The organism is Vibrio sp. OPT24 (assembly GCF_015163545.1).
Classification (GTDB): Bacteria; Pseudomonadota; Gammaproteobacteria; order Enterobacterales; family Vibrionaceae; genus Vibrio; species Vibrio cyclitrophicus.
The window spans coordinates 87130-144800 of sequence record NZ_JADDYI010000049.1 but is presented as its reverse complement, the minus strand read 5'-3'; the positions used below and the strand labels follow the sequence as shown (position 1 = coordinate 144800).

Below are 57671 nucleotides of genomic sequence, written 5' to 3'. Positions count from 1 at the left end.
AAAGCATATTTAACTGTAGATAGCGCCTATTTTGAGCTAGATGCAGAGGTATTAGTTGAGCAGTCACGTGTACGTATACGGTCGCTTTTCTATAGTAGTAATCGAGAAACAGTGACGGTAGTACGCCGTCGTTTTGGAGGAATCAGTGAGCGAGTTTCTGACCGTTCGACTGAGTAGCGAACCACAAAGCCCTGTGCAGTGGTTAGTTTGGTCGACAAGCCAACAAGAAGTGATAGCAAGTGGTGAATTGTCGAGCTGGGAACAGCTTGGTGAATTAACACCTTACGCTGAAAAGCGCAGTTGTATTGCTTTATTGCCGGGAAATGAGTGCTTAATTAAGCGTGTTGAGATCCCGAAAGGTGCTGCTCGCCAGTTCGACTCTATGCTGCCATTTTTGTTAGAAGACGAAGTGGCACAAGATATCGAAGACTTGCACTTAACCATTTTAGATAAAGATACCACTCATGCCACGGTATGTGGTGTTGAGCATGAATGGTTAAGACAAGCGCTAGGTAAGTTTCGTGAAGCCAATATTATCTTTCGCAAGGTCTTGCCAGATACACTCGCTGTGCCTTTGGAAGAGCACGGCATTAGTGCATTGCAGATAGACCAACATTGGCTGTTACGCCAAGGTAACTCTCAACGCCAAGGTCACTATCAAGCGGTATCGATCAGCGAAGCATGGTTGCCGATGTTTTTGCAAAGTGACTGGGTTGCTGACGATGCAGAACAACCTACGACTATCTTCAGCTATACAGCGATGCCGAGTGACGATGTTCAACAGCAAAGTGGTGTGAATTGGCAAGCTAAGCCTGCTGAGTTGGTGATGTCTCTATTGAGCCAACAAGCGATCGCAAGCAGTGTGAATTTACTGACTGGCACCTTTAAAACTAAATCTTCATTCAGTAAATATTGGCGCGTATGGCAGAAAGTAGCGATTGCTGCTTGCTTGCTGGTGGCCGTGATTGTGACTCAACAAGTGTTAAAGGTTCAGCAATACGAAGCGCAAGCACAAGCTTACCGCATGGAGAGTGAACGTATCTTTAGAGCCGTACTACCAGGCAAGCAACGCATTCCGACCGTGAGTTACCTCAAGCGTCAAATGAACGATGAAGCTAAGAAATACGGTGGCTCGGGTGAGGGCGATTCCTTACTCGGCTGGTTAGCGCTGTTGCCAGAGACCTTAGGTAAAGTGACATCGATCGAAGTTGAAAGTATTCGTTACGACGGTAACCGCTCTGAGGTTCGACTGCAGGCGAAAAGTTCGAATTTTCAGCACTTTGAGACTGCCAGAGAGAAACTCGAACAGAAGTTTGCCGTGGAACAAGGCCCACTAAATCGCAATGATGATGCTGTCTTTGGCAGTTTTACTCTTAAACCCCGTCAATAACCAACGCAAGGAGAGCAGTGATGAGAAATATGATTGAACCACTCCAAGCGTGGTGGACTTCAATAAGTCAGAGGGAACAACGATTAGTCATTGGTTGTTCTATTTTATTGATACTGGGTATTGTTTATTGGGGATTAATACAACCACTTAGCCAACGAGCTGAGCTAGCGCAGAGCCGTATTCAAAGTGAGAAGCAATTGCTGGCTTGGGTTACGAATAAAGCCAATGAAGTGGTTGAATTAAGAGGCAGCGGCGGCATCAGTGCGAGCCAGCCTTTAAACCAGTCGGTACCCGCTTCTATGCGTCGTTTTAACATCGAGCTGATCCGTGTACAACCACGTGGCGAGATGCTGCAAGTGTGGGTAAAGCCGGTGCCATTTAATAAGTTCGTAGACTGGCTGACATACCTGAAAGAAAAGCAGGGTGTTGAGGTTGAATTTATGGATATTGATCGCTCTGATAGCCCTGGGGTTATTGATGTCAACCGACTACAGTTTAAACGAGGTTAATGTGAAACGCGGTATATCGTTAAAATACAGCCTGCTATTCAGCGGCATCTTTATCGTTTTTTTCTCAGTAAGTTTGTTGCTGCACTTACCGGCTTCTTTTGCTCTCAAACATGCACCTGTGGTACGCGGTTTAAGTATCGAAGGTGTTGAAGGTACCGTTTGGCAAGGCAGTGCTAACAATATCGTATGGCAGCGTGTTAATTACGGCTCAGTACAGTGGGACTTCCAGTTTTCTAAACTCCTACAGGCTAAAGCTGAGCTCGCGGTTCGTTTTGGTCGTAATAGCGATATGAACTTATCAGGCAAAGGACGTGTCGGGTACAGCATGAGCGGCGCGTATGCCGAAAACTTAGTGGCTTCAATGCCTGCTATGAACGTGATGAAATACGCACCAGTGATCCCAGTCCCGGTTGCTATTGGCGGACAAGTTGAACTGACGATTAAGCATGCGGTTCATGCTCAACCTTGGTGCCAATCGGGCGAAGGCACGCTTGCTTGGTCTGGCGCTGCCGTTGATTCCCCTGTGGGTGCGCTAGATCTCGGCCCTGTGATTGCTGACATCAGCTGTGAAGACAGTACAATTGCAGCCAAAGGCGTTCAGAAGAGCACTCAAGTAGACAGTGAGTTCTCAGCGAGTCTAACACCTAACCAGCGCTACACATCTGCAGCGTGGTTTAAACCGGGTGTTGAATTCCCGCCAACGATGCAAAATCAGCTTAAATGGTTGGGTAATCCAGATAACCAAGGTAAGTATCAATTTACCTACCAAGGTCGTTTTTAGCTCGGTATCTACTTCTGAGATAGGCGCTGTTGGTGAGTGAATTTGGTTATTAAATCGCGAGATATAAAAAATGGGCACCTCAGTGAGGTGCCCATTTTGTTTGAATATCGGTAAGTTACAGACGCTAATCTTTACCCTGAAGTATCTCAGCCCAAGGTAAGTCTGCATCACCAAGAACAATGAAGTTCGGGTTCTCAAGCGTCTCTCTTTCGTTATAAGAAAGTGGCTCTAATTGAGTGCTTAGGATTCGGCCTCCCGCTTCTTCAACAATACATTGCGTTGCTGCGGTATCCCACTCGCCGGTTGGGCCTATTCTTAGGTAACAGTCCACAGCGCCTTCCGCCACTAAACATGCCTTAAGTGCAGCGGAACCTAGTGGAACCAAGTCATAGTTCCAAGCTGAGCTCATACGGCTAGTGATGCGGTTGATGTCTTGACGACGACTGATCGCCATCGCGATCGATTGGTTTGGTAGCTCGTGATGATGCGTTTTTATTTTCACGCTGTCGTTGAGGTCTGGAATTTTCCAAGCGCCTTTACCGCTATAAGCGTAATAGCTCACCCCTGAAACTGGCGCATACACCACGCCCATTACTGGCTTGTTGTGCTCAATTAAGGCGATGATTGTTGCAAAGTCGCCACTTCGAGCGATGAATTCTTGCGTGCCATCGAGTGGGTCAACCAACCAGTAGCGATCCCATTGAGAACGCTGCTCTAGGCTGATGTCGGCGGCTTCTTCAGATAAAACGGGAATATCAGGTGTGAGTTCAGTGAGTTTTTTCGAGATCAGCTTATGTGCGGCGAGATCGGCACTGGTGACAGGTGTGTCATCGCTTTTGGTGAACTCTTCGTAATCTTTTTTCTCATAGATCTCTAAGATGAGTTGCCCTGCAGAGCGAGCAATCTCAATGACAGAGGGAAGGAGATGAGATAAATCTTTTGTTATTGGCATAAATATTCTCTTACTCTTCGAGCGAGCCTGTTTGTTCTAATTGTTGTTTAAGACTCGAAGGGTTAATAGTAGGGCGGTAATACTGCGAGCCTCACAGAAGTCGAGATGTGTTAATAGCTCTTCAGCTTGAGCAAGTGGCCAGCGAACAATATCCAGCGGCTCAGGCTCATCACCTTCTAATTTCTCTGGATAGAGCTCTTCTGCGATGAATAGCGTCATTTTGCTAGAGAAGTAAGAGGGCGCGAGAATCACTTCTTTTAGCGGGGTAAGCTTGTTGGCACCAAAGCCTATCTCTTCTTTTAATTCGCGAACGGCGGCTTCATTAGGCTGCTCCCCTGGGTCAATGAGACCTTTTGGAAAGCCTAATTCATAACGCTCAGTACCCGCGGCGTATTCACGCACTAATAGAATATCGCCTTGCTCAGTAATCGGAACCATCATTACTGCATTGCGACCACTAGGCTTCATGCGTTCGTAAGTGCGCTCTTCACCGTTTGAAAAGCGTAAATCGAGAGACTCGATAGAGAATAGTTTTGATTGAGCGACAGTTTGCTGAGCCAAAATCTCTGGCTTGGTCCTTTTTGTCATTGCGCTCGCTCCTTAACTCATTGAGGTTCTTTCTTGTAAAGTCATTCTAATATAGGGGAAATGACGTTGAGTTCCTAGATCCGAGTTTTCATATCCTAGATTTATTAGATCAGGAACCGATTGCGATCACTTGAATACCTTACTGCAAATGGTAACGCCGCCGTCATTATTGTGATTGCACGGGATATATACGGATAGAGGGTGTTTTTGCCGTTTTTAAAACAAAAAAGGTTGATGCTTGCGCATCAACCTTTTAATCATTGAATCATACTAATTGAGTGATTAGTAGTAAGAGTGCTCACCGCGATCGTGCTCAGTGGCATCGCGAACTGCAGTCAGTTCACCTTCGAATTGTTGAAGAAGTTCTTTCTCGATGCCTTCTTTTAGCGTTACATCAACCATAGAACAACCGTTACAGCCACCGCCGAATGCAACGATAGCAGCGCCATCTTCAGTGATTTCTACCAAGCTTACGTGACCACCGTGGCCTGCAAGTTGCGGGTTAACTTGTGTTTGAATTGCGTATTCAACGCGTTCTACAAGTGGTGCATCATCAGAAACTTTACGCATCTTAGCGTTTGGTGCTTTCAGTGTGAGCTGAGATCCCATTTTATCGGTCACGAAGTCGATTTCAGCTTCGTCTAGAAATGGCAGGCTTAGCTCATCAACGTATGCAGAGAATGCGTCGAAAGAAAGCTTTGTATCCGATGCTTCGATAGCATCTGTTGGGCAGTAAGAAACACCACACTCAGCGTTTTGTGTGCCTGGATTTACCACGAACACACGAATGTTTGTACCTTCAGGCTGCTGTGACAGCAGATTGGCAAAGTGAGTTTGAGCTGTTTCTGTAATAGTAATATTTGACACGACGAATACCTGAGTAGATTTGTAGGTTATTAGCGCCATTCTACTCCTGTCAGATTTGTAATTCAGCCCTTTTTTTGTTGGATTGCTGTACAAGTAGCGATCCACAGCTTTTATCCAGAGGGCTCAGGAGTGCGGCAGATGCAGTAAATATCAATCCTTTTCACGCCCACTTCAAGTAGTAATTGGCATAATTGATACACTGTACTGCCTGTGGTTACAACATCATCAATTATCGCGACGTGAGAGTCATCGTTCGTTGAAAAATTCGTATTGCGCAGCGTGAAAGCGTCTTCCAGGTTGTTCTGCCTTGCTGATTTGGTTAATCCTTGCTGCGAAGCTGTTGATCGAGATCGGCGAAATAAAACCGCACTTTTAACATTCAGCTCCTGAGCTGTGTAATGTGCCAATAACTGGCTTTGGTTAAAACCTCGATGAAGGTATCGAGTCCAATGTAAGGGAACACCGGTAATCAAAGGCGCTGGGTGCTGAATATGTGGCGCTAACAATTTTGATAGATCGCGAGCGAACCAGAACTTATCGGCGTATTTCATTTGTTGGATATAACGCGCCGTTGGAAAGGTGTAGTCACCTACACAATAGAGATGATGCCAAGGTGGAGGCTGAGACAAGCATTGACCACACTGCTCGACTGTGAGTAGTGTTTTTAACCCACATCGTTGGCAGCGTGGCTGTTGGCAAAAGAGATCGAGGCAAGACTGACACCATCGAGGATGAGTATCATTGGGGAGTTTGTCTAGCTTGCATAGGTGGCACTGAGGTGTGACCAGGCGTGGTGTGTTTTTTTGTAGCCAATCAGATAACATAGCTCGTGATGCTTTTGGGTTAGGGTGTTCCTTTTGCTCACCATACTGAAAAGCGCGGATTATCGCTGATGGAAAAAGTAGGGAATATTGAGAATGAGTGACGCGTTGTATTGGCATGTTTCAGGGCAAGGTCCTGATTTGGTTCTGGTTCACGGTTGGGGAATGAACGGTGCGGTATGGCAACAAACGGTCACTGCGTTAGAGTCTGATTTCCGAGTTCATGTTGTCGATCTGCCGGGTTATGGACACAGCTCTCACTGCCACGCTCAAGATCTTGAAGAGATAGCTCAGCAACTGTTGGCCGATGCCCCTAAGCAAGCTATTTGGGTCGGTTGGTCACTCGGTGGCTTGGTCGCGACGCATATGGCTCTGTATCATTCAGATTATGTAAGCAAATTGGTGACGGTCGCCAGTTCTCCCAAATTCGCCGCTGCAAAAGAACCTGTTTTGTGGCGAGGTATTCAACCCAATGTATTAACGGCTTTCACTGAACAGTTAGTGGAAGACTTTCAGACCACCATCGAACGCTTTATGGCATTGCAAGCCATGGGCAGCCCTTCAGCAAGGCAAGATGTAAAACAGCTCAAGCAAGCAGTGCTTTCACGTCCGTTGCCGAATCCAGATTCTTTATTGGCGGGCCTAAAGATGCTGTCGGACGTCGACCTGCGTGAACAGCTCCCTGAGATTTCAGTGCCTATGCTGCGTTTATACGGTCGATTAGATGGATTGGTGCCAGTGAAAGTGGCCAAAGATCTGGGAAATGCGCTACCCGATACCGAGCAATACATCTTCACACAGTCGTCCCATGCGCCGTTTATGACAGAAGCCGATGCCTTTTGCAGTGAACTGGTCAGCTTCGCGCAAAAATAATCGCTAAATTTATCGCTGGCTTGGTCGATATATAACCTAATACCAATCACAGTAAGTAAGTGTTCAAACATAGCGTAGGAAAAAGGCTTGAGAACAAGGCTGCTTTTTTTTGACAAGTAGTTTTGATAAGTAGTTATTCTACAATCAAAAGTTCTAATGCCGTTATCGAGCATTTTAACAAGCTAGGATGAGCAGTTATTTACTACGATTGGTATAACACCAAGGCATTGCATGATACTCAGACCTCACTCTCTCCAGAGTGGATTGCGATAAGTTGGGCTATGCCTGTTGTGCTGACTCACAGTACAACAGCGTTGTAGCAATAACGATGGGCGATTCTTGAGGAGAGTTCGCGATGATTGTGTCACCTGCAACTGCAGTGAGTGTGCCACTGATCGCTCCATCCGTTAATGTGCAAACAGAGCAAGTTGCGCGTGATAATAGAGTTCGAGAACCCGTAGCTCCTGCCGTAGCATTGGCGAAAACCAATGCAGAGCGAAAGGTAAAATCGGACGATAAGCGAAGGCAGCAGTCGGCTTGGGATCCTTCAGACCATCCTGGTTATGAAATGGAGAACGAGTCAGAGGCCAATTCGATTAGCCAAGAAGAGCCACAAGATCCTTTTGAGAGGTTATTCAGCTTATTGGCACTGAGAACATACAGTGCTGATCAAGGAAAGGGCTATACCATGCGTTTTCGCCTGCCAAAGCATGTTTTAGATGCGGCGATTCAAGAGGGACAGATGGAGAAACGACGTAAGGTCATAAAATATCATTATGGTCATGCTGTTGCGCCTCATGCTCCATCAGAGATGCTGGTCGTGTTGTAAGTCGAAAACTTATGACCCTGCCAAACTTCGATGTCTTTTTTGAACACATAATAAAAACCTGCATACCCTAAGGGATGCAGGTTTTTTGTTTTAGGCGAATCAGCTTTTCAGATGAGCTAACGGATTACTTTTTTGCTTTTGCAAAAGCAGCAGCGAACGCACCACCCATCGCAGCGTTTTGTTGCGGCTCTTCGCGACGGCGTTGTCCGCCTTGTGAATTTTGGTTCGGGCGGTTTTGCGTGCGAGGCGCGCTTGAGCGCTGTGCACGGTTGTCTTGTCCAGGCTCATCTTTCATGCGCATGCTTAGCGCAATACGTTTACGTTGAACATCAACTTCCATTACCTTCACTTTCACGATGTCACCGGCTTTTACCACTTCACGCGGATCAGAAACAAAACGATCGGTCAGTGCTGAAATGTGCACCAAGCCGTCTTGGTGTACGCCAATATCCACGAACGCACCAAAGTTTGCCACGTTTGAAACCACACCTTCTAAGATCATGCCAGGTTCTAAGTCAGACATGCTATTCACGCCATCAGCGAAGGTCGCAGTCTTGAACTCAGGACGAGGATCTCGACCCGGTTTATCCAGCTCTTTAATAATGTCGGTTACTGTGGGTACACCAAAGCTTTCGTTGGTGTAATCAATCGCATGTAAACCTCGTAAGAAATCTGTATTGCCGACCAGAGATTTGATGTCTTTGTGGTTTTTCTCGGCGATGGCTTTCACCAATGGGTAAGCTTCTGGGTGAACCGAAGATGCGTCTAGTGGATTCTTACCATCCATAATACGTAGGAAGCCAGCACACTGTTCAAAGGCTTTTGGCCCTAAACGAGCAACTTTTTTCAGCGTAGTACGCGCTTCAAAGCGACCATTTTCATCGCGGTAATCTACGATGTTCTGAGCGATGGTGTTAGAAAGACCAGCAACACGAGTTAGAAGCGCAGCAGAAGCGGTATTCACATCAACACCAACCGCGTTTACACAGTCTTCGACAATCGCATCTAGGCGCTTAGCGAGCATAGTTTGGCTAACATCATGTTGGTATTGGCCCACACCGATCGATTTAGGGTCAATCTTCACCAGCTCTGCCAGTGGATCTTGCAGACGACGCGCAATAGATACCGCACCACGAATCGATACATCCATGTTCGGGAATTCTTTTGCCGCTAGCTCAGAAGCAGAGTAAACCGATGCGCCGGCTTCGCTGACAATGATTTTTTGTGCTGTTAGGTTGCCACGCTTAATTACATCAGCAACAAAGCTGTCGGTTTCGCGTGAAGCCGTACCGTTACCAATCGCAATTAAATCAACATTGTATTTACGAACCATTTGCTCAACAACGTGCGCAGATTTGTCGTATTGTTTTTGAGGCGGGTGAGGGTAAATGGTTTCTGTCGCCAGAACTTTACCGGTTGAATCTACCACCGCGATTTTCGAACCGGTACGTAAACCCGGATCCAAGCCCAAGGTTGCACGAGGTCCAGCCGGCGCTGCCATCAGCAGGTCTTTAAGGTTAGTTGCGAATACTTCAATCGCTTCGATCTCTGCACGCTCTTTCATCGCACCCATCAATTCGGTTTCCATGTGCATAGAAACCTTGATGCGCCATGCCCAGCTAATCACTTGCTTACGCCATGCATCTGCAGGTGCGCTGCTTAGAGTAATGCCATAGTGATCAGAGATGATGTTCTCGCAGTAAGAACCACGTACACCTTCTTCTTGCTCTGGGTCTGCATTCATTGTCAGCGTTAGGAAGCCTTCATTTCGACCTCGCAACATAGCAAGCGCACGGTGAGAAGGCACTTTGTTGAGTGTTTCGTTGTGTTCGAAATAGTCTTTGAATTTCTCGCCTTCATGTTCTTTCCCCGTAACGACACGAGCCACTAGCTCAGCATTGCGGTTTAGGTGTTGGCGAATCTTCTCAAGCAGGTTTGCATCTTCAGCAATGCGTTCCATGATGATCGCACGTGCACCATCGAGTGCGGCTTTAGTATCGGCGATGCCTTTATCGCTGCTGATGAAGTTAGCGGCTTCAGTTTCAGGATCGTGCTGTGGTTCATTCCATAGCGTATCGGCTAGGGGTTCTAGGCCCGCTTCAATCGCGATCTGACCTTTGGTACGACGCTTTGGTTTGTATGGCAGGTATAGATCTTCTAGGCGCGTCTTACTGTCGGCTTGAGTGATATCCCGCTCTAACTCTGGCGTGAGCTTACCTTGATCTTGAATCGACTTAAGAATCGTTTGGCGACGATCGTCGAGCTCGCGAAGGTATGAAAGGCGACTATCAAGGTTACGTAGTTGGGTATCGTCTAAGCCACCCGTGACTTCTTTACGGTAGCGGGCAATAAAGGGAACGGTGTTACCGTCGTCAATTAGGTTTACTGCGGCGGTGACTTGCTCTGAACGAACATTCAGTTCTTCAGCAATCAGTCGACAGATAGCTTGGCTCATCCGATGAATCTCTTATTTAATATCATGATAAATACATGGGGGTGAGCGTACGCTTTTTCTAGCTTTGGCTGTGTAATTATCCTGTTAGAAGTCGAATTTCCGTTTGTGATACCCACTTTGTGCGAGATCTCTTACACGTGGTGTGCGACTAAGTCACTTTAAACCGATGAAATCGTCTTAGAATCAATCTAAGTTACTGATTTTATTTGGTTGTTTGTTTGTGGGCATATTTCTCACTCGAAATGTTTTTTGGGACTATCTAGGAAACTTGCCCAAATACCGTAATATTTAACTTGTCGACAGGGAGTTGGCAGGAACAGGAAAAAGCCTAATGGACTAGGTATCTTCAGGATGAAGATTTGATTACTTAGGATGAGTGGTCAGCAAGGATGTAATAATCTCTGGATGAGATTCGCCAGTCAGGATGACAGGCTAGAATGGACACCGCTAGGATGGCGATGAACAAAAAGGAAATTGGTTAAAGGATTTAGCCACTATCAAGGAAAGATGCAGGGAGCACCTTATCTCGAAGAGATAAACAGTAGCCGGATTGCTGCGATAGAGACTTAACCCCGCTAGGCGAAAGCCTTGCGGGGTTTTCTTTTATCTGGAATTTGGTTTTTGCCAGTTTCGGGCTGTTATGGCCAGTTAACTGCGCTTGTCTAGTCAGTTCTAAGCGTTATCTGTGTAGTGAATTGAATTGATAAACCATTCTTTTATGCCTTCCGGGGTCTTCACCTCGAACTCATCGTCGACTTCCTTTTTAAGCAGAGCTCTAGCCATAGGTGAGTCGATAGAGATATAGCCTTTAGCATCGCCGTAGATCTCTTCAGGGCCGACAATACGAAACTTCTTAATTTCCCCATCATCATTCTCAATTTCCACCCAAGCACCGAAAAATACCTTACCTTCTTGTTGCGGCGAGTAATCAACGATAGTTACATCAGGTAAGAACTTGCGTAGGAAACGCACTCGGCGATCAATTTGACGAAGCAAACGCTTATTGAAGGTGTAATCTGCGTTTTCTGAACGATCTCCAAGGCTTGCAGCCCAAGTGACTATCTTAGTAATTTCAGGACGTTTCTCGTGCCATAAGTGGTCATGTTCTGCTTTGAGCTTGTTATAACCTTCTCGGGTGATAAGTTTGGTTTTCATAAATCTGACTTAATGAAATGATGATCTAAGATAGAATATATAGAAAGGCAACATACGTTAACAATTATTTAGGCGACTTTTTCCTCAATAATGTTACATTTTTAATGTCTTATACAATTTACCAAGAATGCTTAACCTCAGGTTTAAGCTTTAATAGGTGGAACCATTACATGCAAGAAAACTACAAAATTTTAGTGGTCGATGACGATGCTCGTTTACGTGCACTGTTAGAACGCTATCTGTCAGAGCAAGGCTTTCAAGTGCGTAGCGTGGCAAACAGTGAGCAGATGGACCGCCTGTTAACCCGTGAAAATTTTCACTTGATGGTATTGGATTTAATGTTGCCGGGCGAAGATGGTCTTTCGATCTGTCGTCGTCTAAGAAACGCAAACAACTCGCTACCTATCCTTATGCTGACAGCAAAGGGGGATGAAGTGGATCGCATTGTGGGCTTGGAAGTGGGTGCGGATGATTACCTGCCAAAACCATTTAACCCACGTGAACTGCTTGCTCGTATCAAAGCGGTAATGCGTCGCCAAGTGATTGAAGCGCCGGGCGCACCAAGCACAGAAGAATCTGTGGTTGAGTTTGGTGAATTCCGCTTAAATCTAGGTACGCGTGAGATGTTCCGCGGTGAAGATCCGATGCCTCTTACCTCAGGTGAATTTGCGGTTCTTAAGTCACTAGTGACTAACGCGCGTGAGCCAATGTCTCGCGATAAGTTGATGAACATGGCGCGCGGCCGTGAGTATTCAGCGATGGAACGTTCTATCGATGTTCAGATTTCTCGTCTGCGTCGTCTAGTGGAAGAAGATCCAAGTAAACCTCGTTATATCCAAACGGTGTGGGGCTTGGGTTACGTATTCGTTCCAGATGGCAAAGCAGTCTAAGCCGGTTTTGTAAGCTCTATATCAGCTTCATCGGTTCTGTGAATCAGAATTCTATATTTACGGGTCATCTCATTAATATGTGATGGCCCGTTTTGTATTCAGCACAAGGGTTTAGGGTTATAGTCATAGCCATATAAAACATTTTATCACCCCTCACTTTAGGTCTCCTATGCGCATACGTAGCTCCTTTACTCAGTCGATAGTGCTCTTCTTAACCTTGTTGGTTGCTAGCCAAATATTTTCTTATTACGCAGTGTTCAACTACGCATTAATGCCGAGTTTGCAGCAGTTTAATAAGATTTTGGCTCATGAGTTAAACCTTGTGTTGGACCAAGGCACTGACATGGATATCGAAATTGATGCGCCACTACGTCAGCGTGTACTTGAGCAGTTAGGGGTAACTGTTCACGCGAAAAACAGTGAAGCGGCGGGTGAGTATTACCACGCCGTTGCGATTGACTTGATGAGCGAGGAGATGACCAAAGAGCTGGGTTCTGAAACCGAAGTGCGGCTGATCTTGGGGAAAGAGAGTTATGTACTGTGGATGGACATTGCGCAGTTACCCAACTCTTTAATTCGTATTCCGTTATCAGAGCTGCAAGAAGAGGATTTTGCACCACTGTTTCGTAACAGTCTGATCATGGCGCTGTTGATTGTCGCAGGTGGTTGGCTGTTTATCCGATTGCAAAACCGTCCGTTGATTGCGCTGGAGAAAGCCGCGCAAGGTGTCGGGCGAGGTGATATTCCACCACCCCTGCCAGTACAAGGTGCGCAAGAGATTCGTTCAGTAACCCGAGCCTTTAATCAGATGTCGAAAGGTATCCAAGAACTCGAAGAAGACCGCGCTTTGTTGATGGCAGGTATCAGTCATGATTTACGTACTCCGTTAACGCGTATTCGTTTAGCGACTGAGATGATGTCACCAGAAGACAGTTACTTAGCGGAAGGCATCATCAGTGATACCGAAGAGTGTAACGAGATCATCAGTCAGTTTATGGATTATTTAAAACCCGTTGATCGAGATTCATTTCAAGCGGTGTTTGTTGACGATATTGCTCGTGAGGTTTCTAGCTCTGAAGGTGGATACGAAGTACAGATTGAAACGGATATTCCTGAATCAATGAAGCCCGCGCTTGGTAACCCAATTGCGATGAAGCGTGCGGTGAGTAACTTGGTAGTCAATGCGCTGCGTTATGGTAATGGTTGGGTCAAGGTATCGACCGGCATGACAGCGGATAACAAACTTGCTTGGGTAACGGTGGAAGATAATGGACCAGGTATCCCACAGGACCAGATCGGGAAGTTGTTTGAACCGTTCACGCGTGGCGATACTGCCCGAGGCAGTGAAGGGACCGGTTTAGGCTTGGCGATTGTGAAACGTATTGTCAGCCAACACCAAGGTGCGGTAGTCGTGAATAATCGTAGTGAAGGTGGCTTAAAAGCGCAGATCAGTTTCCCTGTTAAGCCGTAAGTTCAGTTTAATGGTTTGGCGAGTCGGTTGGGTTTCGGCTTAGAGATCCCTGACTCGGTCACTTTTCCCTCTCGGGGATGACGAATTGCTAACCATGGACTTTGATGGTGAAAGTTTACTTTGATCGTCATTCTCTATCGTGAGGAACGAGCGAATAGGGAATCTCGCTCTTGCTTGATGAGAGTAAGGCACAGTAAAAAGGCTTCCTAGAAGGGAAGCCTTTTTGTCTTTTTATGCAGTCTCAGCGTTAGCTAAGCCTTGGAGTAAACATCGCGCTCGCCTAGCCAGCGGTTGATGATCGCCTTGGCGTTATCTGGGTAGCTATCGTGAATATGACGCGCAATACGCTGCACTTCAGGGATCAAACGTTGGTCTCGTACCAAGTCAGCAATCTTAAAGTCTGCCAAGCCCGTCTGCTTAGTGCCAAGCAGCTCACCGGGCCCTCGAATTTCTAAATCTCGCTGTGCAATGACAAAGCCATCGTTACTTTCACGTAGCACACCTAAGCGTTTCTGAGCGGTTTTAGACAGTGGTGAGTGATACAGCAATACACAATGGCTTGCGACCGAACCACGGCCGACACGGCCTCTTAGTTGGTGCAGTTGTGCTAGGCCAAGACGCTCTGGGTTCTCGATGATCATTAAGCTTGAATTAGGCACATCCACACCGACTTCAATCACGGTAGTCGCGACCAACAAATGCAGTTTGTTCTCTTTGAATTCCTGCATTACTGCTTGCTTCTCGGCTGGCTTCATTCGGCCGTGCACGAGACCAATTTTGACGTCAGGCAGTTTGCGTTGCAGCTCTTCAGCAGTATCAGCCGCAGCTTGAGCTTCTAATACTTCGGACTCATCAATCAGCGTACATACCCAATAGGCTTGTTTGCCTTCATTAAGACACGCATTTTTCACACGTTCGACAATGTCATCCCGCTTGGTATCAGGAATCGCCACGGTTTGAATTGGTGTTCGACCCGGTGGCAACTCATCAATAATTGAGGTTTCGAGGTCGGCATAGGCCGTCATCGCTAACGTTCGTGGAATCGGTGTTGCCGTCATGACTAATTGGTGTGGGTAATAACCTTGCTTTGCACCTTTCTCACGCAGCTCTAATCGCTGGTGGACGCCAAATCGGTGCTGCTCATCGATGATCACTAAACCAAGGTTTTTGAACTCGACATGTTCTTGGAACAAAGCATGAGTACCGACCACCATTTGTGCTTCACCACTGGCAATACGAACGAGCTCGGTTTCGCGAGCCTTGCCTTTGAGTTTACCTGCTAGCCACCCAACTTGAATGCCCATCGCCTCAAACCAGTTGGCAAAGTTAATCGCGTGCTGTTCTGCGAGTAGTTCAGTTGGTGCCATCAGTGCCACTTGCTGACCGTGTTCGAGTGCGCGAACAGCCGCGAGTGCAGCCACTAAGGTTTTACCAGAGCCCACATCACCTTGCACTAAACGCATCATAGGGTGCGGCTTTTCAAGGTCAGCTTCGATCTCTTTGGTTACTCGTGCTTGTGCGTTGGTTGGCGAGAATGGCAGCTGAGCTAACAGTTTATCTTTGAGGGTGTTCACCGGAGGAAAAGGCATTGCCTTGTCTTGCTGCCCTTTGCTACGAACAGACAACATCGACAGGTTTTGAGCCAGTAACTCTTCCATAATCAGGCGTAGCTGCGCAGGGTGTTTACCTTCATCAAACAACTCTAGGTCAATGCCTGGAGGTGGCCTGTGAATGGTATGCAGTGCTTGCGCGAGGGTAATTTGGTGATCGTATAAACCTGATGGTAGCAGCTCATTCACCGCGGCTTTGTCGATCAGTTCTAATGCTTGGTCGGTGAGGTTACGCAGTGTGACTTGTCTTAGCCCCTCCGTGGTTGGATACACTGGAGTCAGATTGGCTTCAACATCTGGCTGTTGCCTAGGCGCAAAGAATTTGTAGTCGGGATGGACAATCTCCAGCCCCATGTTACCGCGCTTGATCTCACCGTAGGCATGCACTTGTTTGCCTTCAGCAAAGTTGTTCTTCATACCTGCGGTGAAGTTGAAAAAGCGTAGGGTAATAGTGCCGTTACCATCGCTGATCTTTACCGCCAACATCTTACGTTTACCGAAAATGGTATCGACATGCATGACCTTGCCTTGCACTGCAGCCCATAAGCCCGCGTGCAGTTTTACGATAGGGTAGATACGTGTTCTATCTTCATAGCGCAAAGGGAGGTGAAAAAGCAGATCTTGTACGTTGTTAAGCCCAACCTTTTCCAGTTTCTCTGCGACTTTAGCGCCGACTCCAGATAAAGAGTTGAGAGGGATAGCAGATAAAAGCTGTGACATAACAAGGCTCATAAACGTAAGAGAGATGATCTATTCAAGCATTTTACTGGATTTTTGTACAGGCAGGAATGGGAGGGAGCGCGGTAAATACTAGGATTACGGTTATAAAAATCCCCTTAAGCGATAAAGCATTAAGGGGATTTAAATTCTTGGCAAAACTATTATCAAGTTTAAACGTTAGTTCTTACGACGTCTTACTTTCAGCGCGTGTGGCATCACACGTAGCTTTTTCATAATACTTGCAAGATGAACACGATCTTTGGTGGTCAGCAAGATAGTCACTGTGTACAGGCGTCCATCACGTTCTTCAGTTGAAATACCGTGAATGTTCGAGCCTGTTTTCGAGATAACGTTAGTTAACTCAGCCAGTGCACCTTGGTGATTCTGCAGATCAACCTGAAGTTCAGCAGTGAACTCTTGGTCGTAATCGTCAGACCATTCAACCGCCATGTATTTGTCTGGTTCTTTCTGGTAACCACGAACGTTTGGACACGTTTCACGGTGAACCACAAGGCCACGACCTGGCGATACATGGGCAATGATGTGATCATCTGGAATTGGGTGACAACAGTTAGCGAACGTCAGTAGTAGACCTTCAGCACCACGGATAGCCAATTTCTTCCTTGGTGTGTCGCTGTTGTTTTCCACTTCAGTCAGTTCGTCAGCATCACCCAGTAGACGACGAGCAATAACGATACTCATCAGCTCACCAAGACCAATCGATGCCAGTAAGTCTTCAACATTGTCTAGGCGAAGATCAGACAATACGTGGTCGATATTCTCTTGGCCGATATCGCCAATAGAGTGTTCGCCAAGTGCATGATTCAGTAGACGACGGCCTAGCGTGATCGACTCTTCACGACGCATCGTTTTCAGAACCTGACGGATCTTAGTACGTGCACGCGATGTCACCACGTAGTTGAGCCATGCTGCGTTCGGGCGTGCGCCCGGAGCACTGATGATCTCAATGGTTTGGCCATTCTTCAGCGATTTGCTCAGTGGGTAAGGGTTCATGTCTACACGAGCACCTACACACATGTTGCCGACATCGGTATGTACCGCGTAAGCAAAATCGACCGCTGTTGCGCCCGCAGGAAGTTCGACAATGCGACCTTTCGGCGTGAACACAAAGATCTCATCAGGGAACAGATCAGACTTAACGTTTTCAATGAATTCGAATGAGTTACCTGCGCTTTGTTGCAGCTCAAGTAAGCTCTGCATCCAACGTTGTGCTTTAACCTGTGCGGTCGTGCCGTTGCTACTACGTGCCCCATTGCCTTTGTAAGACCAGTGCGCTGCGACACCTTTGTCTGCCATTTGATCCATATCTTCAGTACGAATCTGAACCTCAACGGGCACCCCGTGAGGGCCGATCATTGAGGTGTGCAGAGATTGGTAGCCGTTGGCTTTTGGTACCGCAATGTAATCTTTCATGCGGCCAGGACGAGGCTTGTACAGGCTGTGAGCCTGGCCAAGTACGCGATAACAAGTATCTGGGGTATCAACCACCACGCGGAAAGCGTAGATGTCCATAATGGTGTGGAAGCGTTGTTCTTTGGTTTTCATCTTGTTATAGATGGAGAACAGGTTCTTTTCACGACCAAGTACGCGAGCAGGCAAACCGACTTCTTCAAGACGGCCTTCGATTTCGCTATGGATACGTTGGATCATTTCCTTACGGTTACCACGCGCAGCTTTCACTACGTTTTTAAGTACGCGATAACGGTTAGGGTAGAGGGCTTCAAAGCCCAACTCTTCTAGTTCGGTCTTGATGTTATGAATACCAAGACGGTGAGCCAGTGGAGAGTAGATCTCTAGGGTTTCACGAGCAATACGACGCTTTTTGTCAGGACGAAGTGCCCCAAGCGTACGCATGTTGTGAGTACGGTCAGCTAATTTGATCAAGATAACGCGGATGTCTTGCACCATGGCGAGAACCATCTTGCGGAAGTTCTCTGCTTGCGCTTCTTTGCGATCACGAAATTTAAGCTTATCCAGCTTAGATACACCATCTACCAATTCAGCAACAGTATTGCCAAATTTAGCCTCAAGGTCTTCTTTAGTGACATCACAGTCTTCGATGACGTCATGAAGTAAGGCTGCTTGCAGGGTTTCGATATCCAGACGCATTTCTGCCAGGATTCTTGAAACCGCTACAGGGTGGATTATGTATGGTTCACCGCTTGAGCGGGTTTGCCCTTCATGGGCGTCTCTCGCTACCACATAAGATTGACGCAGAGCCTCAATTTGAGGCTCTGTTAGGTATTCTTGGGCAACGTCTTTGAGGCTATCGAATAGATACAAATTAAAGGCCCGGAAGGTTAATTAGTTCGAATGGCGCTATTAGCGACTGTGAGCTAACGAGTGTGAGCGATGCTGCTTACTGCTGCAAGTTCAGCCGCTTCTTGCTCTTGTTGCTCTTGACGCTCACGAGCATCTAGTACGTCTTTAGTGATAAGACCTTCTTCGATTTCACGAAGAGCGATAACCGTTGGCTTATCGTTTTCTTCAGGCACTAGTGAATCTTTACCGCCAGTTTGCATTTGACGTGCGCGGCGAGCCGCAATAAGAACTAGGTCGAAACGGTTGCCAACTTTTTCAACAGCGTCTTGAACAGTTACGCGTGCCATGAGGACTCCAAATAGTAATTAACTAATAAATTTTTTATGACGAGAAAGTATACAAGTTTAACTAGATAGTTTCTAGTTCACCGTATACTTATCTCAATGGAAAATCCAGTTATACCAATCACAGTAAATAAGTGCTCAGAGATAGCGTCGGAAAAAAGTTTGAGAACAAGGAAGAATTTTTCGATAAGTAGTGACCCTACAATCAAAAATTCTAACGACGTTATCAGGCTTTTTCACAAGCTAGAATGACCAGTTGTTTACTACGATTGGTATCAGAGATTATTCCGCCAGTAGTGCTGTAAGCATGCCGCTGTATTTTGCTGCTTGCTTATCTTCTTTTAAGCGCTCCGCACGAATGATTGCTCTGAAGTCCATTAGGGCTGCATCAAAGTCATCATTCACGATCACATAATCGTATTCTGCATAGTGAGAAATCTCTGATTTTGCTTCGCTCATGCGTTTCGCAATAACTTCGTCGCTATCTTGACCGCGAACATTTAAACGACGCTCTAGCTCACCATTTGATGGTGGAAGAATGAAGACACTCTTCGCTTGAGGCATTTGTTCTCGGATCTGACGAGCACCTTGCCAGTCGATATCTAGGAATACATCGATACCGCGGTCTAGGTTTTCTTCAATCCAAACGCGTGACGTACCGTAGTAGTTGCCGAATACTTCAGCATACTCTAGGAACTCACCTTTACTAATAAGGTCTTCAAAATGATGTTTTTCTACAAAGTGGTAGTGAACACCATTTTCTTCACCAGGGCGCATACCGCGAGTGGTGTGTGAAACAGATACCTTCATTGCGTAGGTTGGATTGGTTTCTAGCATTGCTGAGATCAAGCTCGACTTACCTGCGCCACTAGGTGCAGATACGATGTAAAGAGTACCTTTGCCCATCTGTATATTTCCACTGTTGGTTGGATAGAGTGAAGGCGATAAACCGACACTATAAAAGATAGCACTGACCTTAATTGTTATACCGATGGCTGCATCTATAAAGGGATAACGAGTGAAACTAATAGAGACAACTGGTGAAAATTAGGTCAGAAAAATGGAGGCGAAGAGTAGCATATTTAGATGATTGAGAACAACTGACTTGATCGTTATTTATTAGCGAATGATCTTATCAAGGATCTTTGTATAAATGTAATGACTCATCATGTTCACTTTTTTATGTGATCTGGGCAAAATTTGTTGAAGTTTTAATCCCAACCCTTACAATCCGCGCAAACGATTAAATGCTGTATATGTCTAGGGTTAACAGACCCTACTGGACTAGATGTTTCTACTACCAAGCCTACCTTGGTGACTACAGTTTTTAGTGTAGAGACCTCTCTATTCTCACAGCATTTGAATCTCAAATTCTTAATTTATTGCAAAGGTTTTGTTGTGAGTACCGATTCCACCCTGAAAGCCCAGAACACCTCTGGCTCGCTTGATTCGATGTTTAAAATCACTGAAAGAAAAACCACGATTGGCACAGAGCTGTACGCGGGTTTTATTACTTTCTTAGCGATGAGCTACATTCTGGCGGTTAACCCAGCGATTTTGGGGGATATCCCAGGTATGGACAAAGGGGCAGTATTTACAGCAACCGCTCTGTCTGCCGCTATCGCAACGCTTATTATGGGCATTTGGGGCAACTACCCAGTCATGCTTGCACCAGGCATGAGCATGAACGGCTTCTTCAAAGGCTTATTATTAAGTGGCTCTGTTGCGGTGCTTTGGAATGAAGCGCTGTTTGGCATCTTCCTATCGGGTATCCTTTACCTCGCGTTCTCATTGACCAATATCCGTAAATCGATGATTGAGTCGATTCCTGAAGATTTGAAGTTGGCGATTACCGTGTCTCTCGGACTGTTCATTGCTTTCTTAGGCCTCAAGAATGCGGGCATCATTGTTTCTAACCCGTTCGTCTTGGTTGGCTTAGGTGACATTTCCGATCCGAAAGTGATCATCGCTTATGTGAGCATCTTCATTGCATTAGGCTGTATGGTTCGTGATATTAAGTTAGCAACCTTTATCTCGTTCGTTTCTGCTATTGCACTGACCATTCTTGCTGATGTCTTCATGGGCACTTCAAATGCACCAATCCCAGAACAGTTCATTGCTATGCCACCAAGCATGGCAGGTAGCTTCGGTGCTATTTTTGATTTCTCTGCTTTTACGCCAGAGAAAATGTTTGACCTCTTGTTCATCGTCCTTATTTTCCTGATTGTCGATTTCTTTGATGGCTTGAGCACAATTGTTGGTGTGGGCCGCGATGCAGGTATCATTGACAAAGACGGCAAGGTACCAAACGCAAAATCAGCGTTAGTCGCCGATGCGGGCGGTACAGTGATTGGTTCAATTCTAGGTACCACATCGATTACTGCTTTCTCTGAATCGGGTATTGCTTCTTCTCAAGGTGCAAAAACGGGCTTGGCAGCAGTCATGGTGGCGGGTCTGTTCTTAATCTCGCTTTTCCTATACCCACTTTTCTCTATCTTCTCGGCGGCAATGGTTGCGCCTGCGATGGTTGTAGTGGGCATCTACATGGTGGGTCGTCTTGGTCAGATTAACTGGGAAAAGAAAGAGTCACGTATTGCAGCTTTCTTCACCATCATGTTCACCGTACTAAGCTTCTCTCCTGCCAATGGTATGGCGATGGGTTTCATCAGCTACGCATTCACCATGGTTGTGGCAGGTAAGCGTAAAGAAGTACACCCGCTTATCTACGGACTGTGTGTGGTGTTCTTAACTTACCTAATCCTGCTATAAGCTTAATAGCCAAGTAACGTTTGTTAAGCAACAGTCGTTAAGTAACAAACCAATAGATGGCTCTGCAGTGAAAGTGGGGCCATTTTTGTATCTGTTATCTCTTAGAATGCGCGACTTATATTGATGCATGCTATTGTAGAGGTTGGATTAATTATTTTTGAAGAGTGACTATGTCTTCTCACTTACCTAAGTCTTTTAGTAAGCCTTTCCTTAAGGTTTTCCACATTCTTGAAGCCGTTCTATTAGTGGCGATCACACTGGCGACACTGTTTGCCATGATGGAAGAGTTCATGCACGTCTTTGCTGAACGTCGAGTACAACTGACCGACATTCTGCTGATGTTTATCTACTTAGAAGTGCTAGCCATGGTTCAGCAGTTCGTGATGAACGGTAAGATCCCAGTGCGATACCCTATCTATATCGCGATGATGGCGATAGCACGTTACATCACCTTGGGTATGAAAGAGTTGGATGCGGTACTGATTGTTTGGTTATCTTTAGCGGCATTTATCTTAGCTGCAGCAACTCTGTTGATTCGAGTTGGTCACCATTACTGGCCATATGTCGATCTCAGAACTAAGCAGCCAGACGAGTAAATTTTTTGAGATCAAAATCTTACAAATCAAGCCCGGCGACCTAGCTGAGCTTGAATTAAAGCCAACCGAACAAAAAAACATCAATTATTTTCAAATAAAGCTTTACAACCGGGCCTAGATCACCAAGAATGGCCTCGCTCTGTTTTCAGAGTTATTAAATGAAACATCCAGTTGTAAAGTAAAACCCTTAGTATTGCTTCATTGTTATTCTCAGTGTTTCCCTTGGCTTCATAGATACATTAAATAATTCAAGCTTTCAGCGCATCGCACTTTTGGCGATTAATTTTTTATTTTTATATAAGGGACACATCATGTCTAACAAAACAAACGGCGTAGTAAAATGGTTTAACGAAGAGAAAGGTTTCGGTTTCCTAACTCAAGACAACGGCGGCGCTGACGTATTCGTTCACTTCCGTGCTATCGCATCTGAAGGTTTCAAGACTCTTAAAGAAGGCCAACAAGTGTCTTTCGAAGTAGAGCAAGGCCAAAAAGGTCTTCAAGCTGCAAACGTTGTAGCTCTATAAGATTTTAAGTCGGCGCAGGTTGCATTAGCAACTTGCGTCACTTTCTCCCTTAAATCTTTCCCCTCTAGTTCCATCTGTAATACCCCCCTCAAAATATTCTAAAATCCTTTGTTACATCCGCTTCTCTGTTTTATCTATAGCTGTATCTATCTCTATCTCTTGCTCCAAACAAATCTCCTGCGTAATAATCTGCTCACTTAGTCATCCTGATTGGCATTATTTTATCCATAAAAAAAGCCCCTAAAATTAGGAGCTTATCTTGATTTAATTAACACTGTTAGTTAATCAACACTGATTCAGCTAATGGCTATTCACAGCGTATTACTGACAAACTGTTATTCAATATTCTGGATCTGCTCACGCATCTGTTCGATAAGAACCTTAAGCTCTACGCCCGATGCTGTGATGTCTGTGCTGATCGACTTAGACGCTAGCGTGTTTGATTCACGGTTGAACTCTTGCATCATGAAGTCAAGCTTACGGCCACAAGCGCCACCTTTCTTCAATACTGCATTGGCTTCTTTAACGTGAGAGTCTAGGCGGTCTAGCTCTTCTGCGACGTCTGACTTCTGTGCTAGCAGGATAAGCTCTTGTTCAACGCGAGAACCTTCAAGCTCAACTTTAGCTTCTTCAAATTTGTTAAGTAGACGCTCACGTTGCCATTCTAGGATCTCAGGCATGCGTGCACGAACTTTCACTACTTCTTCAGTGATCGCATCCAAGCGCTGAACGATGAGCGCCTTCATGTTTTCACCTTCACGAGCACGAGCATCAATGAACTCTGCAATCGCATCGTTGAATGCTTCTAGCAGGTCTTTGTTGATGGCATCCATATCTTGCTCTGGCGTTTCCATCACGCCAGGCCAGTTCATGACTTGGAATGGGTTCAAACGGCTGTTTTCACCTGTCATGGTCATAACTTGGTTAGCTGCATTAATGACTTGCTGAGCCAAACCTTCGTTGATACTTAGCTCACCTTTTGCCGCTGGGTTTGCTTCAAAACGTAGGTTACATTCAACCTTACCGCGCGCTAGACGCTTACGGAAACGCTCACGTAAGATTGGTTCTAAACCACGGAACTGTTCAGGCATACGGAAGTAAGTTTCTAGGTAGCGTTGGTTTACACTACGGATTTCCCATACTGCTGTACCCCAATCGCCTTTTACTTCTTTACGCGCGTACGCGGTCATACTATAAATCATCGAATTTTCCTGTCTTTTATCATTCTGAAAATAACGCGCACGAATAGTATCACGATATGGTGTACTCCCGAAGCCTGTCGCTTTTCACTATCGATAGCCTTTGCGATAACTCCCCCTTTCATGGAGATTAGCTTTTAATGGCCAATCGCTTTTAATGAGCAATAGCGTTTAATGACTAATAGCTCCTAATAACCAATAGCTTCGAACAGTAAATAGATTTGAAAGGTAAACTGCTATATAATCTTGCCCCAATCAAAACTGTCTCACCCCTTTCTTAGGTGATGCACTCTTTCGATAGTCAATCACTTCAGACTGTTAATAAGGTAGATACCAATGCGTCCAAATGACCGCGCTGTAGATCAAATTCGTCCAATTAAAATTACTCGTAACTACACAGCTTATGCTGAAGGTTCTGTATTAGTTGAGTTCGGCAACACCAAAGTTCTATGTAATGCGACGGTAGAAGAAAACGTACCGCGTTGGTTAAAAGGCCAAGGAAAGGGTTGGGTAACCGCTGAATACGGTATGCTTCCACGTGCAACGCACACTCGTAACCGTCGTGAAGCGGCGAGCGGCAAGCAAGGTGGTCGTACGATGGAAATCCAACGTCTGATCGCTCGTAGCCTACGTGCTGTTGTTGACCTGAAAGTACTGGGTGAAATTATGATCACTGTCGATTGTGATGTTATCCAAGCAGACGGCGGTACTCGTACTGCTTCTATCTCAGGTGCAAGCGTTGCGATGGCTGATGCTATCAACAGCTTATTAGCAAGCGGTAAACTGAAAAAGAACCCAATGAAAGGCCACGTAGCGGCAGTTTCAGTGGGCATCGTTGGTGCACAAGCACTGTGTGACCTTGAGTACGTTGAAGACTCAGCAGCTGATACCGACATGAACGTTGTAATGACGGAAGACGGTAAGATGATTGAGATTCAAGGCACCGCAGAAGGCGAACCGTTCAGTCACGAAGAGCTGATGCAGCTTTTAGCCCTGGCGAACAAGGGCATTGCCGATATCGTCGAAGCGCAGAAGTCGGCGTTAGCAGAATAGTTTTTAGATAGCTCCCACATCGGGGGCTATTTTTTTATTTTCGTCATAGATAACTCCACACCTATGTTAGCTACAATTTTTCACCCTAATCACATAGGTTCCCTATGCTCATAGGGCTGAAAAACTTTGCTGCCTTGTTGTAGAGCTATCTATTTAGAAAATACATCATCGTTAGCTTTCGAAGTGATCGGAAGTTAGGAATTGGAAAGTAAATTAATTTAGAGGATGAGCATGAAAGCATATCAACGTGAATTTATTGAATTTGCACTAGAGAAAGAAGTACTTAAGTTTGGTGAGTTTACTTTAAAGTCTGGCCGTAAGAGCCCTTACTTCTTCAATGCTGGATTGTTTAATACAGGTCGTGACTTAGCGCGTTTAGGTCGCTTCTACGCAGCAGCATTGGCAGATTCAGGCATTGAGTTCGATGTACTATTTGGCCCTGCATACAAGGGTATCCCAATTGCAACGACAACAGCAGTTGCTTTGGCTGATCACCATGATGTAGACACGCCTTACTGCTTCAACCGTAAAGAAGCGAAGAATCACGGTGAAGGTGGCAACCTAGTGGGTAGCGAACTTGAAGGTCGCATCATGCTAGTGGATGACGTGATCACTGCAGGTACAGCGATTCGTGAGTCGATGGAAATCATCCAAGCAAACGGCGCTGACTTAGCGGGTGTTCTGGTTGCTATTGACCGTCAAGAGAAAGGCAAAGGCGAGCTGTCTGCGATTCAAGAAGTAGAGCGTGACTTCGGTTGTGCGATTATCTCAATCGTTAGCCTGACTGATCTGGTGACTTTCCTTGAAGAGAAAGGCACCGACGCAGCGCACCTAGAATCTGTAAAAGCGTACCGCGCTCAATACGGAATCTAATACTACTCGTAATTAGACTATAGAATGCACAAGGGGCTGATGATTCATCAGCCCCTTTTCTTTTGGTTCAGTATATTATTTATAACGAATGCCGCGCTCCACTTCGGGATCTTCCATCGTTTTGAAGCGCTTGTGCAGCCACATCCATTGCTCTGGTGCTCGCAAAATAATCTTCTCAAGATAGCGATTTAGATAAGCGGCCGCCGCTTTCTCATCTTTCTGAGGATAGTTATCTTCGATTGATTCATCGGCCATGATTTCATACTTGCCGTCGGCATTTCTAAAACCAGACCCTGGAACAAGGGCGCATCGGCTGGTGTAAGCCAAAATACTGGTGCCTGTTGTGGTACATGCATCTTCTACAGCAAAGAAAGGGACAAACACAGACTTGTTACGGCCGTAATCATGATCTGGCAGGTAGAAAAGGATCTCCCCCTGACGCAGGATTCGAATCATGCGTTTCACATCTTTACGGTGAATCAGGCGATTGCCATTCTGAGTACGACCACGGTATTGAATGAACTCATAAGCCGGATTGTTGTGTGGGCGGTAAACACCTAAACCTGAAATACCTAGAACAGCCATTGCTCGCGCAGTGATCTCTAAGTTCAAGGCATGCACACAGCACAACAAAACACCTTTGCCGTTGGCTTTGTGAGTACGCAGCATTTGGGTGTCTTTATCCACTAGGATTCTTTTGAAACGCCACGTTGGCCAAAACCACGTAATGCCGGTTTCGATCAGTGCCATACCCGTATTTTTGAAGTTTTCACTGACCATTGCAGCGACTTCATCCGCTGGCTTATCGGGAAATGCTAATTCTAAATTGCGTGTCGCCACAGCCACTCGTTTCTTGCCATAACGAGCCCCGAGAGTTCCCAACGATCGACCTAATATTAATAGTAGTCGGTAAGGAAGGACATTGACGATAAGCGCTAATAACCCGAAGCCAAACCATACACCCCAATATTTAGGGTGAAGTAGAGCTAGAGTAAAAGGCGGCTTAGTAATCACGTGTTGTGCCGTGCCGTTTGCTGAAGAAGTTTTCGTCGTCATAACCATCACTTAAGATTTGATTGCTACTTAATTTGATTGCTACTTAATCTGAGCGCTTAGCAGTGCCCAATAAGCATCAAAGTTTTCTGTCGGTTGATATTTGAAGTCAGAACGTACAAATCGATTCAGGCTGCCTTCAACTTGACCTAGCAACTGAGCCGCTAAGATTTTCTCATCAACTGGGAACGATTTTCCTTCACGAAGCTTTCTTTCGCGAAGAATTTGGCGAAGTTGAGTCTCAATACGTTCGAAAAGCTGATTAATTCGTTCACGAAGACGCTCATTCTCAAACATTAGGGCATGACCCGATAAAATACGAGTTAAGCCTGGGTTGCGCTCAGAGAAGACTAAGATCAGTTGCATCACTAAGCGGATACGCTCAAGAGTGTCTTTCTCTTCATCGAGAATGCGGTTGATTCGAGACATCAACGCTTCTTCTATAAACTCGATCAAGCCTTCAAACATGCGGGCTTTGCTTGGGAAGTGGCGGTATAACGCAGCTTCAGATACGCCGACTTGCTTAGCCAACTTTACCGTTGTGATACGAGAAGCACCTTCGGTCGATTCCAACATTTGTGCGAGAGCTTGTAGGATTTCTTCACGACGGTTTGATTTTCGAGTACCAGCCATCTATTTACTTCCTTTCCTAAAGATGAGGATTGAGTGAAGAAAGATTATAAACACCATTCAATTCTGTTTCCTAGTTTTGTGAGCCCTAGGTCAACAGAATCGAGAGGTGTCAGCAGATTGTCAGAGCAAATCTGTGCGTTTATGCATCAATAAGCTGTTGGATCTGATCGAGGATCTGGAAACCTAGCGTGTCTTTGCTCTCCAGTGGCAAGGATTTATCGCCGCCTTTCCAGTAAAGGTGCAATTCATTGCTGCTGCTATTGAAGCCTTGGCCTTCGACAGAAACGTCATTGGCACAAATCATATCAAGGTTCTTTCTTTCGAGCTTTCCGCGAGCGTATTTCTCTACATCTTGAGTTTCAGCAGCAAAGCCTACGGTAAAGGGACGACCTTCGGTCATTGAGGCAACAGAAGCGACAATGTCTGGGTTCTTAACCATTTGAATGGTCATGTCGTCTTTACCATCGACCTTTTTAAGCTTTTGGTCTGCAATGGACTGTGGACGATAGTCGGCCACTGCAGCACAGCTAATGAATATATCGTGTTGAGAAGCGTTTGTTGTAACCGCATCAAACATCTGCTGAGCGCTGTCGACATCGATACGATTAACTTTGTTTGGCGTTGCTAGTGATACCGGGCCGCTGACTAGAGTGACTGTTGCGCCTTGTTTAGCGGCTGCTTCAGCCAGTGCATAGCCCATCTTGCCAGAGCTGTGATTGGTAATGTAACGCACAGGATCGATGGCTTCACGAGTTGGCCCCGCCGTTATCAATACAGAGCGACCAGCAAGCGGCTTAGGTTGGAAGAAGTCTTCACAACGGTGTACGAGTTGCATTGGTTCTAACATGCGACCCATGCCGACATCACCACACGCTTGCTCGCCTGCAGCAGGGCCCCAGATTTCACAACCACGACGTTTTAGCGTGGCAATGTTCTCTTGAGTCGCCGGGTGGCTGTACATTTGCTGGTTCATTGCTGGGGATACCGCAACTGGCGCATCGGTCGCCAAAACCAGAGTGGTCAGCAAGTCGTTGCCCATGCCCGCCGTCATGCGAGCAATAAGGTCAGCCGTTGCTGGCGCTAATAGTACTAAATCGGCCCATTTCGCGAGTTCGATGTGCCCCATCGAAGCTTCAGCAGCAGGATCAAGCAAACTATCAGACACAGGTCTTCCAGATACAGCTTGCATGGTGAGAGGAGTGATGAACTCCTTAGCCGCATTTGTCATAACGACTTGTACCTGCGCTCCTCGTTCAATTAAGCGGCGAGTCAGTTCGGCACATTTATAAGCTGCGATACCACCACTAATACCAAGTAGGATTTTTTTGCCAACTAAGCCTTGTTGGTCAGCGCTGCTCTGTTGATTAACCAGTGTTTGCATGATTCTGTTCCTTAATTTTTCTGGGACTTACGATATCAGAACAAAGGATTAGTGCCTAGAAGCAGAATTGGAACAGATTTGACGCTCATCAAGTTGGTGTTATCAAACTTATCAATTACATGGTTTTGCTAGCGACTCGTTTCCTTTGGTCTTTATTAAACGATCTCTCTTAATAAGCTCATTAAGCTGATGCGTTGTGTTCATGACTAACTAGTTAGCTTTATATGCCTATAAGTAAAATGCCTGCTGAATCTATGCCAAGAGAAAAGCTACTCAATAGAGGGCCGGACTCTTTGACTGATGCAGAGCTGCTCGCGATATTTCTTCGAACGGGTACGCAAGGAATGAACGTTCTAGAGCTTTCTGACAAGTTGATCAAAGATTTTGGTTCGCTGCGTCATCTTTTTTCAGCAACGGAGGCCGAGTTTTGTGCTCATAAGGGAATGGGGCAGGCAAAGTTCGTCCAATTGCAGGCCGTATTGGAGATGACGCAACGCTACTTAGCAGAGACATTATCTCGAGGGGACGCGTTGACCAGTCCGAATCATACCAAGTTGTATCTTTCGAGTATGTTGCGCGATCGCCAGCGAGAAGCCTTCTATATATTGTTCTTAGATAATCAAAACCGGGTAATAAAGGATGAAGTCATGTTTGAAGGAACCATCGATGCAGCATCGGTTTACCCAAGAGAAGTCGTCAAAAGGGCACTTCATCATAATGCCGCCGCCTTAATCTTGGCTCACAACCATCCTTCTGGTGTTGCGGAGCCAAGCCAAGCAGACAGGCGAATTACACGCCGATTAACCGATGCATTGGCGCTGGTGGACATCCGAATTCTCGACCATTTTGTGGTTGGAGATGGTGAAGTTATCTCTTTTGCAGAGAGAGGATGGATTTGAATCACATTTTAGGTTGTTAGTTGCGTTAAATCTGCTATTATTCCGCCCACATTTTAGAACCTTAAATCAGCTCTGATTACTCAAATAGCTGCGGTGCTCAAAAAAAGATCACGAAATCCTTAAAAAGGATCTGTTCGGGTCTTGAGCAATGCATGTCAAGTTAGTATAATACGCGACCTTTGATAGCCTTGAATGGATTTTCCATTGTGGTTTTTACCTCTATTTTCAGAATTGATAGAGAGGTTCGGCCACCAAGGTTGATATCGAGCTGAAACGATTTGGAGAGACATTCATGTCCCGAGTATGTCAAGTAACTGGTAAGCGTCCAGTAACGGGTAACAACCGTTCACACGCACGCAATGCTACCAAGCGTCGTTTTCTGCCGAACCTACAAACTCACCGTTTCTGGGTAGAGAGCGAAAAACGTTTTGTTAAACTACGTCTAACTGCTAAAGGCATGCGTATTATTGATAAGAAAGGCATCGATGCTGTTCTTGTTGATATCCGTGCACGTGGCGAAAACGTTTAAGAGGAATTAAGCAATGGCTAAAGGCATTCGTGAGAAAATCCGTCTAGTATCTTCTGCTGGAACTGGTCACTTCTACACAACTGACAAGAACAAGCGTAACATGCCAGGCAAATTTGAGATCAAAAAGTTTGATCCAGTAGTTCGCCAGCACGTTATGTACAAAGAAGCTAAAATCAAGTAATTGATAGCCCCTTTGTCTCTTCTTTTATAGAAGAATAAATTAAAAACCCAGCTTATAGCTGGGTTTTTTTATGCCCAAAATTTGATTCGCCCCAGTATTTTGAGAGGCTTAAGCTTTTTCGAGAAGACTCAGTGTTTTTGATAGGCGTAAGTTTCATTGGCTCAATTTGGCACCTACCGTAAAGACGTTACACTTGCCGATGGGCTTATGTGATAGAAAATAGCGCAACATAGAAAGTATCGCCTTTTTCACGATATACTGAACACTCAATAGGTTAGATGAGCAGAATCAGATGAGATATCGTGGACGCCGGTGGAACAACATACTCATGTTAAGCGTGATCGCTTTTATTGGGGTATTAAACCTGCCCACTTTGATCAAAGCGTATCTTATCGAGCCCGAGCCTGAAGTTAATGTCAGCAGTCCTTATCCCTCTCTTTTAAATCCAGCAGCTGAGCTTCAAGCTTTACACTTTGCTCATTGGTCAGTTTTGAAAGAGGATGGTCATTGGATTTATCAATTTAAAGACACAACACTTCCTCAAACTACCAGTGCACAAGAGCTGTCTCAGCGATGGCAAGAGCTTGTGGGCACTGAAGTCGATTCAAAAACTTATACCGATCTTGCCCCTCAGCTAAAGACACCCCACACCATTGAAGTGTGGTATCAAGACCAAGAAGAGCCACAGCGCATTACTTATTATCAATTGCCTGAATTTTGGTTGTTAAAAAACTGGAATGATCAGTGGCTAGCAGTGTCTATTGAAGAGAACTATTTGTTTCCAAGCTTTGGCTCAGACCAGTCCTTAAAATCAGACAAACTATCTACATCAAACAAGCAGTCTATATCAGACAAACCAATGAAATCGGACGACTAACTATGCCTGAATTACCCGAAGTTGAAGTAAGCCGCATGGGGATCTCGCCTCATTTAGTTGGCGAGACGATTAAAACCCTTACCTTTCGTACCCCCAAGCTGCGTTGGGATATCCCTCAAGAACTTAAGACATTAGAAGGGCAGGTGATTCGCTCTATCTCGCGTCGCGCAAAGTACCTACTGATTGAAACCGATATGGGCACAGCCATTGTTCACCTTGGTATGTCTGGCTCACTGCGCGTGTTAGACGCAGATTTCCCGCCAGCAAAACACGATCACGTGGATCTTAAGCTCACCAATGGCAAGATATTGCGTTACAACGATCCGCGTCGTTTTGGTGCTTGGCTATGGTCGGCGCCTGATGAGATACATACTGTACTACTTGGCTCTGGTCCTGAGCCGTTAACCGATGACTTCAACGCAGATTACATTGCCGAGAAAGCAGAAAAGCGTAAAGTTGCCGTCAAACAGTTCATCATGGACAACAAAGTAGTGGTAGGAGTGGGTAACATCTACGCTAATGAGGCGCTGTTTTCTTCACGAATTCATCCACTTCGCCCTGCTAACAAGATAACTCAAGCAGAGTGGATGCTACTGACCAAAGAGATAAAGCAAGTACTCGCGACCGCCATCAAACAAGGTGGCACTACTTTAAAAGATTTTGCGCAAGCAGATGGCAAGCCGGGGTATTTCGCCCAAGAGCTGCAAGTCTATGGAAAAGCAGGCGAAAAGTGCCCAAGCTGTGAAGCTCTAATCCAAGAGTTAAAAATAGGGCAGAGGAATACGTTTTTTTGCGAAGAGTGCCAAGTATAAAAAAACTGAACGCGCGTTCACTTTTTACTGCTAGTAGATATAAGTGCTAGTCGCTACAATTACATTAATGATATGAATTGAGAATAGTAGAATGAAATATTTAGTAACTGGCGTTGCCGGTTTTATCGGCTCTGCAGTGTCAGAGCGACTATGCGCAGCAGGCCATGAGGTTGTCGGTATTGATAACTTGAATGACTACTACGAAGTCTCTTTAAAGCATGACCGCCTTAAACGCATCGAACATGAAAATCTGACCTTTATTGAGCTGGATCTTGCTGATAGAGAGGGCATGGCGAAGCTGTTTGCTGAGCAAAAATTTGACCGTGTGATTCATTTAGCAGCGCAAGCTGGCGTTCGTTACTCAATTGATAACCCAATGGCGTATGCCGATAGCAACCTTGTCGGTCACTTAGCTATTCTTGAAGGCTGTCGCCATAATAAGGTTGAACACCTCGTTTATGCTTCATCGAGTTCCGTTTATGGCTTGAATCAAAAAATGCCATTCCATACAGCAGACAGTGTTGATCACCCGATTTCACTGTACGCCGCGACTAAGAAGTCGAATGAGTTGATGGCGCATACCTATTCTCATTTATACGACGTACCAACGACAGGTCTTCGCTTCTTTACGGTTTACGGCCCTTGGAGTCGCCCTGATATGGCGATGTTCAAGTTTGCGAATCTAATCGTAGCGGGCAAAGAAATCGACATTTATAACAACGGCGACATGATGCGTGACTTCACTTATATCGATGATATTGTTGAAGGTATTATTCGTGTTCAAGATCGTATTCCAGCCAAGCAACCAGATTGGACCGTTGAGCAAGGGTCACCAGCAACCAGTTCTGCTCCGTATCGCGTGTTTAACATCGGTCATGGCAGCCCGGTTAAATTAATGGACTACATCGAAGCATTAGAAGGTGCTCTAGGTGTTGAAGCGAAAAAGAACTTCATGCCAATGCAGCCTGGTGATGTGTACGCGACTTACGCTGATACGGAAGATTTGTTTGAAGCGGTTGGCTATAAACCTCAAGTGAAGATCCAAGAAGGCGCGAAAGCTTTCGCGGATTGGTATAAAGCCTATTACTCGCTGTAGTAATTGATAAACTTTGAATAAAAAATAGCGCTCACTGAGCGCTATTTTTATAGGTAATCGCATGATTGCTTTTTAGGTATAAACATAAGCATAAAGAGAGGGGGCAATTTAATGTGAGTGTACTTTTCCTAGACCTAGAATTTTGGTCTGAACTCTTTATCTAGTACTGCAAGGTGATAAAGGTTTGTTGATAGATTAAGTGCCATACTCTTTATTTTGTTCACAATCTTCATAAAGGCGACAGAATAGTCTTTTCTACCTTTATGTTTACGACTACCGATAATTGACGGCCGTTTACTACGCTGTAATCCAGCAGAAGAAACACCAAACATGGGGTGCTTATGAATCCAAGTATTCCTTAAGAATACATCAACTGGATAATTAAAAGTTGAACTTTGTTCGATGAAAGCTTGTGCCGCTTTGGGAGATATAGCATAGCAGGCGGTTCCTTGAGGAACTTTCAAATACTTTACAAGATGCTGTGTATCGTACTTATCAACTGAATAATGTAGTCTATTCTTACTGTCTTGTAAGCGAATAAAACCACACTGCTCAATATGCTGCTCGGCGATAGTCAAAGTATTGCGAAATATATCGATATCAATATCGGCATGATCTTCGAAGACTAAAATGGGTTCATTTAACTCTATGCATTTTTGCCAAATAAGATAATGGCTTGCATAACACCCCACTTCCCCAATTGCATGCGGTCTACCCATATTGTGTAAAAAAGCTCTATCGTGAATTCTTGTTAGTAGAGGATGTTCATCGGTTCGTGCATCCACTCCGATAAAAAACTCAAAATCAACCTGAGCATCCTTAAGGGCGTTAGCTGTTGATTTTTGCCTACAATGGTTTGCTTTTAAGGTAATACAGTATGATTTCATAAAGCTATATTGATGTATTTATTCACAAGAAATTATGTTATCACTCGTTTGGCTTTTTGTAATGATTGTTCGCTTTGTTAGAGGTTATGGTTGTGACGAACCTCAAGAGTGTTCGGGGTTCGCATGATCTGATTCATCGGTTCTGCAGTGTCAGAGCTAATATGTAGGGGTCTAAATGAATTTATCTGTCTCAAAAAATAGCGCTCAATGAGCGCTATTTTTTTCGGTTTAGGTAAAGAGAATTACTTGGCAGTCTTCAGCTTTATCTCGGCTGCCACCTTTTGTGGCACAAACTGGCTAATGTCTCCACCATGAATGGCCACCTCTCGAACTATTGTCGAAGAGAGGAATGCATACTCCTCTGAAGGTGTTAAAAATACACTTTCAAGGCCTGGAAGTAGCTTTCTGTACATGCTGGTGAGTCCAAACTCGTACTCAAAATCCATGGTTGTTCTTAGGCCTCGCACCAACACATTCGCTTGCTGCTGTTTAGCAAAATCGACCAGTAACCCCGAAAATCCTTCAACAGACACGTTAGGTAAGTGAGACACCGCATCACGTAACAACTCTACACGTTCATCTAATTCAAACATGGTTTTTTTACTTGGGCTCGCTGCTACTCCAACAGTGATATGGTCAAACATGCTAGCGGCACGAACAATGATATCAAGGTGGCCATTGGTCACCGGATCAAAAGTTCCTGGATAAATAACGTGTGTGCTCATTTTAGCTGTCCTTGCTTAATGTAGTGTTCGAATTCGGTGCTTTACTAGAGTTTAAGGCCTTATCGAGTTGCTGCTTTACCATATCGAGTGTGATGTCTTTCATCAGGTCATCGCCTTTAGCACGGGTTCCCCATGGAAGGTCTGCGACTGGTTTACCTTGTTGTGCTTCTACGTGCTGTTGATAAACACTCACTACGATATCGAGATCGTTGTAAGGTCCTGTTCTACGAGGATCGCTGTGCGCGTACAAGCCGATTACAGGCGTTGACTGCGTAGTTGCCAAGTGGGCTGGGCCAGTATCAGGTGCCAATACCACCGTTGCATGTTTCAGTACGGCAGTCAGTTGCTTCAAGTTCGTTTTGCCAATCAAGTTGGTTACTGGCGACTGGCATAATTTTTCGATGTCGCTACCAAGGTTAACTTCTCTTGGTGCCGGAGAACCACATAACACCACTTGCATGCCTTGTTCGACAGCATAATCAGCAATAGCTGCATATCGCTCAGTTAACCAATTGCGTGAATCTTTGCTTGCAGCTGGGGAGATAACCAAGGTCGGCTTGTCTGCCATGGTGCTAATTGCGAGTTGTTCATCTTCAGGTGTTAAAGGGATATCCCATTGAGGCTTATCGAAGGGGACACCAATGTAGCGAGCAAATTCGGCAAAGTTATCCAACACATGAAACTTATCTGAAATAGGTAGATGGTGGTTGGTAAAGAGTGACTGCATTTCACGAGTACGGTTTTTGCCAAATCCCACTTTGCACTTCGCCTTTATCCCCCAAGATAGCACGCTGGCTCTGAGTGCGGCTTGCATATGCAGAAGTGCATCAAATTTACGATCAGATAGCTGACGCCATAATTCACGCATTCCTTTGAAGCCTTGTTTCTTATCGAAAACAATCACCTCAATACCGGGTAGATCGCCGATCAGCATGGCTTCTATTTTGCCCGTTATCCAAGTGATTTTCGTTTCAGGCCACTGCTTCTGGATGGCTTGAACCACAGAAATAGCATGACAAACATCACCAATCGCGGAGAGGCGAAGTATGCAAAGAGATTGAGGTGCAGTTGAGAACAGTGACATAAAGTGCCCGAAAAAAGTGAATAACATCAGAATTATGCAGATACTCGCATTAGTTGTAAAATAGCAATGACGAAAAGCGACCCAAAGGCCTCATAGATGGAAACGATTAGCACCAAGAACCAAACAATTTGGTACGACCCTGAACTTTTGGCTCAGGTACCAGAGGGCGATATCGCTCAGATCTTTGAGGCTGAATATTGGCAGCAACAAGACGCCATTTCAGGCAGTGCTCAAGGACGCGGTACCACATGGTTCATTCGGCTTGATGGAATACAGGCCGCATTGCGCCATTATCGCCGTGGCGGATTGTTTGGGAAGCTCGTCGAAGACCAATATCGCTTCTCTGATTGGGAAAGCACGCGCTGTGCGATGGAGCTTAATGTTCTCAAGGCATTGGCAAACGCAGGTGTGAATGTACCGAAGCCCATTGCTGCTAGAGCCATTAAAAGCGGACTACTTTATCGAGCGGACTTAATGTCTGAACGAATTCCCAATGCCAAAGATCTGGTTGATGTCTTGGTCAATGGCCCGATAGATGCGGATGTTTATCGTCGAATTGGGCAAGAGGTACGCAAGATGCACGATGCTGGGGTTAATCATACCGATCTCAACATTCATAATATCTTGCTTGATGACTCGCAAAGGGTGTGGATCATTGATTTTGATAAGTGTGGTCATCAAGCGGGTGATGACTGGAAAGAAGACAACTTGAATCGCTTAAAGCGCTCGTTCTTAAAAGAAGTGAACAAGCGCCAGATTCAATGGCAAGAGCCGGATTGGGAACCGTTATTGCAAGGCTACCAAGGTTAGTTGCTGTTAGTTAAGAGTGGTGACTAGCTAAGAAGGCCATTAGCTAAGAAGGCCATTAATTAAGAATGTATGCCAAGGTTTTATTCAACGCCCCTCGATTCTGTTCAACCACTTGATAAGCCGCTAAGCCTCTGTTTTTACGTAAGTCAGGCTGAGAGAATAGCTCTCTTAGCTGGCCTGCAATTTCATTACTGTTTTGACTAATAGTGACAGCTTGAGCTTCAAGCAGTTTGTCTGTGATCTCGCTGAAGTTAAAATAGCTAGGGCCATTGAGTAAAGGTAACTGCAGTGCCGCAGGCTCTAGAAGATTGTGGCCACCTACCTTATCGCCCACAAGGCTCCCTCCCATAAAGCACACATCAGATCCGCCGAGTAATACCAACATTTCTCCCATCGTATCCGCAATATAAACTTCAACATTAGAGGTGATTGGTTGCTGACTCGTTCGAGTGATAGTCTTGAAGCCGTGCTCTTGAGCTAGCTCAGACACTTGGTTAAATCTCTCTGGGTGACGAGGCACAATCATCAGCAAGGTATTCGGATTGTCTTTAAGGAGCTGTTTATGAGCGTCTAAGACAATTTCATCTTCGCCTTGATGAGTGCTGGCTGCTATCCACACACAGCGTTCAAAGCCAATTTGTTCACGTAACGCTTTGCCTTTTGATACTTGTTCAGCTGAAACTTCAATATCAAACTTGATCGATCCAGTCACATGCACAGATGCTTTATCTAACCCTAATCGTATAAAACGCTCAGCATCACTTGGGTATTGGCAAAGTACTTGAGAGAGATTTTTGGCTAAGAGATCAAAAACGGCTTGGAATTTAGCATAACGCTGGCACGAGCGTTCAGATAGGCGAGCGTTGAGTACCGAAATGGGGATTCCAGCTTTCGCGACGCAGTGCAGTGTGTTTGGCCATAACTCGGTTTCCATGATTAACATCTGTTTAGGCTGAACAGTCTTCAAAAAACCTCGAATACACCAAGAAAAATCAATCGGCATGTAGCGATGCTCGACTAAATCACCGAGTTTTTCTATCTGCTCTGCACCCGTGCTGGTTGTCGTGGTAACGATAATGGCTTGGTTTGGATTGCGTCGCTTCAGTTGCTTGATGATCGGTACGGCGGCAATCGATTCACCAACCGATACTGCGTGAATCCAGATAGGATTCTTACCTTGAGTTTGCGGTGTGATCCCGAAATGTTCTTTCCAACGCTGACCAAAACTTGGCTTTCCAGGTTTGCTCTTATAAAGCCCATACAGCAGTAGCGGAGAAGCTAATGACAATATGAGAGTATAGATAAGTCGTATAAGCATAAGAACAGTGACACCAGAAGGTAAAATCAATATTCAGAAGAGTATTTTCTTCAATCTCGAAAGTAAAGAGCGTTATAATTAAATGCTTAGTTGCGCTTTCAAACGGACATGGTGAATTTTATCTCATCGCTTATGCAAACCGATCAAACCTATCGTTTCTTGCTCTACGTCGAGCAAAATTATTCATTTGCTATTCTTCGCCCATTCTATGATTACGCGAAGCAACTCGGCCATGAGGTTAAGTGGTTGCTTGTTGGTGAAGACGCTTCTGAACATCTTTTACTGGATCAAGAGCAGAGCGTCTCTTTGACAGAAGCTATTGCCTTTAATCCTTCTGCCGTTCTAGTGCCCGGTGATCGTGTTCCAGCGTTTATTCCAGGGTTGAAGGTACAAGTATTTCATGGTTTGAACGAGAGCAAACGTGGGAACTTATACCCTGAACGTGGTCTATTTGATTTGTATTGCACCGAAGGCCATGAAAGAACAAGCTCGCTTGAGCCGCTAGCTAAGCAGCGCGGCTATTTTCAAGTTAAAGAGACCGGGTGGCTGAAGCTCGATAGCTTGTTTAATTATCAAGCTAGTGAGAACCGTCATGAGAGACCTCAAATTCTGTTCGCTTCCACTTTTTCGCCAAGCTTATCGTGTGCAGAGTTGGTTTATGAAGAGCTTAAGCGCCTCAGTCAACTGAGTCAGTGGCAATGGTTAGTGACTCTTCATCCGAAAATGAATCAAGAGACGAGAGCGAAATATCAAGCATTGGAAGGGGATAACCTTCTCTTTTTCGATAATGACCGAGTGATTGAAATGCAACATCGTGCTGATGTTATGGTGTGTGACAACTCATCGATATTTCAGGAATTCTTGTTGCTCAATAAGCCTGTTGTCACGGTAAATAATCGAGACCCTCAAGCAAGCTTTATTAACATTACTCAAGCCGAGCAATTAGAGTCAGCAATTAAGCAAGCAATGCTACCTGATGAAGAAAGAGATAACGCTATCGCTCATTACGGCCCGTCAATAACACCATATTTAGATGGGCAATCCTCAGCGAGAGTTCTGAGTGCTATTACTGATGTGCTAGAAAGCGGCTGGCAAGATAACAAGCCAAAAAATTGGATTCGTAACTTTAAAATCCGTAAATCATTAAACTATTGGAAATTCTAGGGCTGAATAATGAGAAAACATACCCTGTCTGTCATTGTTATTACCAAGAATGAAGAAGACCGAATTGAAACTTGCCTTAAATCTGTTGTTGATATTGCCGATGAACTGATTGTTTTAGACAGTGGCTCAACAGATGCAACCGTTGAAATATGCCAAAAATATACAGATAACGTGACAATCACAGATTGGCCTGGCTTTGGTAAGCAAAAACAGCGAGCGCTAGATAAAGCGACATGTGATTGGGTGCTATCAATTGATGCTGACGAAGCTCTCGATAAAGAGATGAGCGACGCTCTTGTTGAACTATTAAAACAAGATCAAATCAAACACACTGCGTACAAACTGCCTTGGGGAGTGACTCTTTATGGCACGACTCTAAAACATGGCCGCAGTGCTCGTGCAGTATTAAGACTGTTTAAGAGAGAAGGCTCTCGATATACGTTAGACGAGGTTCACGAGACCGTCGTTCCTGAGCAAGGCTCTACAGGAGTACTGAAGGGGTTTCTTCTTCATTACACCCATCGCGATTATGGTCATGGTTTAGACAAAGCAGCGCAGTACGCTTGGCTTGGATCGCAAAAGTATCATCGCAAAGGTAAGAAATCACACGGCTTATTTTTAGCTTTATTACGTGCAATATGGACGTTCTTCCTTGTGTATATCATTCGCCGTGGCTTTATGGATGGCAGTGTCGGCTTCATTATGGCGATGACTTACGCTCAAGTGAATTTCAATAAATACGTCGGTTTGTGGATTCTTGAAAACCGCTCAGATGACCGCTCAAACGACCAAGCCAAATAGGAACCGAGAGATGAAGATTTTAGTTTGTGCATCTTACTTACATGCATGGAATAGTTTGCGTCCAGAAGCTGCGATTTTTATAGAGCTTGCGCGTCAAGGTCACCAAGTCACTATCATGACCCAAGGTGAGTCTGAGCATGTATCAAAGCTAGAAGAGTGCGGTATTCGAGTCGTTGATGGTTACCCAAAGCGTAAAGTTTGTTTTGACACCATTAAAAAGATTCGCCACGAGCTGAAAACGCATGATTACGACATCTGCTATGCTTTCAACTCAAAAACGATACCTAATGCGGCGTTTGCCTGTATTGGCTTTAAGGTTAAATTAGTCGTTTATCGAGGCACTACTGGAGGTTTATATCGACATGATCCAAGTGCTTATCTAACACAGCTACATCCTCGTGTAGATGGCATAGTTTGTGTTTCTGAAGCGGTTCGACAAGATGTGGTGAAGCGTGTTTGGAAGAACAAAGATAACGTTGTTACCATATACAAAGGGCATGAATTGGATTGGTATAAAGTACCACCAACCGAGCGTTCTGAATTTGGTTTGAATGAAGATGATGTCGTCGCGATTACTGCAGCGCACGTAAGGCCAAGTAAGGGCATCTCTGTCTTACTTGAGGCGACCAAATACATTACTGCACCGAACTTCCATTTGATCTTAGCGGGCAGCGGCTACGAGCCTCATTTTGATGAGATGAAAGCAAGTCCTATGAGTGAGCGCATTCACTACATTGGTCATCGTACTGACATCCCTTCAATCATGTGTATGGCTGATTTTCAAGTTCAGCCATCGATTAGCGGAGAAGGGCTACCACGCACGATTGTCGAAGCGATGGCAAATGGCACAACCTCAGTAGTGACAACTACCGGTGGCGCTCCTGAACTCGTTGTAGATGGCGAGACTGGTTATATTGTCCCGACTGGTGACGCCAAGGCGTTAGGGGAGGCTATGGACAAGCTCGCACAAGATAAGGCAAAGTGCACAACAATGAGTGAAGCGGCTAAGAAGCGCCTAGATGAAAGCTTTAGTTCACGAGTGACAGTGAAGAAGCACCTGGAGTTTTTTGAGAAGTTGCTTAAGCAGTAATATAAAGTGAAGAGGGCTGTTTAGCCCTTTTTGTTCATAAAAAACTCGGCAAGCTCAAAATCTAATTGTTGGTCAATATCAAAAGAAACTCGATTTTCCATCACGTAGGCAAAGGATTTTTCCGTGTATTTAATTTCACCATACTCCATAAGCTTTCGAGCATCGAAGATATAAATAGCCCCATTGAATCGGTAAAAATCACCGCAATCTTGAGAGCGCTTTAATGCTTCAGGGCGAATAAAGTCTCCCATTGTGCCATCTTCTGGAAGCGTGTTAGCCCAAAGTGGTGGGTGTTCACATGGTGTAACGGAGACTACGGAGAAAGCCTGTTTTTCAATGAACAGATCCAATGCTTCATCGATATGTTGAGCGGTTCGCAATGGAGATGTTGGTTGAAGCAGTACAATTATATCTACGTCACGTCCAAATTTTTCTAACGTATAAGTTAGAACACTCTCTGTCGTTGCTGTATCCGATGCTAAGTGGTCTGGTCTTAGTTCTGGAACATCGACACCAAATAGGGAGGAGGCATCCGCTATCTCCTGATCATCTGTGCTAACGAATACTTGATCAACATACTTACTCTTTTTGGCTGCATCAATTGACCACCCAATTAATGGTTTTCCTGCTAAAGGCAGCACGTTCTTTCTTGGTAGTCGTTTGCTGCCACCGCGGGCAGGTATAATCGCCAATACTCTTTTAGTGTCAATCATTAGAACATCTCTAAGCTATGGATATCAGCCTGCGCTCGATTGAAATCGTCCATGCGGCCAATATCTAACCAATACTCGTGGATTGGAAACATCAATACATTGTTGCGTTTATTCATGTGTTGCTCTAACAACGTAGGCATATCTATACGGTGATTTTTTGGCACAGAATCAATAACTTGAGGTGAAACTACATAAATACCAGCATTCACGAAAAAACGTTGTATTGGTTTTTCGACCATACTCGTTATTTTGTTTCCTTCTCCATTTATTACACCGTAAGGGATTTGATAGTCGTATTCACGGACACACATTGTCGCATCAGCATTATTGTCTATATGAAATTCTAACAAGCGTTGAAAATCTACCTTTGTTAGAACATCTCCATTAATCATAATGAGAGGTAAATCTTTAGGTAGGTCGTCAGGTAATAAGCCTAATGCGCCACCTGTTCCTAGCGGTTCATTCTCATGGACGTAGGTGATGTTAATGCCTAAATCACTACCATCGCCAAAGTGGTTTTGAATTTGTTCAGGCATATAATGCGTAGAGATATAAAAGTTAACGAAACCCGCTTTAGTAAAGCTTCGTATCACCGTTTCAAGAATTGGTTTATCACCGATCTTTAGCATCGGTTTGGGGCAGCTATCTGTCAGAGGTTTCAAACGGGTACCAAAACCTCCAGCCATAATAAAGACTGGGTTTTGATAACTTGGTTTGTTTACTAGAGCGCGGTGAAGAGTTTCGAGGCCAACTAATTTCCCGTCATCAACGATAGGAATGAACAAGATATCGAGCTTATTCATTTCCTCAATTAGGTGACCTCTTGAATTTAGTGATGTTGCTGTTACTGGTGACGAGTTCATTACATCAGATACAGGAGTATTAAGGCCCTTGCCCGATAATAGCCCTCGACGAATATCCCCATCTGTGACTACACCTAACAAGGTGTGCAAGCCATCAACGACCAATGCTCCACGGAGTGCTTCTGAATCTATAATTTGTAACGCATCTTTAAGTGTTGCTGACGGTGACAAGATGGCTTTTTTCCAACTATTAATCATTTCCAACCCACTTAGTTTCCTGATTTAGTTTAGCGAAAGTAATTGTGTGCGAGTCAACGTCTTTAACAATGGTGCTGCCCGCCCCTACAATACAGCCTTTACCCAACTCAATACCCTGAATTACTGTCGACCCGGCTCCAACATATACATTGTCATGGGTTTTAACGTGTCCACAAAGTGTTGCTCGAGGAGCAATATGATTGTGCTGACCAATAATACAATCATGCTCAACGAGAGCTGCTGTATTAATGATGCTATGGGCTCCTATCTCAACACCTGCCTGCACTACGGCTTGAGTTAGAATTTGAGAGCCTTCAGCTAGAGAAACAAAACTTGATACATGAGCTGTTGGCGCAATAACGGTCTCAAATCGATAACCCAACTGGCTAAAATAGATTCCAACTTTCTCTCGCAATGAAGACTTAGGCATCATGCCAATACCATTTACCAACAGAACATCACTTGGTGAGTACTCCGTTATATCAGCGTCTTCTAAGAGTTGAGTAAGTCCCACGAAAACATCACGTTGAGTTATGTCATCTGGGCTAATAACTGCAATAATTTCTCGTCCTTTCTCCAACAAAATATCGGTTAACACGCTAGCATGCCCACCGCCACCAATCATTACAATGGGAAGTTCAAGGTTACTCAACGATTAGATCCCCTGCTTGATATGGCTTACTTGCTGTTTTTCCCAAAAGCTCCCACAACTTATAAGGGGACATACCTGAGCCCGGGCGCTTTATCACTAAATTTTCCATGTTAAAGGTTTCCCCAACAGAGATTGGTTTTGCTGCGACTAAGCTTTTACGAGCTACTGCCTTGTTTTTAACCTCAGAAACCGTGGGGCTCTTAACATTAGTACCAAGCGCGACTTCAACCTGGCGAATAGCATCGATCATAGCTTTGAGTTCATCTGGTTCCAAAGAAGCTTTGTGATCTGGCCCTTCCATGGTTTTATCAAGGGTAAAATGTTTTTCGATTAATACTGCCCCACGCGCTACAGCAGCGATTGGAATAGTTATTCCCTCACTGTGATCTGAATAGCCTGACGCTAAATCAAATGCTAGGCCTAGTGTGTCCATTGCTTTCAGATTAATTTCTTCCATTGGCGCTGGATATTCAGTTGTACAATGTAAGACAGTCACTTTTTCTTTAAGCAACCTCTGCCCTTCATTCGAGGCATAAGCTTGTTGGAAAGCCAGAATACTGGGTTGTTTGTCATCGTCAGTAAGATAACCGAATGCTATAACCCCAAGTACTGACTCAACTTCTGCCAATGTAGCCATACCTGTAGAAACAATAAGATCACAACCAGTACGTGCATGCTCTAAAACAAGAGGCGCGTTGGTGATCTCACCTGAGGGGATCTTTAATCGCTTGAGACCGAGTTCGTTCACCAAAAAATCTAAGCTTTCAGAATCAAAAGCAGTAGAGAGGAATTCAATCCCAAGTTTATTGCAGTGGGCAACCAATTGATGGTGTACTTCATACGATAATTCTAGGCGACTTAGCATCGCCAACTGAGATTCTTGCTTTTGTGTGTTCGCTACTTGATAGTCAGCTTGCTTTGCCGACTCTGTGACCAAGTTCTTCGCTTTAAAGGTTTGAAACTTAACAATGTCAGCACCTGATTGATAAGCAGCTTCCACTAATTCAAAGGCGAGCTTATCATTCCCATTATGGTTAACACCTGCTTCAGCAATTATTAATGTCATAGAGTCTCTTTTTGTATTTGTTCTCGGTCTATAAAGGAATTATACATTATCTAGTGTGAGGTCATGGAACGCTTTGCTGCGTTCAAAACGCAAGGATTTAAGCATTTCTATAACCTGAGCACTCGTGTCACCTTGCCCATAAGGATTGATGATCGTTTCACCATCTAGCTTGTAATTTCGCTTCACAGCATCACTAATTGCCTCTGTGATAGACGCCAAACTGGGTTCGCAATTCAGCACACTTTTGGCCGCTAGGCGCCCTTTTTGTCTTGAACCAATATTGACCGTTGGAACATCAAAAGCTGGAACTTCAATAATACCACTCGACGAGTTTCCAATGACTGCAGCAGCGTGCTTGACTGAACTTAAATAGCGTATTTGCCCGAGAGAGGGGATTGCCAGTACGCGGCTTGGTTGTTTCGCGGCATAAGCCTCTAACATCGGAATGATTCGACGCCCGCCATCATCCGCATTGGGATAAGTGAGTATAATTTGGTGATTCGGGTATTCATCTAGTGCGTCTAACAGAGCTTGAAAGCTATCCTCTGGAGATTCATCTCCGAGAGTGACAGGATGGTAGGTGACTACAAAATAAGGACCTGTAAGATCAAAGTTCAGTGATTCACTCAACTCTGAAATCGTCATAAAAGAGCCTCTATTCAAGTGATCTAAGCCAATCGCACCAACGTTTTTTACTCGCTCTGGCGATTCACCTAATTGAATGACTCGATTTCGATATTCGTCTGTTGACGTGCCATGCAGGTAGCTCAATTTGGTAATAGCATGACGGATCGCATCATCGTAAGCGCCTTCGGTTATTTCCCCACCATGCAAATGTATAATTGGAATACGGAGTATCATGGCAGTTTGCGCTGCAGCTAGAGCTTCAAAACGATCTCCAAGAATGACAAGGACATCGGGTGCTAATCGTGACAATGCATCAGCAAAACCTAGAACGCCCAACCCCATACTTTTTGCCGTTCCAACCGGCGAGTCAGAAGACAGCAAAATCTCTATTTTCTCGTCGATCTGGAAGCCATCTTTTTCTATTTGCTTATAAGTATCACCAAATTCTGGAGATAGGTGCATACCAGAAACGAGCAACTGTAATGTTAGATCTGGGTCGCTTTGTATGTCTTTTAAAAGCCAAAAGAGCAGACCATACTCCGCTCTGGTACCAGTAAAGACCGCGACTTTTTTATGTGTCTGCATCGTGTATTAAACCTACTTAGCTTTTAATTTCCACCGGTGTACTTGGAAGGTTAATTAGGTGCGCTTCGATAAATTCAGAGTAAGTAAGATCACCGCGCATTGCATTTTCAAACATTGGTAACCTGTGCATGAGCTGCCAAATTGGGCGAGTCATCACACCTGCACTGTTTGTGCCCGCAAGGATCTCTTCTCTACTTTTTTTATCTGGGCAAATAATGGCATTTAACCAGTAATTCGACTCGGCATAATCTGGCTCAGTAACAAACTGAAAATCAGTCCCACTGAAAAGATTTTCGTAGCATTTTGCCAGTTGTCTTTTTTGCTTTAAGTACTGCTCAATAACTTCCATCTGTGCGCAACCCAATGCCGCGTTTAGATTAGGCATACGGTAGTTAAAGCCCGGTTCATCATGGAAAAACTCGTAGGGGTGAGGCACTTTCGCTGTCGTCGTGACATGCTTGGTTCGCGCTCCTAGCTCCTCGGTTTTACATAAGACCATACCGCCACCACCAGTTGTGATGATTTTATTGCCGTTGAAGCTGACCGCACTCACGTCACCCACTGTCCCTGTGTGCTTACCCTTATAAAAAGAACCTAGGCTTTCTGCAGCATCTTCGACTAAAACAAGGTTCCATTTGAGGCAAACTGCAACCAGCTCATCGAGCTCCACAGGGTGACCAAAGGTGTGCATAGGGACAACCGCTTTAATTCGTTTGCCTGTCTGTCTATGAATGCAACCCGCTTCGGTTATTTCGGCATGCTCACTTAAGAATGCATCCACCGCTTTAGGGCAAAGGCCCAAACTTACTGGAGAAACATCCACAAAAATCGGCTCGGCGCCCATGTGATACAGTGCATTACAAGTCGCAACGAATGTCAGGGCTTGTGTTATAACGAGGTCGCCTCGTTGAACATCAGCCATGTATAAAGCCGCATGCAATGCCGCAGTACCATTGACGGTTGCTACTGCTTTAGCTGTACCAGTATACGCTTCAATCTTTCGCTCAAAATCATCAACAAACTTGCCAACGCTAGAAACAAAGGTACTGTCAATCGTTTCCATGACGTAGGCTTTTTCGTTGCCATTAAACGTTGGTGCGTGCAGCGGAATGAATTCGTCCGTTCTGTAGGTATCTCTAACAAATTCAACAATAGATGTCGCTTTCATTACTTACTCCGCTTACATCTTGCTATCGAGGTATTTACCCGTTTCTTTGTGCCCAAAATCAGGAATCATTGTAAAAAAGAGTTTTACAATTTGTTCCTTGGTCCAAGCTCGCTCGTCTTTCATCTCTGAAATACTGTTTTCAAACAAAGAAAGTAGCTCTTGCTCATAAAGAGGGTCATTTTTAATAATGCCTAGATTTGTAAATCGAGACATATCCAATTCTTCTTTATCCGTGAAAAACTCTTCAAAATCTTTCTCGCCCGTTGTATCACTCGCAGTAAACAAACATGGCCATTTTCCTTGTTCAGGAAGTGTATGAGCTAATTGACGAGCTTCCTCTTCTGTTTCACAAAGATAAGGTTCATAGCCAAGTTGTTCTAAGTATTTCACTGCAATATCAGCAAACGAAATCAGATGAAGAGCTTCGCTCAACTTAGGGAAGAAAATGTCACGATTCTCACCAAAAATGCATGACATTAGGCAAAGTTCGCCTGACTCTTGAGGTGTCACGAAGTAACGCTTGATATCGTTTGGAGCGACGATAGGCTGGCGTTTTTGAATACGTTGGTTGAATCCATGCAACAATGAACCGTCCGAAAATGCAACATTGGCAAAGCGGGCTGTTGAGATCGCCATCTGTTCACTTTTTCGCATTAGGAACATTTCCATAATACGTTTAGAAGCGCCCATCATATTGACCGGGTTTGCCGCTTTATCTGTCGATACACAGAAGTATTTCTTCGCGCCAGCATCAATAGATTGTTGAATGGTTTTATCTGTATTAAAGACGTTTACATCGATCATTCGCATCAATGTATAAGGATCTTTCTCGCTTCTAACATGCTTAAGTGCAGATAAGTTCAATACATAATCAAACTTGCCATCTGCTTTGATGAACGCGTCATATTCTAGGGAGCCAATATCTAAGGCAAATGTTTGGAAGTCACCATCGATGTAACCAAATGAGCTACGAATATCTCGAACCAGCTCTACCATGTTGTTTTCACTAATATCAACAACATGCAGCTTTTTAGGGTTGCGTTTGAAAATTTCTTTGGTTACCGCTTGGCCGATGGAGCCAGCGCCACCTAAAACAAGAAAACTAGATTCTGATATTATGTCTGCTAGTTCATTTTGATGCTGTTTTATATCAGAATTGAACAGCATCTCCGTACGACCGATTAGTGATAAGGCGTTAGTCATAGAGTTACTCTTTATGTTGAACTGAATTGGACAATCAATTTAGGTGATTATATTAAAATTATAATTCAATTTTTTGTAAAACTTGCTTAATTCTGATATCTAAATCTTCACGATTTTGTTCAAAACTTGCGATGCTTTTGACTGCGTCAGCCATCTCTTCTTGTTTCAATATCTGAAAAACGTCACAGTACTCTTCCAATCCCATACCAACCGATGAAAACAACGACACAATCCCCATCTTCTTATTAGACAACATCAGGAATAGCTCAACCGGAAGCTTAGGTGGTAATTGTTCAACGCCCTCAAAGAATTTGTTGTAATCGTCTTTTGGCTCTGAAGGGTGGAGCTTTAACACAACATTATAGCCTGCATTGGTTGCCTGTTTATAAATGTCTTGATAAACCTTTTTAACAAAGTTTATATCTTTAAATCGTAGAGTGTTCTCTTTGGATGTCGGTTGAGTGGCTATAATTACAGTGCCTTTCTCATGATTATAACTATCGATTTGGAATAGCTTTGAAAGTATCTCAATTGCATATCCTGACCTTGAAAGATTAAGTTTTTTTACCTTATCTTTTACGATTGAAGGTGATTTCTCTGGCGAAAGAAGGTGAATTTCTAGGCACTCTTTTTTCTCTCCCATTACCATTGATTCGGAAGGGTAGCTCTTAATTCTTCTAATTGTTTTCTTTAGTGGGTCATGGATAGGGATTTCTATGTAGTTCCTCATTCCATCTTCAATCATTTTATAGTTTGGAACCAATAGCCTAAATAATCGAGACATCCTATTATCGTCATTGAAAACAAACAGCTCATAACACCCTATATTTGGGAGTATGTTTTCTTCGTAACTATTAATATAATCAACTAAAGTTTTTTTTAAAAAATCAGGAATGCGAAGTCCGAGCATAGATGACTTCATTATAAACTTCCCTATAAAGCCTTTTTTCTTTATTTTCGATGTTAACTTGTCTCTACTAGCTAATATTACTTTAATGTTATCAGGTTGGTTTGATGTGTTTATAACATCTAAAGGGATATTCTGATAGTCATTGAATAATACAATGGTAGCTTTTCTATCTGATTTAACAGCGTGAAAAACACTTAGCATCACATGTCTTACCGTAGAGCAAATATAAAGATTTGAAATTTCATCTGCCATCATTCACCTCGATAAGGCATGTGTAAAATTGTATGTGTAAGAGCACTTTAGCAACGAGAAGTTCATTATTTTTTGCTACTAATTTTGAATTTTATATTATGTAAATGACGTTGAAGAGCTTCATTTAAATTAAACCACTCACGTTTACATTTTTTTAATAAACTTCTGGTGCATGTTCGCTTTTCATAACCGATATCAGAATCAAATTTAGGATCGTTTGTTAAACAAGGAACCGCAGTCCCATAACACTCAACTTCATTTTGCCAGAATCGGTCCATATAAATATCTACGGCCATATACCATTCATGTGAATGCTGGAGGAATTTTTTAGCTCCAGAAGGTCTTAAAAAATAGGCTGTAGCACTCATGTGTCCTTTGGTGAACTTATGAATGTTCGTTGAGTTACTCTTGTAGACTTCGTAAGAGTCATACTTTCGACGTTTATTTTTGAATAACCTGACACACTCTACAGCTTCTGGTACATCACTGATATCTTGTATGAAATTAAGAAACTCGTCTTTAAATATAAGAGCATCATCTTCAATTACGATTATTGGTTGATTAATTTCAACACATTTTTCCCATAATAAATAATGGCTCGCATAGCATCCTAGCTGACCAGCACTCAGTGTTTTTGCTCTGAATGCTTGACTTAGCTTGTCGTTGTAACGCTCAAATAATGGATGAGTTGGTGTATCTCTACCGTCTACAGCATTAAATATATCAAAAGAAAGATCTAATTCATTCAATTGACAACTAATGTTTTTTCTTCTTTCTATCGAAGATTCTAAATTTATGACAAAGATTTTAGTCATTGGAATCCCTCTGAATTCTTGAGCATATAGGGACTAAGAATAGTAAGTATAACGTGAGTGTTTGAGCATGATTGAAAGGCACATCGGTTAACCCTGCAATAAAAAACAGAGAAGTAGAACCAATAACAATATACATTTCAAATGGTTTTAAATTTCTTAGTTTAATTAATGGGTAAATTAATATACTCATTAAAAGGATTAACCCAATACTTCCGGACTTAACCATCTTATCGATGTATTGATTGTGATAATGGCTTGAGGCGAAATGAAAAAGACGCTTAGAAATTTCTTTCTCTTTCAACTTCCCTTTTAATATCTCTCTATGTTCTTGTCCATGACCAAGTATTGGTTTTTTTTCGAATAAATCTGGAGCGAGAGACCACATTTTTAGTCGGAGACCGATAGAGGTGTTATAGTTGTTATTTTTTATTTTTTCTATTTCATAAATGGTTTTTTCATATCTGTGACTAATATTATCTTTAAATGTCATGAAACCAGAGAATAAAATAGCTATTACCGCTGCAGTTATTAATAAAATACTCTTATTTGAAGGGCGCGTCATTTTTAGCTTTATTATTGATAATAAAACCAATGATAAAGAAAACGCGAGCCAAATACCTCTAGTCTCACTTAAAACAATAGGAGGTAAGTAGAACAAAAAAGCGGACAGGGTAATAATAGCCTCTTTTTTTCTAGCTGATTCTAATAACAATGAAAAAGAGATAACAGCGAGTAGTGCACATGCGGTGGAGTATGGTATCGGGTTCATATACCCTGCATCACGAGCCACGTCCATATACACATTGAAGTAGAGGCTATTGAGGCATACAAAAAGGCCGCCAACTAGAACAATCCAGCGGGTTAGTTGTTTTGTGAGAAGCTTGTACGGGAAAAATATCAGAAATAGTGTGGTGGCGATGAGTGATCTTAATTCTCTAGAGCTTGCTCCATGATAATAATAACTAAATACGATATATATACATGAAATGCCAATTAACCACACAAACGGGCTCTGTATGTTATTTAATATAGTTTCTTTTTTAAATACTAATATACTGACGATGATACTAATCAAAAATAGTGGGATCATTTTCTTATCACCACTATCTAAAACTAACATGCCTGTAACAGCAAAAAAGTAAGGTAATAGTAAGAGTGCTGTATAAATCTGCTTTCTGTTAATAATATTCATACTGTTGAATTTAATGCTAACTATTATAAGGATTTATATTACTATCAGGACGAGTCTTAAGCAGCCTTAAGATCCACATATATTGCTCTGGGTTTTTGCTCACGTAATTTTCAATACATTGGTTCATCATACGTGCGTCCTCTTCTTCGCTTCCTGTTGGGAAGGGTAGAGCAGGGTAGAAGTCCAGGGTGTATTGGCCTGTACTGCTATCGTATTGAGCAAACAAGGGCACAATTTTAGCTTTACTTAGTTTTGATAGGCGACCAAGGCCTGAGATAGTTGCTTTTTGAGTCGCGAAAAAGTCAACGAAGACACTGTGCTCACGGCCAAGATCTTCATCAGGGAGGTAGTAACCCAGGTACCCATCACGTACCGACTTGATGAAAGGTTTGATACCACCGCTGCGATCATAAACACGACCGCCGTATTGCACGCGCTGTCGGTGCATTAGCCAGTCACTGAGTTTGTTTTTTTGTGCTTTTGCCATCGCAGATACAGGTAAATTGCGTGAAGCTAATAATACCGCTGGGATATCGATAGCCCATGTGTGTGGCACCAGCAAGATCACATTCTCGCCACTGTCTGTAATATCGGTTAGGTTGCTCAGGCCGTTTATCGCAGTGTTATTCTCTAGCCAAGTTTTACTCTTGAGTGTCAGTGAAGCAAATCCCATCAAAAATGAGATGGAAGTAACGTATGACTGATAGAGAGTTTCTTCGCGCTCTTCGATAGATTGCTCAGGGAAACACATCTCAAGGTTAACTCGAGCCCGGCGGTTAGCCTTATTCTTAATTTTTACAGCTTGCTTAGCCATAAACTTAGCTAATGCTAAACGAATGCTGTTAGGTAAGAAGCAGACTAAAGACGATAACAAAACAGCAATCCAAGTTCCCCAGTATTTAGGTGCTAGAAAGCCCCATTCAAACTCAGGGTTGTAAGCTTTTGGATCAAAATCATTGCGTTGTGTGGTCATTCATTCACTACATTATTTAAATCAGAGAGTTAACTTAATATCGGTCACTCTGGGAATGATTATATTCGTTAGACATTCCCAATAATACACGCTAAAAGTAGGGTGTATTATTGGTCCTAATCTGAAATATACCGTTAAGCGTTTACGATCTTCATGTACTCAGCAACGCCATCGGCTACTGCTTTAAACTCGATATCGCAACCTGTACCGCGAAGCTTCGTTAGGTCTGCTTGAGTGAATTCCTGGTAAGCGCCTTTTAAATGCTCAGGGAAAGGAATCGTTTCGATTTCGCCTTTACCATGGTGCTTGATAACTGCCTTGGCGACTTCTTCAAACGACTCAGCATTGCCAGTACCTAGATTAAAGAGGCCTGATACCCCATTCTCTAAGAACCACAAGTTTACAGCCGCGACATCACCTACATACACAAAATCACGCTTAAAGGTTTCGCTACCTGCGAACAATTTCGGGTTTTCACCGGCATTCATTTGGTTGTTTAGGTGGAAAGCGACAGAGGCCATGCTGCCTTTGTGTTGCTCGCGTGGACCATAAACATTGAAGTAACGGAACCCTACGATTTGCGAAAGTGTTTCGTTGTGTGCTGCTGCATCCGCGGTTAAGCGACGAACGTAGTTATCAAATTGTTGTTTTGAATAGCCGTAGACATTCAATGCACCTTCGTACTCTCGCTCTTCGATGAAAGTGTCGGTCTCACCGTAAGTTGCAGCTGAAGAGGCATACAAGAAAGGAATTTCACGCTCAACACAGTAATGAAGTAGCTCTTTTGAGTATTCATAGTTGTTGAGCATCATGTATTTGCCATCCCACTCAGTGGTAGCAGAGCATGCTCCTTCATGGAAAACAGCTTCAATATGACCAAAATCATCACCGGCCATGACTTGAGTTAGGAAGTCATCACGATCCATGTAATCCGTGATGTCTAGGTCTACAAGGTTCTTAAATTTCTTACCATCTTTTAAGTTGTCGACGACTAGAATATCGTTGTGGCCCGCTTCATTAAGCGCCTTAACAATATTGCTGCCAATCATGCCAGCACCACCCGTTACGATAATCATAATTTTCTAACTCTTTTGAATACAAAACTGTCACGAGTATAGCAAGGAATGGATAAAGCGGGCTAGTGGAATAATTCCCCAACCAGAGTATGATACGGCAAGCTAAGTTATAAATTATGTTGAGTTAATTACTCAAAACTATAGGTATTATCATGAAGATTGCAGTAGCCGGTACAGGGTATGTGGGTCTATCAAACGCTATGCTTTTGGCACAACATCATGAAGTCATTGCGGTAGATATCATCGATGAAAAAGTGGCAATGCTAAACAATAAGCAGTCACCGATTGTAGACAATGAGATTGAGCACTTTCTATCAAATAAGACGCTGAACTTCATGGCAACAACGGATAAAGCCGCTTACAAAAATGCTGAATTTGTCATCATTGCTACACCTACCGATTATGACCCTAAAAACAATTATTTTGATACCAGCTCTGTAGAATCTGTCATCAAAGACGTCATGGAGATCAATCCTGATGCGGTGATGGTTATTAAATCAACGGTGCCGGTTGGCTATACCGAGCGTATTAAGCAAGAGCTGAACTGCGAAAACGTCATGTTCTCACCGGAGTTTTTGCGTGAAGGCAAGGCCCTGTACGATAATCTACACCCATCACGTATTATCGTTGGTGAATGTTCTGAACGCGCTAAAGTGTTTGCGAATCTTCTTGTGGAAGGTGCGGAAAAAGAAAACATCGACGTACTGTTTACTCACTCAACGGAAGCAGAAGCAGTAAAGTTATTCTCAAATACTTATCTAGCGATGCGAGTTTCTTATTTCAATGAGCTTGATTCTTACGCGGAAGCGCATGGCTTGGATTCTCGTCAGATCATAGAAGGTGTTGGCTTAGACCCTCGTATCGGCAATCATTACAACAACCCTTCATTTGGTTACGGTGGTTACTGCTTACCAAAAGACACCAAGCAACTATTAGCAAACTATCAAGATGTACCAAACAACATTGTGGGTGCGATTGTTGATGCAAACCGTACCCGAAAAGACTTCATTGCGGATTCAATTATTAAGCGCTCGCCTAAAATTGTCGGTATTTATCGTTTGATCATGAAGGCGGGCTCTGACAATTTCCGTGCTTCTTCCATCCAAGGGATCATGAAGCGTTTAAAAGCCAAAGGCATCGAAGTCGTCGTGTATGAGCCGGTATTGGAAGAAGAGCATTTCTTTAACTCTAAAGTTTATTCTGACCTTGAAGAGTTTAAAACCGTATCGGATGTGATTGTATCTAACAGAATGGTAGAAGAAATCGCAGACGTAGCAGATAAGGTGTACACACGAGACCTGTTTGGCAGCGATTGATTACAGTAGCGATTGATTGTACGAGTGATTAAGATTAATGACACGAGCGATTAATTACAGCTGTGATTGATCAAAGGTGTGACGGTTGAAGGTGAATTTTAGCGTTTGCTAATTCGACCAGATGTTAACAGCTCGATCTATCCGTTTAGTGGCGATATACTGAACCTCTAAACGGATAGGGACACTTATTACCAATGAAAACACGTGACAAGATTGTTTATGCTGCTCTAGAGCTTTTTAATGAGCACGGCGAGCGCAGTATTACGACCAATCATATTGCTGAGCATATCGAAATTAGCCCTGGTAATCTCTACTACCACTTCCGCAACAAACAAGAAATTGTCCGTGATATCTTTACTCTCTATTCGACAGAGTTGCTTGAAAGGTTCACACCGATTCAAGGGCAACAAGAAAGCCTCACGCTACTCAAACGCTACTTAGATTCTATCTTCACGCTGATGTGGAAGTACCGATTCTTCTATGCGAACCTACCTGAAATACTGTCTCGTGATGAAAAGCTCCACCTTGATTACATGGCTGTACAAGAAAAGCTGCAAACCAACCTTGTGGGTATCATGCGAGCCTTCGTTGAGTTGAACTTGCTCAAGGCAACAGATGCAGAAATGAAGTCGATGGTGACGTCTCTTCACTTGATTGCATCAGGTTGGTTGGCGTATCAATCTGCGATGTCTCCAAAAGCTCAAATTACCGAGCAAGTGGTTCATCAAGGAATGCTGCAGATGATCGCGACGGTTAAACCGATTGCGACAGCTCAAGGTTTTGAGCAGCTGACATTATTGGAAGATGGTGTAAGGGCGTTGAACTCTAAATAGAAAGAGACGAGTAAGCGATATACGGGATTCGAAGAAAGATACTTGCATCCCGTATCTGCTCTTTATCGAACCAACCAGCTCTTTGGATTCTGAGCTTGGCTGTTTCTACGAATTTCAAAGTACAATGATGGGCGTGTTTGGCCGCCAGTGTCACCTGCAAGCGCGATGGCTTCACCCGCTTTAACCTTGTCACCTTCTTTCTTCAGTAGTGCTTGGTTAAAGCCATAGAGCGTCATATCACCTTTACCATGATCGAGAAGAACCACTAAACCATAGCCTCGCAGATACTCGGCAAATACCACCGTACCTGAGTAAACGGATTTAACCTGCTGACCGTACTTGGCGTTGATCACCATGCCTTTCCAGTTAATTTGCCCCGTTTGACGTGAACCGTAGTTATGTAGAACTTTATCTTTGATCGGCCAAGGTAGCTTACCTTTACGTTTTGCTAGGCCATCCATCGGTACTGCATTACGTCGTTCTCGAGCCGCTTTTTCTGCTTTTGCTATTTCAGCTTTCAGGCGAGTTTCATTTCGCTGAAGTTCAGCCAAGTAATTTTTGTCGCCAGAAATATTCTTCTTAATGCTGCCAACGGTTTTCTTACGTTGTGTTTGAGTCTGAGACAACTTGTCACGCTTGGTGGTTTGCTGTTTTAACAATGTTGCGATTTGTTCTTGCTCGAGTTGACGCTGTTTGTGGCTTTCTTCTAATTCGAGTTGCGTCTGTTCAATCGTTTTAATGGTTGCGGAGCGAGCTTTGGCAAGGTGCTGGTAATAATGACTGATGCGATCTTCTTCTACACCGGTGTTGAGAATGTGAGAAGAAGCCTTAGCTCGACTCGTCATGTAGTAAGTCTGAATGAGCTGCTCTAACTTGTCTGTCTGGACTTTTTTCTGTGCAGTGAGCGCTTTAATCTTTGTGTCTAAATTAGCAATATTAGCATTAGCGGTATTGAGCTGCTTTTTACTGTCTAGAATCGCTTTTTCAAGTGAAGCGATGGACAGCTCCTGCTTCTTGAGGTTTGCCTGTAGGCTATCGAGTTTCTTTTGCTGGGAAGAGAGCGCTTTCTGTTGACGAGAGATTTCGCTTGATACGCCTTTCAGTTCACCTTGAGATGCAGCAAATGATGATGAAGACAAAAGAGCAACACCAAGGCTGGCAGATATCAAAAGAACAGTGCTCATTGATTGAACGGGTTTCATCATTATCGTCATTTTGCTCTTATTAATAATCAGCATCTGCTGCGAGTCTTTTCGCATCTCGGCTATCGGTTATTTGTCGGATCCCGAATCTGCCCTTAAATCCCATCACCATGGATGAAGTTCTGAGAACGACCGTTAAACCCCTGATCCATATCCAAAGACGGCTTGTCAGTTTTCGGTTTTCCAACAATTTTTGCAGGAACACCAGCGACAGTCGTATGAGGCGGAACGGCTTGAAGAACCACAGAGCAAGAACCAATTTTCGCGCCTTCACCCACTTCAATATTGCCAAGTATTTTAGCGCCGGCACCGATCATTACACCTTCTCGGATCTTAGGGTGACGATCGCCACCTTCTTTACCCGTACCACCTAAAGTCACGTCTTGAAGGATAGATACATCATTTTCAACTACGGCTGTTTCACCAATCACGATACCGGTGGCGTGGTCGAGCATGATCGCTTTACCGATACGAGCGGCTGGGTGAATATCCACTTGGCAAGCAACCGAAATTTGGTTCTGTAGGTAAGTAGCAAGCGCAATACGCCCTTGCTTCCATAGCCAGTTAGCCACTCGGTAACCTTGCAAAGCGTGGTAGCCTTTCAGATAAAGCAAAGGCATCGAGTACATCTCGACCGCAGGATCTCGATTTACCGTCGCGCAGATATCACAAGCAGCCGCATCAATAATCGATTGATCTTGCTTGAATGCTTGTTCAACCACCTCACGCACCGCCATTGCGGGCATTGAAGCCGTCTTTAGCTTATTGGCTAGGATATAACTTAATGCAGCGCCTAAGCTTTCGTGGTTGATAATGGTGGCATGGTAAAAACTCGCAAGCATAGGTTCTTGCTCTGACTGCTGTCGAGCTTCCTTCACAATGCATTGCCAAACCTTTTGCTGTTCACAGTGTTTCATTTTTCCATCCATTTTATCTATTTCATTCCACGACTTAATAAGCGATGTTATCGCTCTGACTTCTTGTCTCGAGCAAGCAGATCTTGTGCCGCTAAGTGGGCATCTTTCCCTTGATACAGCACTTGATAGATTTGTTCAACAATTGGCATCTCAACACCCATACGTTCGGATAGTAACCAAACTTCTTTAGTGTTGCGATAGCCTTCGACCACTTGGCC

At 44.1% G+C, this 57671-nt stretch carries 57 protein-coding genes and 1 pseudogene (1 of these 58 running past the window's edge); 25 read left to right on the top strand and 33 right to left on the bottom strand.

Annotated features, from left to right (window positions below; translation table 11 throughout):
• The 4 genes in view from gspK to IQO02_RS13400 are tightly spaced (at most 20 nt apart) and all read left to right on the top strand, a layout consistent with a single transcriptional unit that may run on beyond the window.
• A protein-coding gene (gspK, locus tag IQO02_RS13415; protein WP_010433573.1) for a type II secretion system minor pseudopilin GspK crosses the window boundary here: on the top strand, positions 1-177 show its end. Its footprint begins 873 nt before the window's first position; only the last 177 of its 1050 coding nucleotides appear in the window; its start codon lies beyond the left edge, outside the window; its stop codon occupies positions 175-177.
• A complete protein-coding gene (gspL, locus tag IQO02_RS13410) occupies positions 146-1390 on the top strand; it encodes a type II secretion system protein GspL (protein ID WP_193838586.1) in 1245 nt (414 codons plus the stop codon). The genes gspK and gspL overlap by 32 nt, the downstream gene beginning before the upstream one ends.
• Positions 1391-1410: 20 nt before the next feature.
• Complete coding sequence (locus tag IQO02_RS13405; RefSeq protein WP_016768269.1) at positions 1411-1899, top strand: type II secretion system protein M; 489 nt, start codon at positions 1411-1413, stop codon at positions 1897-1899.
• Between the two features lies 1 nt (position 1900).
• Positions 1901-2680, top strand: coding sequence for a type II secretion system protein N (locus IQO02_RS13400; protein WP_010433596.1), 780 nt, complete (start codon positions 1901-1903; stop codon positions 2678-2680).
• Positions 2681-2804: 124 nt separating this feature from the next.
• Here IQO02_RS13400 and cysQ read toward each other — a convergent pair whose 3' ends face one another.
• The 4 genes from cysQ to IQO02_RS13380 form a co-directional block, all read right to left on the bottom strand.
• Entirely contained in the window at positions 2805-3632 is an 828-nt protein-coding gene (gene cysQ / locus IQO02_RS13395) for a 3'(2'),5'-bisphosphate nucleotidase CysQ (protein ID WP_010433599.1), read from the bottom strand.
• Positions 3633-3668: 36 nt separating this feature from the next.
• Positions 3669-4220, bottom strand: coding sequence for an ADP compounds hydrolase NudE (nudE, locus tag IQO02_RS13390; protein ID WP_010433602.1), 552 nt, complete (start codon positions 4218-4220; stop codon positions 3669-3671).
• A gap of 282 nt (positions 4221-4502) precedes the next feature.
• Positions 4503-5087 carry a Fe-S biogenesis protein NfuA gene (gene nfuA / locus IQO02_RS13385; protein WP_010433605.1) on the bottom strand — a complete coding sequence of 195 codons (585 nt, stop codon included), beginning with the start codon at positions 5085-5087 and terminating at the stop codon, positions 4503-4505.
• Between the two features lie 110 nt (positions 5088-5197).
• Entirely contained in the window at positions 5198-5911 is a 714-nt protein-coding gene (locus tag IQO02_RS13380) for a ComF family protein (RefSeq protein ID WP_322626536.1), read from the bottom strand.
• 93 nt (positions 5912-6004) lie between these two features.
• Here IQO02_RS13380 and bioH point away from each other — a divergent pair, with 93 nt between their 5' ends.
• Positions 6005-6781, top strand: a complete 777-nt coding sequence (gene bioH / locus IQO02_RS13375) for a pimeloyl-ACP methyl ester esterase BioH (RefSeq protein ID WP_065100863.1) — start codon at positions 6005-6007, stop codon at positions 6779-6781.
• Between the two features lie 355 nt (positions 6782-7136).
• Positions 7137-7610, top strand: coding sequence for a hypothetical protein (locus tag IQO02_RS13370; protein ID WP_010433611.1), 474 nt, complete (start codon positions 7137-7139; stop codon positions 7608-7610).
• Positions 7611-7734: 124 nt separating this feature from the next.
• Here IQO02_RS13370 and IQO02_RS13365 read toward each other — a convergent pair whose 3' ends face one another.
• Together IQO02_RS13365 and greB are read right to left on the bottom strand one after the other, a co-directional pair.
• Complete coding sequence (locus IQO02_RS13365; protein WP_016767856.1) at positions 7735-10065, bottom strand: Tex family protein; 2331 nt, start codon at positions 10063-10065, stop codon at positions 7735-7737.
• Positions 10066-10737: 672 nt separating this feature from the next.
• A complete protein-coding gene (gene greB, locus IQO02_RS13360) occupies positions 10738-11220 on the bottom strand; it encodes a transcription elongation factor GreB (protein WP_010433615.1) in 483 nt (160 codons plus the stop codon).
• Positions 11221-11390: 170 nt separating this feature from the next.
• Between greB and ompR the strand changes: the two genes are divergently transcribed.
• Together ompR and envZ are read left to right on the top strand one after the other, a co-directional pair.
• A complete protein-coding gene (gene ompR / locus IQO02_RS13355; RefSeq protein WP_010433618.1) occupies positions 11391-12110 on the top strand; it encodes a two-component system response regulator OmpR in 720 nt (239 codons plus the stop codon).
• Between the two features lie 169 nt (positions 12111-12279).
• Complete coding sequence (envZ, locus tag IQO02_RS13350; RefSeq protein WP_010433621.1) at positions 12280-13581, top strand: two-component system sensor histidine kinase EnvZ; 1302 nt, start codon at positions 12280-12282, stop codon at positions 13579-13581.
• A 251-nt stretch (positions 13582-13832) separates the two neighbouring features.
• Here envZ and recG read toward each other — a convergent pair whose 3' ends face one another.
• The 4 genes from recG to gmk all read right to left on the bottom strand — a co-directional run bounded on the left by recG (position 13833) and on the right by gmk (position 19444).
• Positions 13833-15911, bottom strand: a complete 2079-nt coding sequence (recG, locus tag IQO02_RS13345; RefSeq protein ID WP_010433624.1) for an ATP-dependent DNA helicase RecG — start codon at positions 15909-15911, stop codon at positions 13833-13835.
• Positions 15912-16088: 177 nt separating this feature from the next.
• Positions 16089-18215 carry a bifunctional GTP diphosphokinase/guanosine-3',5'-bis pyrophosphate 3'-pyrophosphohydrolase gene (gene spoT / locus IQO02_RS13340; RefSeq protein WP_010433627.1) on the bottom strand — a complete coding sequence of 709 codons (2127 nt, stop codon included), beginning with the start codon at positions 18213-18215 and terminating at the stop codon, positions 16089-16091.
• 53 nt (positions 18216-18268) lie between these two features.
• Positions 18269-18541, bottom strand: coding sequence for a DNA-directed RNA polymerase subunit omega (rpoZ, locus tag IQO02_RS13335; protein WP_009848003.1), 273 nt, complete (start codon positions 18539-18541; stop codon positions 18269-18271).
• Between the two features lie 279 nt (positions 18542-18820).
• Positions 18821-19444, bottom strand: a complete 624-nt coding sequence (gmk, locus tag IQO02_RS13330) for a guanylate kinase (protein ID WP_010433632.1) — start codon at positions 19442-19444, stop codon at positions 18821-18823.
• Between the two features lie 492 nt (positions 19445-19936).
• Between gmk and IQO02_RS13325 the strand changes: the two genes are divergently transcribed.
• The 3 genes from IQO02_RS13325 to IQO02_RS13315 all read left to right on the top strand — a co-directional run bounded on the left by IQO02_RS13325 (position 19937) and on the right by IQO02_RS13315 (position 22427).
• Entirely contained in the window at positions 19937-21307 is a 1371-nt protein-coding gene (locus IQO02_RS13325; protein WP_010433636.1) for an NCS2 family permease, read from the top strand.
• 170 nt (positions 21308-21477) lie between these two features.
• A complete protein-coding gene (locus IQO02_RS13320; protein ID WP_010433639.1) occupies positions 21478-21903 on the top strand; it encodes a phosphate-starvation-inducible protein PsiE in 426 nt (141 codons plus the stop codon).
• A gap of 311 nt (positions 21904-22214) precedes the next feature.
• On the top strand, positions 22215-22427 hold the full coding sequence (locus tag IQO02_RS13315) for a cold-shock protein (RefSeq protein WP_004735656.1): 213 nt from the start codon (positions 22215-22217) through the stop codon (positions 22425-22427).
• Positions 22428-22762: 335 nt separating this feature from the next.
• Here the strand turns inward: IQO02_RS13315 and IQO02_RS13310 are convergent, their stop codons facing one another.
• On the bottom strand, positions 22763-23629 hold the full coding sequence (locus tag IQO02_RS13310) for a YicC/YloC family endoribonuclease (protein WP_016768955.1): 867 nt from the start codon (positions 23627-23629) through the stop codon (positions 22763-22765).
• Between the two features lie 333 nt (positions 23630-23962).
• On the opposite strand from IQO02_RS13310, the gene rph reads away from it, so the two are divergent.
• Together rph and pyrE are read left to right on the top strand one after the other, a co-directional pair.
• On the top strand, positions 23963-24679 hold the full coding sequence (gene rph / locus IQO02_RS13305; RefSeq protein WP_010433734.1) for a ribonuclease PH: 717 nt from the start codon (positions 23963-23965) through the stop codon (positions 24677-24679).
• Between the two features lie 231 nt (positions 24680-24910).
• A complete protein-coding gene (gene pyrE, locus IQO02_RS13300) occupies positions 24911-25552 on the top strand; it encodes an orotate phosphoribosyltransferase (RefSeq protein WP_004735727.1) in 642 nt (213 codons plus the stop codon).
• A 75-nt stretch (positions 25553-25627) separates the two neighbouring features.
• On the opposite strand, the gene IQO02_RS13295 is transcribed toward pyrE, so the two are convergent.
• The 3 genes from IQO02_RS13295 to coaBC form a co-directional block, all read right to left on the bottom strand.
• A complete protein-coding gene (locus IQO02_RS13295) occupies positions 25628-26608 on the bottom strand; it encodes a Kdo(2)-lipid IV(A) acyltransferase (protein ID WP_016788464.1) in 981 nt (326 codons plus the stop codon).
• A gap of 39 nt (positions 26609-26647) precedes the next feature.
• Positions 26648-27238, bottom strand: a complete 591-nt coding sequence (gene slmA / locus IQO02_RS13290) for a nucleoid occlusion factor SlmA (protein WP_016768952.1) — start codon at positions 27236-27238, stop codon at positions 26648-26650.
• A 139-nt stretch (positions 27239-27377) separates the two neighbouring features.
• On the bottom strand, positions 27378-28619 hold the full coding sequence (gene coaBC, locus IQO02_RS13285) for a bifunctional phosphopantothenoylcysteine decarboxylase/phosphopantothenate--cysteine ligase CoaBC (RefSeq protein ID WP_016768951.1): 1242 nt from the start codon (positions 28617-28619) through the stop codon (positions 27378-27380).
• A 224-nt stretch (positions 28620-28843) separates the two neighbouring features.
• Here coaBC and radC point away from each other — a divergent pair, with 224 nt between their 5' ends.
• From radC to IQO02_RS13255, 6 genes are all read left to right on the top strand, one after another.
• Complete coding sequence (radC, locus tag IQO02_RS13280; protein ID WP_010433741.1) at positions 28844-29518, top strand: RadC family protein; 675 nt, start codon at positions 28844-28846, stop codon at positions 29516-29518.
• A gap of 292 nt (positions 29519-29810) precedes the next feature.
• Positions 29811-30047 carry a 50S ribosomal protein L28 gene (rpmB, locus tag IQO02_RS13275; protein ID WP_004728407.1) on the top strand — a complete coding sequence of 79 codons (237 nt, stop codon included), beginning with the start codon at positions 29811-29813 and terminating at the stop codon, positions 30045-30047.
• Positions 30048-30060: 13 nt separating this feature from the next.
• Positions 30061-30228 carry a 50S ribosomal protein L33 gene (gene rpmG / locus IQO02_RS13270; RefSeq protein ID WP_002535344.1) on the top strand — a complete coding sequence of 56 codons (168 nt, stop codon included), beginning with the start codon at positions 30061-30063 and terminating at the stop codon, positions 30226-30228.
• A gap of 328 nt (positions 30229-30556) precedes the next feature.
• The gene (locus IQO02_RS13265) at positions 30557-31105 is read left to right on the top strand and encodes a hypothetical protein (protein WP_016768950.1); all 549 of its coding nucleotides are present in this window, start codon (positions 30557-30559) and stop codon (positions 31103-31105) included.
• 2 nt (positions 31106-31107) lie between these two features.
• Complete coding sequence (gene mutM / locus IQO02_RS13260) at positions 31108-31917, top strand: bifunctional DNA-formamidopyrimidine glycosylase/DNA-(apurinic or apyrimidinic site) lyase (protein WP_016788462.1); 810 nt, start codon at positions 31108-31110, stop codon at positions 31915-31917.
• A 91-nt stretch (positions 31918-32008) separates the two neighbouring features.
• Positions 32009-33013, top strand: coding sequence for an NAD-dependent epimerase (locus IQO02_RS13255; RefSeq protein WP_010433784.1), 1005 nt, complete (start codon positions 32009-32011; stop codon positions 33011-33013).
• 134 nt (positions 33014-33147) lie between these two features.
• Here IQO02_RS13255 and IQO02_RS13250 read toward each other — a convergent pair whose 3' ends face one another.
• The 3 genes from IQO02_RS13250 to IQO02_RS13240 form a co-directional block, all read right to left on the bottom strand.
• A complete protein-coding gene (locus IQO02_RS13250) occupies positions 33148-33900 on the bottom strand; it encodes a glycosyltransferase family 25 protein (RefSeq protein WP_016792613.1) in 753 nt (250 codons plus the stop codon).
• Positions 33901-34142: 242 nt separating this feature from the next.
• A complete protein-coding gene (gene coaD, locus IQO02_RS13245; RefSeq protein WP_010433787.1) occupies positions 34143-34625 on the bottom strand; it encodes a pantetheine-phosphate adenylyltransferase in 483 nt (160 codons plus the stop codon).
• A gap of 1 nt (position 34626) precedes the next feature.
• A complete protein-coding gene (locus tag IQO02_RS13240; RefSeq protein ID WP_010433790.1) occupies positions 34627-35709 on the bottom strand; it encodes a glycosyltransferase family 9 protein in 1083 nt (360 codons plus the stop codon).
• Positions 35710-35805: 96 nt separating this feature from the next.
• On the opposite strand from IQO02_RS13240, the gene IQO02_RS13235 reads away from it, so the two are divergent.
• On the top strand, positions 35806-36519 hold the full coding sequence (locus tag IQO02_RS13235; RefSeq protein ID WP_102282688.1) for a 3-deoxy-D-manno-octulosonic acid kinase: 714 nt from the start codon (positions 35806-35808) through the stop codon (positions 36517-36519).
• A 55-nt stretch (positions 36520-36574) separates the two neighbouring features.
• Here the strand turns inward: IQO02_RS13235 and waaA are convergent, their stop codons facing one another.
• Positions 36575-37837 (bottom strand): lipid IV(A) 3-deoxy-D-manno-octulosonic acid transferase, encoded by a 1263-nt coding sequence (waaA, locus tag IQO02_RS13230; RefSeq protein ID WP_016791481.1) that lies wholly within the window; start codon positions 37835-37837, stop codon positions 36575-36577.
• A 132-nt stretch (positions 37838-37969) separates the two neighbouring features.
• Between waaA and IQO02_RS13225 the strand changes: the two genes are divergently transcribed.
• The 3 genes from IQO02_RS13225 to IQO02_RS13215 are packed head-to-tail and all read left to right on the top strand — an operon-like array spanning position 37970 to position 40892.
• Positions 37970-39001 (top strand): CDP-glycerol--glycerophosphate glycerophosphotransferase, encoded by a 1032-nt coding sequence (locus tag IQO02_RS13225; RefSeq protein WP_010433799.1) that lies wholly within the window; start codon positions 37970-37972, stop codon positions 38999-39001.
• Between the two features lie 9 nt (positions 39002-39010).
• Positions 39011-39802, top strand: coding sequence for a glycosyltransferase family 2 protein (locus tag IQO02_RS13220; RefSeq protein WP_010433802.1), 792 nt, complete (start codon positions 39011-39013; stop codon positions 39800-39802).
• Between the two features lie 10 nt (positions 39803-39812).
• The gene (locus IQO02_RS13215; protein ID WP_016792607.1) at positions 39813-40892 is read left to right on the top strand and encodes a glycosyltransferase family 4 protein; all 1080 of its coding nucleotides are present in this window, start codon (positions 39813-39815) and stop codon (positions 40890-40892) included.
• Positions 40893-40912: 20 nt separating this feature from the next.
• Here IQO02_RS13215 and IQO02_RS13210 read toward each other — a convergent pair whose 3' ends face one another.
• From IQO02_RS13210 to rfaD, 12 genes are all read right to left on the bottom strand, one after another.
• Complete coding sequence (locus IQO02_RS13210) at positions 40913-41605, bottom strand: cytidylyltransferase domain-containing protein (protein WP_016791483.1); 693 nt, start codon at positions 41603-41605, stop codon at positions 40913-40915.
• On the bottom strand, positions 41605-42666 hold the full coding sequence (locus IQO02_RS13205; protein WP_016792606.1) for a nucleotidyltransferase family protein: 1062 nt from the start codon (positions 42664-42666) through the stop codon (positions 41605-41607). The genes IQO02_RS13210 and IQO02_RS13205 overlap by 1 nt, the downstream gene beginning before the upstream one ends.
• Positions 42659-43318, bottom strand: coding sequence for an acetyltransferase (locus tag IQO02_RS13200; protein ID WP_016788456.1), 660 nt, complete (start codon positions 43316-43318; stop codon positions 42659-42661). The genes IQO02_RS13205 and IQO02_RS13200 overlap by 8 nt, the downstream gene beginning before the upstream one ends.
• Positions 43311-44384, bottom strand: coding sequence for an N-acetylneuraminate synthase (gene neuB / locus IQO02_RS13195; protein WP_102282689.1), 1074 nt, complete (start codon positions 44382-44384; stop codon positions 43311-43313). The genes IQO02_RS13200 and neuB overlap by 8 nt, the downstream gene beginning before the upstream one ends.
• A 39-nt stretch (positions 44385-44423) precedes the next feature.
• Complete coding sequence (gene neuC, locus IQO02_RS13190; RefSeq protein ID WP_016788454.1) at positions 44424-45596, bottom strand: UDP-N-acetylglucosamine 2-epimerase; 1173 nt, start codon at positions 45594-45596, stop codon at positions 44424-44426.
• 16 nt (positions 45597-45612) lie between these two features.
• A complete protein-coding gene (locus IQO02_RS13185) occupies positions 45613-46764 on the bottom strand; it encodes a LegC family aminotransferase (RefSeq protein ID WP_065612482.1) in 1152 nt (383 codons plus the stop codon).
• A 12-nt stretch (positions 46765-46776) separates the two neighbouring features.
• Entirely contained in the window at positions 46777-47967 is a 1191-nt protein-coding gene (locus IQO02_RS13180) for a UDP-N-acetylglucosamine 4,6-dehydratase (protein WP_016791487.1), read from the bottom strand.
• Between the two features lie 58 nt (positions 47968-48025).
• The gene (locus IQO02_RS13175) at positions 48026-49129 is read right to left on the bottom strand and encodes a glycosyltransferase family 52 (RefSeq protein WP_016788452.1); all 1104 of its coding nucleotides are present in this window, start codon (positions 49127-49129) and stop codon (positions 48026-48028) included.
• A gap of 65 nt (positions 49130-49194) precedes the next feature.
• Positions 49195-49944: a glycosyltransferase family 25 protein gene (locus tag IQO02_RS13170; RefSeq protein WP_016791488.1), complete on the bottom strand. Its 750-nt coding sequence runs from the start codon at positions 49942-49944 to the stop codon at positions 49195-49197.
• On the bottom strand, positions 49937-51136 hold the full coding sequence (locus IQO02_RS13165) for an O-antigen ligase family protein (RefSeq protein WP_065612484.1): 1200 nt from the start codon (positions 51134-51136) through the stop codon (positions 49937-49939). Before IQO02_RS13165 ends, IQO02_RS13170 begins: the two co-directional genes overlap by 8 nt.
• Before the next feature lie 16 nt (positions 51137-51152).
• Positions 51153-52109: a lauroyl-Kdo(2)-lipid IV(A) myristoyltransferase gene (lpxM, locus tag IQO02_RS13160; protein ID WP_102292029.1), complete on the bottom strand. Its 957-nt coding sequence runs from the start codon at positions 52107-52109 to the stop codon at positions 51153-51155.
• Positions 52110-52243: 134 nt separating this feature from the next.
• Positions 52244-53185: an ADP-glyceromanno-heptose 6-epimerase gene (rfaD, locus tag IQO02_RS13155; protein WP_010433822.1), complete on the bottom strand. Its 942-nt coding sequence runs from the start codon at positions 53183-53185 to the stop codon at positions 52244-52246.
• Between the two features lie 152 nt (positions 53186-53337).
• Between rfaD and IQO02_RS13150 the strand changes: the two genes are divergently transcribed.
• On the top strand, positions 53338-54501 hold the full coding sequence (locus tag IQO02_RS13150) for a nucleotide sugar dehydrogenase (RefSeq protein WP_010433826.1): 1164 nt from the start codon (positions 53338-53340) through the stop codon (positions 54499-54501).
• Positions 54502-54695: 194 nt separating this feature from the next.
• A complete protein-coding gene (locus IQO02_RS13145) occupies positions 54696-55334 on the top strand; it encodes a TetR/AcrR family transcriptional regulator (RefSeq protein WP_010433829.1) in 639 nt (212 codons plus the stop codon).
• Between the two features lie 62 nt (positions 55335-55396).
• Here the strand turns inward: IQO02_RS13145 and IQO02_RS13140 are convergent, their stop codons facing one another.
• The 3 genes and pseudogenes from IQO02_RS13140 to IQO02_RS22195 form a co-directional block, all read right to left on the bottom strand.
• Positions 55397-56548 carry a murein hydrolase activator EnvC family protein gene (locus tag IQO02_RS13140; protein ID WP_016797614.1) on the bottom strand — a complete coding sequence of 384 codons (1152 nt, stop codon included), beginning with the start codon at positions 56546-56548 and terminating at the stop codon, positions 55397-55399.
• Positions 56549-56631: 83 nt separating this feature from the next.
• Entirely contained in the window at positions 56632-57453 is an 822-nt protein-coding gene (cysE, locus tag IQO02_RS13135; RefSeq protein ID WP_009847961.1) for a serine O-acetyltransferase, read from the bottom strand.
• 47 nt (positions 57454-57500) lie between these two features.
• Positions 57501-57671 (bottom strand): annotated as a pseudogene (locus IQO02_RS22195) (glycerol-3-phosphate dehydrogenase); the annotation flags it as partial.

Excerpts from the sequence above, each read along its gene's own strand:
- IQO02_RS13405 (WP_016768269.1), top strand. The coding sequence starts at position 1,411 with ATGAGAAATATGATTGAACCACTCCAAGCGTGGTGGACTTCAATAAGT.
- cysQ (WP_010433599.1), bottom strand. The coding sequence starts at position 3,632 with ATGCCAATAACAAAAGATTTATCTCATCTCCTTCCCTCTGTCATTGAG.
- nudE (WP_010433602.1), bottom strand. The coding sequence starts at position 4,220 with ATGACAAAAAGGACCAAGCCAGAGATTTTGGCTCAGCAAACTGTCGCT.
- IQO02_RS13380 (WP_322626536.1), bottom strand. The coding sequence starts at position 5,911 with ATGTTATCTGATTGGCTACAAAAAAACACACCACGCCTGGTCACACCT.
- bioH (WP_065100863.1), top strand. The coding sequence starts at position 6,005 with ATGAGTGACGCGTTGTATTGGCATGTTTCAGGGCAAGGTCCTGATTTG.
- IQO02_RS13370 (WP_010433611.1), top strand. The coding sequence starts at position 7,137 with ATGATTGTGTCACCTGCAACTGCAGTGAGTGTGCCACTGATCGCTCCA.
- IQO02_RS13365 (WP_016767856.1), bottom strand. The coding sequence starts at position 10,065 with ATGAGCCAAGCTATCTGTCGACTGATTGCTGAAGAACTGAATGTTCGT.
- greB (WP_010433615.1), bottom strand. The coding sequence starts at position 11,220 with ATGAAAACCAAACTTATCACCCGAGAAGGTTATAACAAGCTCAAAGCA.
- ompR (WP_010433618.1), top strand. The coding sequence starts at position 11,391 with ATGCAAGAAAACTACAAAATTTTAGTGGTCGATGACGATGCTCGTTTA.
- envZ (WP_010433621.1), top strand. The coding sequence starts at position 12,280 with ATGCGCATACGTAGCTCCTTTACTCAGTCGATAGTGCTCTTCTTAACC.
- recG (WP_010433624.1), bottom strand. The coding sequence starts at position 15,911 with ATGTCACAGCTTTTATCTGCTATCCCTCTCAACTCTTTATCTGGAGTC.
- rpoZ (WP_009848003.1), bottom strand. The coding sequence starts at position 18,541 with ATGGCACGCGTAACTGTTCAAGACGCTGTTGAAAAAGTTGGCAACCGT.
- gmk (WP_010433632.1), bottom strand. The coding sequence starts at position 19,444 with ATGGGCAAAGGTACTCTTTACATCGTATCTGCACCTAGTGGCGCAGGT.
- IQO02_RS13320 (WP_010433639.1), top strand. The coding sequence starts at position 21,478 with ATGTCTTCTCACTTACCTAAGTCTTTTAGTAAGCCTTTCCTTAAGGTT.
- IQO02_RS13315 (WP_004735656.1), top strand. The coding sequence starts at position 22,215 with ATGTCTAACAAAACAAACGGCGTAGTAAAATGGTTTAACGAAGAGAAA.
- IQO02_RS13310 (WP_016768955.1), bottom strand. The coding sequence starts at position 23,629 with ATGATTTATAGTATGACCGCGTACGCGCGTAAAGAAGTAAAAGGCGAT.
- rph (WP_010433734.1), top strand. The coding sequence starts at position 23,963 with ATGCGTCCAAATGACCGCGCTGTAGATCAAATTCGTCCAATTAAAATT.
- pyrE (WP_004735727.1), top strand. The coding sequence starts at position 24,911 with ATGAAAGCATATCAACGTGAATTTATTGAATTTGCACTAGAGAAAGAA.
- IQO02_RS13295 (WP_016788464.1), bottom strand. The coding sequence starts at position 26,608 with ATGACGACGAAAACTTCTTCAGCAAACGGCACGGCACAACACGTGATT.
- slmA (WP_016768952.1), bottom strand. The coding sequence starts at position 27,238 with ATGGCTGGTACTCGAAAATCAAACCGTCGTGAAGAAATCCTACAAGCT.
- coaBC (WP_016768951.1), bottom strand. The coding sequence starts at position 28,619 with ATGCAAACACTGGTTAATCAACAGAGCAGCGCTGACCAACAAGGCTTA.
- radC (WP_010433741.1), top strand. The coding sequence starts at position 28,844 with ATGCCTATAAGTAAAATGCCTGCTGAATCTATGCCAAGAGAAAAGCTA.
- rpmB (WP_004728407.1), top strand. The coding sequence starts at position 29,811 with ATGTCCCGAGTATGTCAAGTAACTGGTAAGCGTCCAGTAACGGGTAAC.
- rpmG (WP_002535344.1), top strand. The coding sequence starts at position 30,061 with ATGGCTAAAGGCATTCGTGAGAAAATCCGTCTAGTATCTTCTGCTGGA.
- IQO02_RS13265 (WP_016768950.1), top strand. The coding sequence starts at position 30,557 with ATGTTAAGCGTGATCGCTTTTATTGGGGTATTAAACCTGCCCACTTTG.
- mutM (WP_016788462.1), top strand. The coding sequence starts at position 31,108 with ATGCCTGAATTACCCGAAGTTGAAGTAAGCCGCATGGGGATCTCGCCT.
- IQO02_RS13255 (WP_010433784.1), top strand. The coding sequence starts at position 32,009 with ATGAAATATTTAGTAACTGGCGTTGCCGGTTTTATCGGCTCTGCAGTG.
- IQO02_RS13250 (WP_016792613.1), bottom strand. The coding sequence starts at position 33,900 with ATGAAATCATACTGTATTACCTTAAAAGCAAACCATTGTAGGCAAAAA.
- coaD (WP_010433787.1), bottom strand. The coding sequence starts at position 34,625 with ATGAGCACACACGTTATTTATCCAGGAACTTTTGATCCGGTGACCAAT.
- IQO02_RS13240 (WP_010433790.1), bottom strand. The coding sequence starts at position 35,709 with ATGTCACTGTTCTCAACTGCACCTCAATCTCTTTGCATACTTCGCCTC.
- IQO02_RS13235 (WP_102282688.1), top strand. The coding sequence starts at position 35,806 with ATGGAAACGATTAGCACCAAGAACCAAACAATTTGGTACGACCCTGAA.
- waaA (WP_016791481.1), bottom strand. The coding sequence starts at position 37,837 with ATGCTTATACGACTTATCTATACTCTCATATTGTCATTAGCTTCTCCG.
- IQO02_RS13225 (WP_010433799.1), top strand. The coding sequence starts at position 37,970 with ATGCAAACCGATCAAACCTATCGTTTCTTGCTCTACGTCGAGCAAAAT.
- IQO02_RS13220 (WP_010433802.1), top strand. The coding sequence starts at position 39,011 with ATGAGAAAACATACCCTGTCTGTCATTGTTATTACCAAGAATGAAGAA.
- IQO02_RS13215 (WP_016792607.1), top strand. The coding sequence starts at position 39,813 with ATGAAGATTTTAGTTTGTGCATCTTACTTACATGCATGGAATAGTTTG.
- IQO02_RS13210 (WP_016791483.1), bottom strand. The coding sequence starts at position 41,605 with ATGATTGACACTAAAAGAGTATTGGCGATTATACCTGCCCGCGGTGGC.
- IQO02_RS13205 (WP_016792606.1), bottom strand. The coding sequence starts at position 42,666 with ATGATTAATAGTTGGAAAAAAGCCATCTTGTCACCGTCAGCAACACTT.
- neuB (WP_102282689.1), bottom strand. The coding sequence starts at position 44,384 with ATGACATTAATAATTGCTGAAGCAGGTGTTAACCATAATGGGAATGAT.
- neuC (WP_016788454.1), bottom strand. The coding sequence starts at position 45,596 with ATGCAGACACATAAAAAAGTCGCGGTCTTTACTGGTACCAGAGCGGAG.
- IQO02_RS13185 (WP_065612482.1), bottom strand. The coding sequence starts at position 46,764 with ATGAAAGCGACATCTATTGTTGAATTTGTTAGAGATACCTACAGAACG.
- IQO02_RS13180 (WP_016791487.1), bottom strand. The coding sequence starts at position 47,967 with ATGACTAACGCCTTATCACTAATCGGTCGTACGGAGATGCTGTTCAAT.
- IQO02_RS13175 (WP_016788452.1), bottom strand. The coding sequence starts at position 49,129 with ATGGCAGATGAAATTTCAAATCTTTATATTTGCTCTACGGTAAGACAT.
- IQO02_RS13170 (WP_016791488.1), bottom strand. The coding sequence starts at position 49,944 with ATGACTAAAATCTTTGTCATAAATTTAGAATCTTCGATAGAAAGAAGA.
- IQO02_RS13165 (WP_065612484.1), bottom strand. The coding sequence starts at position 51,136 with ATGAATATTATTAACAGAAAGCAGATTTATACAGCACTCTTACTATTA.
- lpxM (WP_102292029.1), bottom strand. The coding sequence starts at position 52,109 with ATGACCACACAACGCAATGATTTTGATCCAAAAGCTTACAACCCTGAG.
- rfaD (WP_010433822.1), bottom strand. The coding sequence starts at position 53,185 with ATGATTATCGTAACGGGTGGTGCTGGCATGATTGGCAGCAATATTGTT.
- IQO02_RS13150 (WP_010433826.1), top strand. The coding sequence starts at position 53,338 with ATGAAGATTGCAGTAGCCGGTACAGGGTATGTGGGTCTATCAAACGCT.
- IQO02_RS13145 (WP_010433829.1), top strand. The coding sequence starts at position 54,696 with ATGAAAACACGTGACAAGATTGTTTATGCTGCTCTAGAGCTTTTTAAT.
- IQO02_RS13140 (WP_016797614.1), bottom strand. The coding sequence starts at position 56,548 with ATGACGATAATGATGAAACCCGTTCAATCAATGAGCACTGTTCTTTTG.
- cysE (WP_009847961.1), bottom strand. The coding sequence starts at position 57,453 with ATGAAACACTGTGAACAGCAAAAGGTTTGGCAATGCATTGTGAAGGAA.